Here is a 57,671-nt window from a genome sequence, read left to right as displayed (position 1 = left end):
CGTATTACTCCGAATGGCCAGTTGTCTCAAACTCCGCATCCGACAAGTTTAGGTTCAGCCCTAACCCACGATACAATCACCACCGACTTCTCTGAGGCGTTGCTTGAATTCATAACCCCGCCAGAGTCAGATCCGGCTGTTACACTGCAACAGCTTTATGACATTCATAAATTTACCCTGGCGCAAATGGGCGATGAAGCATTGTGGCCAATGAGCATGCCGTGTTATGTCAATGGTGAATCGCGCATTCCCATTGCTGACTACGGAACTTCAAACGTCGGTCGCATGAAGAAAACGTATCGAGTCGGATTAAAGAATCGCTATGGTGCGATGATGCAAGCCATCGCAGGGATCCACTTTAATTTCTCGTTACCGGAAGCGTTTTGGGAACACTTTGCGACAATTAGAGGTGAGCAAAATAACATTGAGTTCCAATCGCAAAGCTATTTCAATCTGATCCGCAATTATCGCCGTTGGTGCTGGCTAATTCCCTTTTTATATGGCTCGTCTCCAGCAATTTGTGGCTCGTTTTTACAAGGCAAAAATACCAAGTTTGATTTTCAAAAGCTGGGTAAAGGTACCCTGTATCTACCGTACGCAACTTCATTGCGAATGAGTGATTTGGGTTATACCAACAGTCAACAATCCGCATTGCGTATTTGTTACAACAACCTGCCTGATTATATTCAATCCGTGCGCAGTGCTATTCGAACTCACAGCACTGAGTATGAACGCTTTGCAGCAGGTGAACAGGGCATATACGAGCAGTTGAATCGCAATATCCTTCAGATTGAGAATGAACTGTACTCACCGATTAGGCCCAAGCAAGTTGCGCGCTCGATGGAGAAACCAACGGATGCTCTCGCTGACCGCGGGGTTAGCTATATTGAAGTGCGTGCGCTCGATGTGAATCCGTTTACGCCGGTTGGTATTGAAGAGCAGCAGTTTTATTTCTTAGATGTATTCTTGTTGACGTGCTTATTGGCCGATTCGCCTGAATTTGATGAAACTTCTTACGCAGAAACTGAGTCGAATCTTAAACGTGTTGTGACCGATGGTCGAAATCCTGCATTGACTTTGATTCTGCGCGATGGCGAAAACGTTGAAGAAGTGGCGTTGCAAGAGTGGGGAGAGTCGCTATTTGGCGCGTTTATGCAAACGGCACAATTACTCGATGAGGCTTCCGGAACTGACCGCTTTAGTGTTGCTGTTGAGGCTGAGCGGGACAAGCTACGCGAAAGCAATAAGACACCGTCTGCGCGTTGGTTGAATCGATTGTTGCAAGAAGAAAAAGACAACGGCCAATTGGGCTTGCAATTGTCGCAAGAATACAAAAGCGCTTTTGCAAATCATAAGTACACGCACTTCACACTTGCAGACTTTGAGCGTGCAACGGTTGAATCACAAAGTGCTCAAAAGGCTATAGAAGAAGCAGATAGCAAACCGTTTGATGTGTTTTTAAAAGACTACTTTTCCCGTTCAGAATAAAAAAAAGCCTGACAACGGTCAGGCCTTAGAAGGTTCCAGGGAAACACACATTTTTGACTAGAACATTAATGTTGAACAAAAAATGAGCGAAAAGTTCCAAAAATTTTTAAAGTTTTTTTCCATTATTCTCATTTGTACTGTGTTTTCAGTCGGTTGTACTACGACGCCACCAAAAGATATCAGCAATATTTGTGCGATTTTTGAGGAAAAACGGGATTGGTACGATGCTGCTGCTGACATGCGCGATGATTGGGGAGTGCCGATTCATGTGCCAATGGCGATGATGTATCAGGAAAGTTCGTTTCGCGCAGATGCCAAGCCACCCAAAGATACGATCTTTTTTGGCTTAATCCCATGGGGCAGGGTCAGTTCCGCCTACGGATATTCTCAAGCCAAAACGCCGACTTGGGAAGACTACATGCGTGAGACCGGCAACAGTGGAGCCGACCGCGATGATTTCGAAGATGCTATCGATTTTATGGGGTGGTTTATCAGTAAGACCCACAGTGTCAACGGTATATCCAAATGGGATGCCTATGGACAGTACCTCAATTACCATGAGGGCTGGACCGGTTATAAACGACGTACTTACGATAAGAAGAAATGGCTTGTCAACGTAGCGCAGCGAGTGAAAGGCCGTTCCTTACGCTACGCCACTCAGCTGAAAACCTGTGAAGAAGACCTTAAAGAGGGTTGGTTCTGGCGCATGATTTGGTAAGTACGGTGATGAATATGGATGAGGTAGACAAACACCTGCCGCAAGTTACCCGATGCTTACAGCAAGGCCGAGTGAACGAGGCGTTGCAACAGCTGATGTTATTGCATCAAGCGGCTCCGTTTCATCCTGTAGTACTGACACATTTAACCGGGATCGCGTTAGCTCGAAACGAACGAGTACGCGCTGAATCATTGATCGCGAAATTGTTGGATGTAAAGTGCGAGCTTACTGATAAGCATTTAGTTGTGCATCTGGTTGATTTATTGCTAAATGACAACCGTTTTAATAGCGCACTGCAAGTGTTAAATAAAGGATTTAAAACACTCGCTATCGACGAAAGCCTGTTGCTATTGATGGTGCGGGTGTCGCTAGAAGCGCGAGCGATCGAAGACGGCATAAAGTGTCTTGAGTTGCATTCAAATATTGTTAAGCAGTCGCCGACATTACTGCAACACCACGCCAATATGCTGGGCATGCGAGGGCAGTTTGATCGGGCATTGAATCTTTTAGAGCAGTGCCTGACTTTGCAACCCAACAACAGCTTTGCACTCGCTGCAACTGCCAAGTTTCATAAGTTTCGCTGCATTGACTGTAAACAAGTGGAACATTTCAAAGCTGCTGTTAGCGCAGTTCAGCAGCCTGCTGAGAAAGCGCGTATATTGTTTGGTTTAGCGAAAATATACAATGATTGCGGTGACTATACACTGGCATGGCAGTATGCAACTCAGGCTAATCAACAAAAGCAACGAGACGCATCTTTTTCCCTGCCTGAGTTGACGAATCAAGTTAAAACTGTTCTTACCACCTTGTCACGCGAAGCTATCGCTAATATCGCCAGCTCAGATCAAACCGAGCATATTTTTGTTGTCGGTATGCCGCGATCGGGCACGACTCTCGTTGAACAAATTTTGTCTAAATTACCGGGGTTTTACGCCGGTGGTGAAACGCCAGCCTTGGAATACGCGATGAACTTCAGCGGTGTTGGCGCAAATATTATCGATGCGATAAAACGCAGATTGCCGTTGCGCATTGAACACATGGCACAGGCATATAACCAATATTTTACCGAATTTGCTAATTTTTCGGGTACTAAAATCATCAACAAAGTACCGACTAACTTCTTCCATGTTGGCGTGATCAAAGCCATGTTTCCGAATGCGAAAATCATCAACTTGCAACGCAATCCACTCGATGTCGCCGTCTCAATATATTTTGAAAATTTCTCGCCTTATTTTGCCTATACCAATAGTTTGGACGACATATTCGGGGTTTATAACCTGTATACTGAGATGATGGCGCATTGGTCGGCGTGCTTTGGGGATGATGTGCTCAATCTCGATTATCAAACGCTGGTCTCTGACTATGCGTTAACAGTTAATAGACTAGGTGAATTTTTAGGTACAGAAATGCCCGATGTAGTATCAATTCGCACTGCGGAAAATCACGTTGAAACACCGAGTATTTGGCAAGTAAGACAACCTATCAATCAAAATGCGGTGGGCCGATGGCGCCATTATGAAGCGTTTTTGACAGACTACGCAGAGCGCTTTTAGGACTACATTTGATCTAGCTCAACATCTTGCCGCGCATGGCTTCTGAGCATTGATCTCGATCAGCTTTTTTCATCCACACTCAAGGGAAAATAAAGTCATAGAACAATCCGAGTGAGGAAAACATCATGCCTTTAGAACTATTTTTGGACCCAGTTGTATGGATGTCACTACTGTTGATCGGTATTATCTGTGTGATGGGCGGTTATTACACCTATCTGTTTTTACACAACAGTGCGGACGATAATAAATAGACTGATTTTTAGTCGAATGATTCACCCAGTTTTGGGTCGGCGTGGCGCAGCAATACGAGTAGGGCGCCATTCCCGCCCCATTCCAGTGGTGCTTGGTGAAACGCTAGGACATCAGGGTGTTGCACTAGCCAGTTGGGCACTTGCAATTTAAGTACACCGCTACCTATTCCATGAACAATGCACACACAGCGAAAGTGTTGACGTTTGGCTGCGTGCAGCAATGCCGCAATTTCAGCTTTGGCGTTGGCGCGATTCATACCGTGTAAATCGAGAATAAGCTCGGGATCGTAGTCACCTCTGCGCAACCTTTTTAGTTCATCACTATATGTTGATTGTGCGACGTATTTTAATGGACCATTAGTATCGAAATGCGCCTCATAAGCATCTGAGAATGCAAAGTATGCATTGGCTTGCTGCGCATTTCTATTGTCTGCTGCAATGTCTCTGCGACGCTGTTTACGCGCATCCGCATGTTGATCCTTGCGAGTTAAATTAACTTTGTCATTGGGTGCAAGCGGCTTAACGTCACCGAGTGCCTGACGAAATTCATTTGACTCATCTTTATTACTCATTACCGCATTTTTCTCCGCTAAGTTATTAAATTAGCAATCCCTAGATGCAAATATTTCGGTATGATAACGCGTATTCACATAGCGTTAAAACAAACTGCATGACTGACAAAATTTATCTGGATCAAGCGATAAGTGATCTAGAAACCATCTTAGACCTTGTACGTTGGAGCGTAAGCCGTTTCAACGATGCCGATTTATTCTTTGGCCATGGCACCGACAATGCGTGGGACGAAGCGGTGACGCTAGTCATGCACGCATTGCACTTACCGCAAGATTTGGCTCAATACACCGGTGACAGTCTGTTTTCTGCGCGCTTGACTCGCAGTGAACGCCAGAAGGTTGCAGAGCTGGTATTGAAGCGGGTGCAAACCCGATTGCCATTACCTTATTTGACTCATCAAGCGTGGTTTTGCGGATACCCATTTTATGTTGATGAGCGAGTACTGATCCCGCGTTCACCGTTTGCTGAGCTTATCCAACAGCAGTTTGCACCTTACGTGTCTGAACCTAAAGCTATCATGGATTTGTGTACCGGTGGGGGATGCATTGCAATCGCTCTGGCGCACGCATTTCCAGATGCCTATGTCGATGCATTAGATATCAGCACTGATGCCTTGGAAGTCGCGCAATTAAATATTCAAGAGCACGGTCTCGAAGAGCGCGTTATTGCCATCGAATCAGATGTGTTTTCTGGGATCACAAATCAGAAATACGATCTGATCGTTTCAAATCCACCTTACGTCGATGCTGAAGACATGGATGATTTACCTGCTGAGTTTCAACACGAGCCAGCCTTAGCGCTTGCCGCCGGTGAAGACGGTCTCGATCTGGTTGAGCAAATCCTTAAGCAAGCGGCTAAGTTCCTGAATGATGACGGTTGGTTGTTTGTCGAGGTCGGAAACAGCATGGTGCATTTTGACACCCGCTTCCCTGGGCTAGAGGTCGAGTGGATAAGCTTTGAAAATGGTGGCGATGGTGTGTTTGCAGTGGCGCAACAGCAGTTAAAAGAGTATTGGGAGCAGCAATAATCAATGTCGGGTAACAGTTTCGGAAAATTATTTACGGTTTCAACGTTTGGTGAGAGTCATGGCATTGCCATCGGTGGTGTAGTTGATGGCTGTCCACCGGGCATGGAGTTAAGTGAAGCAGACTTACAAGGCGATCTCGACCGCCGTAAGCCAGGAACGTCGCGATATACCACGGCACGACGTGAAGACGATGAAGTACAAATTTTGTCTGGCGTATTTGAAGGTAAAACAACGGGTACGTCGATTGGCTTGCTAATTAAGAACAAAGACCAACGCAGTCAAGATTACTCCAAAATCGCCGACCGATTCCGTCCAGGACACGCTGATTATACCTATCAACAAAAGTATGGTTTGCGCGATTATCGCGGTGGTGGTCGATCGTCTGCGCGGGAAACCGCGATACGTGTTGCTGCTGGTGGGATTGCGAAAAAATACCTCAAAACAGTCCACGGCATTGAAATTATTGGCTACCTTTCGCAGTTGGGTCCAATTGAAATGGCACTGGAAGATAAAGATGCGATTAATCAAAATCCATTTTTCTGTCCGCAGCCAGATAAGCTTGATGCGTTGGATCAATACATGCGCGACCTAAAAAAATCGGGCGATTCAATTGGCGCGAAGGTTTCGGTAGTGGCCACGAACATGCCGGTAGGACTCGGTGAACCTGTGTTTGACCGCTTAGATGCAGAAATTGCCCATGCGATGATGGGCATCAATGCCGTTAAGGGTGTAGAAATTGGCGATGGTTTTGATGTAGTAAATCAAAAGGGCAGTGAACACCGTGATACGCTTACACCGCAGGGTTTCACCAGTAATCACAGTGGTGGTGTTCTTGGCGGCATTTCAACCGGACAAGACGTTGTAGTACACATGGCGTTAAAACCAACATCAAGTATCTCCGTACCAGGTGAAACCATCACCGTTGATGGCGAATCAACGGAAGTTATCACCAAAGGTCGTCATGATCCCTGTGTTGGCATTCGCGCTGTACCTATCGCTGAGGCTATGTTGGCGCTTGTATTGATGGATCATCTGCTACGCCACACAGCGCAAAATGCTAAGGTGACTAGTCCAACGCCAGTGATCCCTGGCAGCGTCTCTGAGTAATGCATATCAGGAAGTGGTCGGTAAACATTAAATGAAACGTTTATCGACTACTTATTTTCTCTATTTTGCGCTATTGGGCGTAATCGTTCCTTACCTAGGTATTTTCCTTGATGGCAGAGGATTCACCTCAGCACAAATTGGCGAATTGTTCGCGCTAATAACCGTAGCGCGCATACTTGGGCCTTCACTTTGGGCCAGCATCGCAGATCGAAGCGGCAAAACCTTGCTAGTCCTGCAAGTGGGTTGTTTACTGACTGTCGTTAGTTTTATTGGCGTTTTTTGGGCACATGACTTTTGGTGGCTAACCTTGGTCTTTGCCTTGATGATGATGTTTTGGACGGCCGTGTTACCGCAGCTAGAGGTGATTACCCTACATCAAGCCGAACTGCGAAAACGCAATTATGGTGGAGTTCGATCGTGGGGCAGCGTTGGTTTTATTGTCCTGACAATATTGACCGGTCACTTGCTGGATATTTATGGCACCGAAGTGCCTATATACATCAGCATGGTATTACTGACCTTGTTGTTTGTGTCGACCCTATGGATCGCCAATAGCACACCTGAACGCGACACGGGAGCCAAACAGAGTACGCAATGGCAAGCGGCGCTGAAGCCCGTATTTGTGATATTTATTTTATCGACCGCATTGCTACAGGTCAGTTTTGGCGCCTACTACGGGTTTTTCGCGCTCTACATGCGCGACCTCGGCCACAGCGGCCAGCTTACAGGGGTCTTGATCGCTCTCGGTGTCTTAGCGGAAATAGGTATATTTTTGTTGGCTCAGCGCGTGATCAGTCATTACGGTATCAAGCTGCTTCTGATCGCCAGTATGCTGTTGACGGCGTTGCGCTGGTGGCTGTTAGGCGCACTTCCCGATTTGATTGTTATTCTTGTCTTTGCTCAACTGCTGCACGCTTTTAGCTTCGGCCTAACCCATGCGGTTAGCGTAGAATTTATCCATCGTTATTTTGATCGCAGTTTTCAAAGCCGTGGTCAAGCAATCTACATCAGTATTGGCTTTGGTGTAGGTGGCGCATTTGGCAACTGGCTTGCCGGTCAATTGTGGCAACAAGGCAGTGGTGCTCAATTGGCATTCAATATATCTGCCATCGTAGCGGTTCTGGCTGGCCTCATTTTAATGCCTTTGGCAAAGCAAAAGCTGGGCGGCTAAACATCAACGTGGGCAATGTTCACAAGGTTTGATAGGGTAGTGTAAACCACTTTAATGCCTAGGATAAAACGTGCTGAAAAAACTCTGCTGCTTATTAATAACTGCTTTAATGGCACAAACCGCTCCCGCCGAGGGTTCGGATATTTGGCTCATCGATTACGCCACATCGAGAGATAACCCTGCTAGCGTTTATCGACCGTTGACATGGCAGAAAATAACGGATGCACCGTACTATCACAATCAACCTTATTTTAGTGCTGATCAGCAATTCCTTTACTACACCGCCGCAGATGCTCAACAACAAACGGATTTGTGGCGTTACGAACTATCCAAACAAGAGCACATCAACCTGACCTCATCAACAACCAGTGAGTATTCACCGACGCCGTTGCCGAGCGCAGATGGTTTGTCGGGCATTTGGGTAGACGAGCAAGGTAAACAATGGTTGAGGGCCTGGAGCCTAAATGGCCAACCGCCAACCAAGCTGCTTAATGTTGAGCCGATTGGCTATCACGTTTGGCTCAATGACGGCGAGGTTTTGGTGTTTGTCTTAGGCAGTGGTGAAACACCGGTACATACGTTGCAGCGCCATACAGTCAAAGGTGCTACTAAGCGAACCGAAGCGACAGTTATCGATACAAACATCGGCGCAAGTTTGTGGGCTATTCCAGGTAAACCCGGTAAGTTTAGTTATTCGAAAACGCTAGAGGGCAGGCATTGGCTAATGGCTTATGATAGCAATACCGGTGCAATCGAAACACTGGCTGAATTGCCTGCTGAATCGTCCTATTATGCGTGGACACCAGATGGCCACGCGGTAACCGTTGCTGCGGATGAGAAGGCACTGATCCGTTATGACGGGCAGCAATGGCAAACCCTGTTTACTATTGATAGCCATTGTAACAATGGCGCAACAAGGCTTGTTTTTGCGCCGCAAGGCAATAAATTGGCCTTGGTTTGTGGCCGTCCCTAAACAAAAAAAGCCCGGTCAAACGACCGGGCTTTTGCTTTAACACTTAGGCAATTAAGCAGCGAAGTTTTCGCTCGCAAATTCCCAATTCGCTAGTGCCCAGAAACCTTCAAGGTATTTTGGACGAACGTTGCGATAATCGATGTAGTAAGCGTGCTCCCATAGGTCTACTGTGAGTAGAGGAGTAACACCGTCTTCAGTGATTGGAGTTGCGGCGTTGCTAGTGTTAACGATATCTAGACCACCATCAGCTGTTTTAACCAACCAAGTCCAGCTTGAACCAAAGTTGTTAACTGCTTTGTCGTTAAACGCCGCTTTAAAGTCAGCAAATGAGCCCCATTTGCTGTTGATTGCATCAGCAAGTGCACCCGTTGGTTCACCACCGCCATTTGGACTTAGGCTGTGCCAGTAAAACGTGTGGTTCCAAATCTGTGCAGCGTTGTTGAAAACACCACCGTCAGAAGACTTGATGATCTCTTCAAGTGATTTGCTTTCTAACTCAGTACCCTCAACTAAGCCGTTTAACTTAGTTACATAAGTCGCATGGTGTTTACCATGGTGGAAGTCCAATGTTTCAGCAGAAATATGTGGTTCCAAAGCGTTCTTTTCGTAAGGTAGTGCAGGTAATTCAAAAGCCATGCGGTGGTCTCCGTTTAAGTCCATAATGATTAAATACACGAATTCGATAATCAGTGATGTTCGGTTTTAACTGATTAAACTGAATTTTAACAGTATTGTTACTGATAAAAGTGCAAATGGGGTCATTTTTTTTAACGGCAAGGGCAAAAATAAAAATTGTCGCAATTTAAGCTTGAAACCCTAGATAATCGTACCTATATCCAAGCTTCAAAGAAACAGGGGAATCACATGGACTCATACGACAGCCAAGCTACCGTCGAAAAAATTAAGCAACAAATCGCTGAAAATCCAATTTTGCTTTACATGAAAGGCTCACCTAAATTACCGAGCTGCGGGTTTTCATCGCAAGCGTCGCAAGCAATTATGGCTTGTGGTCAACAATTCGCGTACGTGGATATTTTACAAAACCCAGATATTCGCGCTGAGTTACCGAATTATGCTGACTGGCCAACGTTCCCACAACTATGGGTCGACGGTGAGTTAGTGGGTGGCTGTGATATTATTTTGGAAATGTTCCAACAGGGCGAACTGCAACCGCTGTTAACCGAGACTGCAGAAAAATATGCCGACGATAGCACTGCAGAGTAGCCGTTGATAGTTACAAAAAAACCGCTGAAAACAGCGGTTTTTTTATGTATTCAATACTGGGGTGTTAACACACTTCTTTAAACAAAGATTCGTCGATAATGGTGCTATCAATAATTTGCTGAGCCATTTGTACACAACGACCGCACTCAGTGCCCAATTGCAACACGCGACTTAACTCACGCATGTTGCCCACACCGTGCTCTTCTACCGCATTTTTGATAGCTGTGTCGGTCACACCAAAACACATACAAACGTACATCAACAATCTCTCTACAACTAATTGCAAATGATAATAATTGTTATTTAGCTTGATTGCAAGATAGTAGTGATGAAATTTGTCTAAAAATTACACCTTACGAGAAATATTTGTGAAGTTTGCAATATTCCGGTTGTAAATTGGTAATCCATACCTATATTCGAAGTCTGAAACTGTTTAATGCTGTTGTTAGTCAGGTTTTAATAACAGTGTCATATCATTATATAACCTCAAAATGGAGACTCGTATGAGCGTACTAGTAGGCCGTCCAGCCCCTGATTTTACTGCTGCTGCAGTTCTTGGCACAGGTGAGATTGTTGATACATTTACTCTAAGTGAAGCGATAAAAGGCAAGAAAGCCGTCGTATTTTTCTATCCACTTGATTTTACTTTCGTGTGCCCATCAGAGCTGATTGCATTCGACAAGCGCTACGATGAGTTCAAGAAGCGCGGTGTTGAAGTTATCGGTGTTTCAATCGATTCACAATTTAGCCACAACGCATGGCGTAATACTGCAGTGAATGACGGCGGTATCGGCCCAGTTAAATATACGTTGGTCGCTGATGTTAAGCACGAAATTTGTCAAGCTTACGACGTTGAGCATCCTACTGATGGTGTTGCTTTCCGCGGTTCTTTCCTAATCGACTCAGATGGTCTTGTACGTCACCAAGTCGTTAACGATTTACCGCTTGGCCGTAACATCGATGAAATGTTGCGCATGGTTGATGCATTGAGCTTCCACGAAGAGCACGGCGAAGTATGTCCTGCGGGCTGGCAAGAAGGTAAAGCCGGTATGGACGCAAGCCCTGAAGGTGTTGCGAAGTACTTGTCTGAGAAAACTGACGAGCTGTAAATCGTCTTCGTATTTGGTAAAAGGCCGCGATTCGCGGCCTTTTTTTATTTTTTGCAAGGGATTGTGGTTGCCTAATCCTCAACCGCTAAAGGCCAGCCACCCAAAGCTTGCCAGCGATTAATCATATAGCAAAATAATTCAGTCGTCTTTTGCGCATCGTACAAAGCTGAATGCGCTTGCTTGGCATCAAAGTGAATACCGGCCGCATGACATGCTCTGATCAAGACCGTCTGGCCAAGCGTTAGCGCGGCTAAGCTTGTTGTATCGAATGAGACGAAGGGATGAAACGGTGTGCGTTTAATATCGCAGCGCTCAATAGCTGCATTGACAAAGCCCTGATCAAAGCTGGCATTGTGAGCAACAATTACCGAGCGCTGACAATCAGCCGCTTTTTGCGCTTTGCGTATGGTTTTACACAAATCTTTCATCGCCTCTGATTCTGTCACTGCACCGCGCAAGGCACAGTGAGGATCAATACCGTTAAAATCGAGAGCTGCTTGTTCTAAGTTGGCCCCTTCAAACGGTTCTACATGGCGGTGAAACATTAGATCCGGTTGTAACATGTTGAATTCATCGTATTTAACCGTAACAGCGGCTATTTCAAGTAACGCATCTGTTTTGGCGTTGAAACCGGCTGTTTCAACATCGATGACAACGGGGAAATAACCGCGAAAACGGTCTACCAGTGCCTGATGGGGATATGTCATTTATGCAACTTATTTGGAAAAATTGTCCGAGTGCCTAAGTATGCGTTTCATTAAACAGAACTTCGGCGTAAAGTATTGTCGAGAAGTATGACAATATCGCTCGGATCTATCCAGCGGTTCACTAAACTTTTAACGTAAAATGTCGATATACAGGCATAACCTTTAGGAGTATGTATGTCATTTAAAGTCAGATTGAGTGTATTGGTGGGTCTTGCAATGCTGTCAACGTCATCGTTGGCTAATTTGCGTCAATATGCTGCGCACGTTGAACAGTCTGATTGGCAGGTGACAGAGAATACCCGTATTGCTTGTCATCTCAATCACACTATTCCCGGTTACGGTGATGCTTTATTTACCAGTGAGGCATCAAAGCAACTCAACATGATGTTTGAGTTAGACATGCTGCTGTTACCTAAACACTTTGACGTTGCTGCGGTATATTCGGTACCGCCGCAATGGATGCCAGGGCAACAACAAAAGCCGCTTGCTGATATGACCATTCGCACACAATACAATGGCGACTTGCCCGAGCAAACAGCATGGACCATGTTAAGTGAATTGGAGAAGGGCTTCTGGCCAACCATTTACTATCAAGATTGGTACAACCAATACGACAAAATTTCGGTAGGTTTAAATGCGGCGAATTTCTTGCCGGCCTATCGCGAGTTTGCCCAGTGTGTCGCAAACTTGTTGCCGTATAGCTTCGACGATATTGCCTATTCTGTTTTGAGTTATAAGAAAAATAGTGTGGAGCTGACTAAATACTCACAGCGTCGATTACAAATGATTGGCGACTACCTCAAAGAAGACAGCGAAATGGAGTTAGTGTTGTTAGACGGCTATACCGATAGTTTTGGTGGGCGTTGGACTAATGAGCAATTGTCTATCCGTCGCGCTAATGAAATCCGCGACTTCTTCGCCAGTATGGGCGTTTCACCTGAGCGCATAGATGTAACGGGTCACGGCGAACGTCGTCATATTGCGCCCAACACCAATGAAACCAGCCGCGCACAAAACCGCCGTGTCGTGATCAGAATGGCAAAACCTTAGGGCGTTAAGAAGTTGACGACCACGTCTGTGTGATCGGTGAATAGGCCATCTACAGCAAGTTGTTCAAACAGTACGTGAAGCGTCTGCTGGGCACTCAATTCGTAGGGTAATTGGTCGGCTCGAAAGGTGTAAGGGTGAACCACTAAACCATGCTGATGAGCATTTTCAACAAGTCCAGTCGGTAACATTGTTGCCAGATCAATGAGTTGCGCATACCAAGGACCAATGCCTTGCGCTACCTTTGCCACCTCAGTTAATCCCTCGGCCGTTTTTAAATAATCATAATCAGTCGCGGATTCTTGCCAATCGTTTTCGCCAATCAATTGCACCAGTTTGACTTTAGCTCCCAATTGATTGCGCAAACGCTTGGTCTCATCAAAGTCGAAACATTGCAAGAACACCTTGGCTGAAGGGTTATCTAAGCCATACTCTCTGAGCATCGTTAGTGTAGCTGCAGCAATGTCTTTACCCTGTTGTCTGTGCCATGCCGGCGCTTTTATTTCAGGGTAGAGTCCAACGGTGCGTTGGTGAATGCGGTTTAGCGTTGTAATGACTTCAATGTGTTCGCGAAAGGTTGCTACCTTAAAGCTTGCGTTACCCGAATAACGCGTGGGGTAGACTACTTTACCCGCGATATCTCTGCGCTCATGTACGCTCAGCGCGCGGATCTCTTGCAAGGTGAAATCTATTGCGTAGTAGCGACCATCTTCGCGGGCGCGCTGAGGGAATATCTCTTTGACATTTGTAGTGGTATCGAGATGGACATCGTGCAGCACAATTAAATGGTCGTCTTTGGTCATAACCAAATCTTGTTCAATGTAATCGGCACCTTGATTGTAGGCTAATACTGCCGCCGCAAGGGTGTGCTCGGGCAAATAACCTGACGCACCTCGATGGGCGATAGTAATCGGGCTATCAGTCTTTGCATCAACTGTAAAATGCGGCGCAAGCCCGATTAACAGCAGGCACATCAGCGTAGCAATTTGTGCCTTGAAAAAATACTGCACGCTATTTTTTCTCGATTAACTCAATCGCATAACCGTCTGGGTCGCGCACGAAGGCGATTACCGTTGAACCGCCTTTTACTGGGCCGGGCGCGCGATAAACATCACCGCCTTTCGCACTAATTTGTTTACACAAGGCATAGATATCATCAACGGCAAAGGCTATATGGCCAAACGCATTACCATGCTCGTATTCTGATGTATCCCAATTGTAAGTTAACTCAATTACCGCTTGTTCGGATTCCTCAGCGTACCCGACAAAAGCCAGGGTATAGCGGTATTCGGTATTCTCGCTTTGGCGTAGTAACTTCATTCCCATCACTTGGGTGTAAAAGTCAATCGAACGCTGAAGGTCACCAACGCGTAGCATGGTGTGTAGCATGCGCATAAAAGATACCTCTTAAAAGCCTTAGCAAGACACTATAGTGCCTTAATCTTGTCACAAATTTAAGCCGTATCGCGACGAGTCGATAAGTCTCAGCGGCGCGTTGCAACTTTACTTTTTAGGGACTTTTTAGCTTCTGCTTTTAAAACTTCATTGATAAAGCTTTTACGTCCGAATTGGCGGGTAATTATGCATCTGTCTAGGGAAAAACCTCGGGCAGGGCAATATTCTCTACCGTAATAGATTATTTGCAGGTGTAAGTCATTCCAGCGTTCACGCGGAAATAGACGTTTGGCATCGCGCTCAGTTTGCTCAACGCTTTTGCCATTCGATAAGCCCCAGCGATACATCAAACGATGGATGTGGGTATCGACAGGAAAAGCTGGCACTCCAAATGCTTGCGACATCACCACTGAAGCGGTTTTATGTCCTACTGCAGGCATCGCTTCTAACGCTGCAAAATCTTGCGGGACTTCGCCATTGTGTTGCTTGATGATCATGTCTGATAGGTGCCAAATGCCCTTCGACTTCATTGGCGACAAACCACAAGGGCGGATGATTTCTTGAATCTCTTCAATACTCATTAACACCATATCAAAAGGGTTATCTGCACGAGCAAAGAGTTTAGGTGTAATTTGATTAACGCGTTCGTCGGTGCATTGTGCCGAAAGCAAGACCGCGACTAATAAGGTGTAAGGGTCTTTGTGATCCAAGGGAATTGGAATTTCCGGATATAACTCGTCTAGGATCCGGATTATCTCGTTGACTTTTTGTTGTTTTGTAAGAGTTGTCATTATTGTTTTCGTTTTAATTCAAACTGGCTAGATGGTGTGATGTGCTTATTCTGCCGTGACTCGAGCGCGTTCCACCACACGCTTTTCTTGTTTGGCATTGAGTTTTTCAAGGCGTTGATCCAAGGCGTTCTTTGCCGCAATAATTAAGCCCATCGCCAAAAACGCGCCAGGTGGCAAAATAGCCAGAAGGAAAGGGCTCTCTGAGGTGAATACGGTGATTTCTAGCACAGTTGCCCAGTCACCTAACAGTAGCTCAGCACCAGAAAATAGGGTGCCATAGCCTAACAGCTCGCGAAAACCGCCGAGAACAACCAGCACAAGGGTGAAGCCAATGCCCATACTCAAACCGTCATAGGCGGCATAACCAACGGGGTTTTTCGACGCATAAGCCTCAGCGCGACCAATAATCGCACAGTTTGTGACAATCAGTGGAATAAATATTCCGAGCGCCAAATACAACTCGTAAGTGTAGGCATTCATAACAAGTTCGATAACCGTTACAAAGGCGGCAATAACCATCACAAAGATCGGAATACGAATCTCATTGGGGACAAAGTTTCGCACAAGCGATACGGTAACGTTCGATCCGATCAATACCAATGTAGTTGCCAACCCCAAGCCTAAACCATTGGTAATGGTTGCTGTTACCGCCAGCAAAGGACATAAGCCCAAAAGCTGAACCAGGGCCGGATTATTTTGCCATAAACCCTGCCAGGTTAGGTTGGTGAGCTCAGTTTTGGTATCACTCATTACTCATCTCCTGCACAACTTGGCAATTAGCCGCCATATCCAGCCATTCAGTGGTATGTTCAGCCGCGGTCAGTGCAGTCAGCTCTACCTGCTTAACAACGGCTCTGGGCGTTATCGTAGCGCCGGTGAATTGGTCAAACTGCCCACCGTTTTTCTTTACATCCCACAACGCGGCATTATCGGGGCTAACGACCTTGCCATTGAAACTCAAAATCCAATCGCTGATGCGTAAATTGATTTTATCGCCGAGTCCCGGTGTTTCTTTGTGGTCAAGTACGCGAACACCAGTGATTGTGCCATCGAGCAACATGCCGACTAGCATATGGATATTACCACTGTAACCATTGGGCGCAGTGCTTTCGATCACAAAGCCGATGGGGTCACCTGCTTTAGTTGCTCGGTATATGCTTACCGTTTCTTCGGCTGATAACGCTTCATTGGTTAATGAAATACAGCTCTCTGCTAAGGCGTTATCATGCATATCATCGGGCATTACTTGCACTAAAGTGGCTTGTAATCGCTCGTTGCGCTGTTGCTCAATTTGACCTTTGGTACCCAAAAATGTCAGACCTATTAGCCCTGTAGTAGCTAATGCAAAAGCGGCGAGGATTGCGCCATTTTTATAAATGTTATTTATCATTGCACAACCTCATTATGCCCTATGACCATAGGTACGCGGCTGCGTGTAATAATCAATCAAAGGCACGGCCATATTCATAATAACGACAGCGAAGGCTACTGCGTCGGGGTAGTTGCCAAAAATGCGAATGATCACTATCCAAAAACCGATTAGTGCACCGAAAACCAATCGTCCTCGCGGTGTTGTGCTGGCTGATACTGGGTCGGTTGCGATAAAAAATGCTCCAACAATGACACTGCCATTGATCAAATGAAAGTAGGGGGAGGCATAATTGTCGGGCGATACTACATAAAACAACAAACTTACCAGTGCCACAGCAGCAATCATACTGCCGGGAATATGCCACGTAATAACCCTTTGTTGGATAAGAGCTAAGCCCCCAAATAAGTAAGCCAAGGTTACCCAGACCCAGCCAGCGCCAGTTGTGCCATACATAAAGCTGACATTGGTCGCTTCTGCTACTGTTTGCCCAGACATTAGCGCTGTTTTGACGTGATCTAACGGTGTAGCCATGGAGATACCGTCGATATCCACTTTCAGCTGCGCAACACTGTAACCCTCGACGGTATAGCCAGTGAAAACAACCCATACTGCATCTAGTAATGAAGCGTTATTCTCAACCAGAGACTGAGGCGGCAGCCAGTTTGTCATTTGCACAGGGAAACTAATCAACAGCATGACATAAGCAGCCATAGCGGGATTAAACATGTTAAAGCCCAAGCCGCCGTAGAGCTGTTTGACGATGATAATTGCAAAGCACGTGCCCAGTACGATAATCCACCACGGCGCTAGAGGCGGAATACTTATTGCCAGTAATAACCCCGTCAGCACTGCACTGTAGTCTTGTAACGTGCGCTTAATCGGCTTTTTACGCAGCATTAAAATAACCGCTTCTGCAGCCACAGCGGTAATGCCAGCAAGGATTAGTTGGACCAATACACCCCAACCAAAAAATACGACTTGGGCAAGAATGCCCGGTAGCGCGGCATAACACACCAATCGCATGACTGCACCTGTGTCGCGGCGCACATGTTGATGGGGTGAACTAGCAAGCGAGAGTTTCATTATTCAGCGTTTTCTCCAGACTTATTTTGCTTGGCTTTAGCTTTTGCCTTAGCGATTGCTTTGGCGACCTTTTCGCGCTTGATCTGCTCTGCAGTTTTCTCTTTAGGAGGCTCTTTGTCATTAACCTCTGCTACGCTAGCAGCATCATTTTCAGCTTCAGCGGGTTCAGATTGTGCAGCCTTTTGTGCCGCTTTTTTAGCTTTTGCACGTGCGACAGGGGCGGCAACCTTGGCTTTTTTACCAGGTGCGGCAGTTGTCTCGTCGGTAGCGGTTGGGTCAATAACGTCAGTTTCTTGCTTAACACCTTGCTCGGCTTCGGCCTGTTTTCGGGCTTTTTTAGCTTTGGCTCGCGCAACAGCCGCCGCAACTTTGGCTTGTTTATCTAACTTTTCAGATGCTGGTTGAGATTGAGCAGAGGTCGTTTGCTCGGCTTTTTTGGCCTTTGCCCGGGCAACGGCGGCTGCCACTTTAGCCTGCTTATCCTTTACGGTAGAAGACTCGGCTGATTTTTGTGGTGCATCAATTGGTTGCTCAACTGCTTCGGTTTGCGCGGCCGTTTTAGCTTTTTTCGCTTTTGCACGCGCCAGAGCCGCTGCAATTTTGTCCTGTGCACTGCCATCTTTTGCCATCGCTTGTTTGCGTTGTTCAGCGGCTAAGCGATGTTTTTCTTCGCGCAAACGCTTTTCTTCTAGCAGTCGCGCTTTGCGCGCTTCGAAACGTTGTTTCGCTTTTTCTGATTTGTCATTTTCATCGCGTTGATTGCGAATTTCGGCTTTGGCTTTGCGGTAATAATGCACCAATGGGATTTCACTCGGGCACACATAGGCACACGCTCCACATTCTATGCAATCGAATAGGTTGTACTCTTGAGTTTTGTCGTGATCTTTCGCTTTGCTATACCAATACAATTGTTGTGGTAGCAAGCTAGCAGGGCAAGCATCGGTGCAAAATCCGCAGCGTATACAGGCGCGCTCATCTGCTGCACTCGGCAATTCATTTTTTGCTGGCGCTAATAAGCAGTTAGTAATTTTAACAACCGGTGTATCCAAGCTTGTAATACTAAAGCCCATCATGGGGCCACCCATGATCACTTGCTGCTCATTCTGGTTATGTGGCATGTATCCAGCGTAGGATAGTAAATGGGATACTGGAGTACCTAATAGAGCCCACACGTTTTGCGGTTTCTGCAATGCCGTCCCGGTAAGCGTAACGACTCTCTCGAGCAGCGGTTTGCCCGAAAAAATAGCATCAGCAATGGCAAAGCAGGTACCGACATTAAACATCACACAACCAATATCATTGGGTAGACCTTTGCGCGGTACTTCTCTGCCTGTTAATACTTGAATAAGCTGTTTTTCACCTCCGGCAGGATAGACCGTAGGGACCGATACAACCTGTATCTCTTGGTTGTCCTCACACGCAATATTCAACGCTTTTAGCGCCTCAGGTTTATTATCCTCTACGGCAATAACGATGCACTTGGGCGATAACAAATGATTGAGTACATCAACACCTTGACGGATTTGCCAGGCGTGTTCGCGCATCAGTCTGTCATCCGACGAGATATAGGGTTCACACTCAATACCATTGATGATCAGGAACTCTACAGGCTTAGTGCTGCTGGTTTTAATATGCGTTGGGAATCCTGCACCACCGAGTCCAGCAATGCCTGCATCGCAAATGCGTTCGATCAAGGCGTTCTTGTCGAGGTGTTGGTAATGATGGATCGGGAAAAGTTCTGTCCACGTATCGTTGCCGTCAGGGCGCATTGTGATGGTTAATTCTGGAACACCCGAGGGGTGGGCACTGGTGTGCTCTCCAATTTCGGTAATAACGCCTGACGTTGGCGCGTGAATAGGCACAGCGTATGGCGCATTTGAATAAGTTAAAGGCTGACCTTTGAGCACTTGTGAGCCAATTTCAACGCAAACAGAACCTTCTAGCCCTGCGTGTTGGCGTACTGGAATATATAAAACTTCTGGTAACTGTACCCGCGCAATCGCAGTGGTATTGCTTAACGATTTTTGGCCTGGTGGGTGCACACCGCCGGGGAATTGCCATAAATCTTGGCGCTTAAGACGTTCCATGACGGTATCAAAAGAAGGAGTGATCGCCATTTTATGACACCATCTTAACTGGGATATCCCCAGTAGTTGTCTGTTTCAAGTCCCATTGCCAGGATTGTGTAGTCTGCTTTACCGGCACCATATCAATACAATCTACAGGGCAGGGGTCAACACACAAATCACAGCCGGTACATTCATCGACTATGACGGTATGCATTTGCTTGGCGGCGCCAAGAATTGCATCTACTGGGCAAGCCTGAATACACTTAGTACATCCAATACATTCATCCTCGCGAATAAAAGCCACTTTTTTTACGTCTTCAACGCCATGTGCAGCATCCAGAGGTTTGGCTTCAACACCCATAAGTTCGGCAAGCTTTTTAATCGTTGCTTCGCCGCCTGGGGGACATTTATTGATTTGATCGCCGTTGGCAATGGCTTCTGCATAGGGTTTGCAACCTGGGTAACCACATTGACCACATTGCGTTTGCGGTAAAATTTGATCAATTTGTTCAACCAGTGGATCGCTTTCGACTTTAAAGCGAATGGCAGCGTAGCCTAAGATTGCACCGAACAATAAAGCCAGCACACCAATTGCAAAGAGCGCCCAAAACAAACTCATTAGAACTTCACCAAGCCGATGAAGCCCATAAAGGCTAAAGACATCAGTCCCGCAGTTATCATTGCTATGGCAGCACCTCTAAACGGCGTAGGAACGTCTGCAGCTGCTAGTCGTTCACGCATTGCCGCAAACATAATGAGAACCAGTGAGAAGCCGACAGCAGCGCCAAAACCATAAAAAATAGATTCCATAAAACTGTGCTGCTCAGTCACATTTAATAGTGCAACTCCAAGTACTGCGCAGTTCGTGGTAATGAGTGGTAAGAAAATACCGAGTAAACGGTATAGGGTCGGGCTGGTTTTGTGCACTACCATCTCAGTAAATTGCACCACTACCGCAATCACCAGAATAAAGCTCAAAGTGCGCAAGTAACCAATGCCAAGTGGCAACAAGATATAGGTTTCGACTAAGTAAGACGACATAGAAGCAAGGGTAAGTACAAAGGTTGTTGCCATTGACATACCAATTGCAGTCTCAAGCTTTCCAGACACACCCATAAACGGGCACAAGCCTAGAAACTTCACCAATACGAAGTTGTTGACCAGTACTGTACTGACTAACAAAAGAAAGAAATCTGTCATTTAGCTTTAGTTGTCGCCGTAGATGAGTATTTTTGCGCAATCTCTATGGATACTATTATCCCTTGTAACGCAACAATTAACAACTTGATAAATCTATGGTTATTTCGAGGAACTTACGAGTTGTTGCACGGAGTGGCTCCCCCTCCCCGACTCGAACGGGGGACCTGCGGATTAACAGTCCGTCGCTCTAACCAACTGAGCTAAGGGGGAACAGTACAACATGCGTGAAAAGTTGGCTCCCCCTCCCCGACTCGAACGGGGGACCTGCGGATTAACAGTCCGTCGCTCTAACCAACTGAGCTAAGGGGGACCTGCTTTTCAACGGACGCGAATATTAATGAGCCTACGGGTTAGTGTCAACACTGCATTGCAGTATTTTTTAATAAAGTTGCTGATTGGTTAATTTTGATACGACTTGGCTTTTCTGCATGTTATTGGAAATACTATAAATTACTTAATGTGCATTTTCAGTCCGCCGTCATAACTAAAAGTTATTAAAAAATCTTTGACCACTGTTCACATAAACAGTGTTTAACAAAAGTGTCATGAACGAATAGGGGCAAAAAGGTTAGTGGTGACTTACCTATTATTTAATCAATTGCCAGTAACATGGCGTTTTTATTGGGCTTTGTTAGTTATCCACTAAATCTGTGGATAAAGTTGTGAATAAAAGTTTGTGGCCAAGCCTTAAACAATTCTGAACTGTCAATAATTTTTCGATGATTTTTTTCAAAAAAAATAAAATATTATTATTTATCATGGTGTTGTGTTGTTGCTGTGAAAAAGTGGTTGATCGGGGGGAGCGTTTCAATTAGGCAGGTTTGACCTGTGTGTTTCTTTTTAAAATCCCTTGATTTTGCCTTGGTTTTTCACTCATTTAGGCTTAAACGAGAGCGGGTTAGAGCCAAACCTTTGACGCCCTTGTGGGTAAATTTACTGTACCTGTGATGATTTTCATCCGCAACGCTGAGTCGCACGTTATGTCAGTTTAATGTCAGCTCAAAAAACTCTGATTAAGCGTAAAATGTACTAATGAACAAATGTGATAACTGATAGTATGTTTCGCATTCATCTTTTGTCCCTCTGCCATAGAGAATTTTAGTGTCCGCCGATAAACAAACCAATAAACGCCCAGATATGCTCAATGGGCCAATTCAGTTTACGTTGCGCAAAATGACCATCCCTATGATTTACGGCATGATAATGCTGATGACCTTTGGTCTGGTTGATACATTCTTTGTCAGTTTATTGGGTACTGAGCAACTCGCAGCCATTAGTTTTACGTTTCCGGTTACCTTTACCTTAATCAGTTTGAACATTGGATTAGGAATAGGGACTTCGGCAATTATCGGTCGCTATTTAGGTAGTGGCGATCACAGTCACGCCAAAGAGTTTGCAACGGGCTCACTGATGCTAGCCACCATAATGGTAGGTGCATTGGCAGTATTGGGGCTCATGACCATTGAGCCGGTATTTGCGTTGTTAGGTGCATCAGAAACACTGATGCCCTATATAAAAGACTATATGATTGTGTGGTATTTTGCCGGTGTCTTTTTGGCGCTACCGATGGTGGGGAACAGTGTACTAAGAGCATCCGGGGATACTAAAACTCCGAGTATCATTATGGCTGCAGGTGGTGGCGTCAATGCGTTGCTCGACCCGCTACTGATTTTTGGTTGGGGCCCCATTCCGGCCATGGGTATTCAAGGCGCTGCAGTGGCGACCGCGATTGCTTGGGGCATTGGGGTCATCTGGATTCTGACATTACTGGTTAAGCGCCATTTGATGTTACCGCGGTTATTGAGTTTCCAAGAGCTAAGGTTTACCAGCGGTGGCATTTTGAAAATCGGATTGCCTGCGGCAGGCGCTAATATGCTGACACCCATTGCCGGTGGCGTGCTAACCAAAATTGTTTCCGGTTATGGTGCCGCAGCGGTTGCGGCGTGGGGAGTCGGCAATCGACTCGAATCGATTGCTAGTATTGCTGTGCTTGCTTTGTCGATGTCATTACCACCTTTTATCAGTCAGAACTTTGGTGCTGAAAAGCTCAGCCGCGTAAGGGATGCTTACAGCATAGCAATACGCTTTGTGTTGATTTGGCAGTTTGGTGTATTTGTGGTTATGTGGCTGTTATCGCCCTTTATTGCTGCAGCGTTTACCCAAGATCCTGCGGTTGCTAAGTTGATCCAATTGTTTTTATTGATCGTTCCATTAGGTTATGGGCTACAAGGCATTGTAATCCTCACAAATTCTTCATTTAATGCGATGCACAAACCAATGTCTGCACTCATATTGAGTGTCATTCGCTTGTTTGTCTTCCTCGTCCCTATCTCACTGGTGGGCAGTTTATTGTACGACTTAGAGGGGATGTTTTGGGGCAGTGTCGTGGCGAATTTGTTGATGGGTGCCTTGTCGTTTTTCTGGTTTAAGCGCCAATTAAGCCGAGAGTTTTCTTGTTTGAGTGAACAGCTGCAATAGGATTTTCAATGAGTCGCGATTTTGAATTGGTATCTTCATACAAACCCGCTGGTGACCAGCCAAATGCGATCAAGGCATTAGTCGAAGGGCTCGAAGATGGGCTTGCGACGCAAACGCTTTTGGGGGTAACGGGGTCTGGTAAAACCTTCACCATGGCTAATATCATCAGTGAAGTTCAAAGGCCAACTTTAATACTGGCGCACAACAAGACGCTTGCAGCACAGCTTTACGGCGAGATGAAAGAGTTCTTTCCAAACAACGCGGTTGAGTACTTTGTTTCTTATTACGACTACTATCAACCAGAAGCCTATGTGCCAACCACAGATACATTTATCGAGAAAGATGCGTCAATCAATGATCACATTGAACAGATGCGCTTGTCCGCTACTAAGGCTCTGATGGAGCGACGCGACGTTGTTATCGTAGCCAGTGTATCAGCGATTTATGGTTTGGGTGATCCTGAGTCCTATATGAAAATGCTATTGCATTTGCGCCAGGGCGATACGATGGACCAGCGCGATATTTTACGGCGCCTTGCTGAGTTGCAATACAAGCGCAATGATATTGCATTTGAGCGTGGTAGTTTTCGTGTGCGTGGTGATGTCATTGATATTTATCCGGCAGATTCGGAAAAGCATGCCGTTAGAGTGGAATTATTTGATCAAGAAATCGACCGAATTAGCATATTTGACCCCCTGACAGGTGCGGTTGACAAGCAAGTGATACGTACAACGGTATTTCCAAAAACACACTACGTAACGCCGCGAGAAAAGATACTCAATGCCATTGATGAGATTAAATCCGAGCTTAAAGACCGCAAGGAACAATTGAAATCAAATCAAAAGTTGCTCGAAGAGCAAAGGATTTCCCAGCGCACTCAGTTTGATATCGAGATGATGCTAGAACTGGGCTATTGCTCAGGTATTGAAAACTACTCTCGCTATTTGTCTGGCAGAGCCCCCGGCGAGCCACCTCCCACATTACTCGATTATTTTCCGCCAGACGGGTTAATGTTTATTGATGAATCACACGTCACGGTATCGCAAATTGGCGCGATGTATAAAGGTGACCGCTCTCGTAAAGAAACCCTCGTGGAATACGGGTTTCGATTGCCCTCAGCCCTGGACAATCGACCGCTAAAGTTTGAAGAGTTCGAACATATTTCCCCGCAGACTATTTATGTGTCTGCAACACCGGGCAACTATGAGTTAGACCGTTGTGGTGATGAAGTTGTCGAGCAAGTGGTTCGGCCAACGGGCTTATTGGATCCACAAATTGAAATTCGTCCGGTTGCTACACAAGTCGATGACGTACTGTCGGAAATCAATGAACGTGTGAAGTTAGATGAACGGGTACTGATTACGACGTTAACCAAGCGTATGGCTGAAGACTTGAGTGAGTATCTCAATGAGCATGGTGTGAAAGTGCGTTATTTACACTCAGATATTGATACGGTGGAACGGATTGAGATTATCCGTGATCTGCGAATAGGTAAGTTTGACGTACTGGTTGGCATAAACCTGCTGCGTGAAGGCCTCGATATGCCTGAAGTGTCCTTAGTGGCCATTCTCGACGCCGACAAAGAAGGCTTTTTGCGCGCTGAGAAGTCGCTTATCCAGACGATTGGTCGCGCCGCTCGTCACGTTAACGGCAAGGCGATTATGTACGCTGATACGATCACTGGCAGCATGCAAAAAGCGATTGACGAGACAGACCGTCGGCGTTCCAAACAACAAGTATTCAATGAAGCAAATAACATTGTACCCATGCGTTTGAATAAGCCGATTACTGACATTATGGACTTAGGAGATAGTGCGCATCCGGCATCAGGTAAGATCAAATTGCGCAAAGTCGCGGAGAAAGAAAAGACTTACAAAGCCATGAATGCGACACAATTAATGGAGAAGGTTGCGGAGCTTGAAAAGCAAATGTTTGAATATGCGCGGGAGTTGGAATTTGAAAAAGCTGCGGGATTGCGCGATGAAGTCGAGCAGTTGCGCAAGCAAATCGTCTCACTGTCTTAATAAATACCAAAAATCGCGGAATAAACCGTTGTATTCCGCGCCTTCCTTGCCTAATATTAGTTAAAGCGTATCAATAACTATACCTAAAAACGGTGCCACATGTTAAATCGTCTTCAAGAGTCAGACATTAAGCTACTGCGGGTTTTTTATGCCGTGGCCAGCTGTAATGGATTCACCGCTGCAGAACCGGTCTTGCGTATGCAAAGACCGAATATTAGTGCGGCGATTAAAAAGCTCGAGGAGCGCCTGGATCTAGTGTTGTGTCATCGCGGTCGTGGCGGCTTTCAAATGACTAAAGAAGGTGAAATGGTTTTTCAAGAAACCAAGCGTATATTTAACGCCTTCGATAACTTCGTGTTCAACTTAAAAAGCTTGCATGACGATTACTCAGGTCATATCACTATTGTCATGATGGCGGGGCTCCCATTGTCAATGCAATTGGCAATCAGTAAAGCCGTTAAAAGTACAATGAAGAAGTTTGATGATATCCACGTTAATATTCAGACGCGGTTGTATAACGAAGTTGAACATGTGGCGGTTTCTGGTGAGTGTCACTTGGTCGTTTCAACCTACGACATGGTCAAACCCGAATCGGTAACCTTCCATCCAACGGGCACGCATTGCCCCGGTAGATTGTATTGTGCGCCGACCCATCCATTGGCAAAGTATCGCGATACTAGTTTGCCTGACGATATTCGGATTGAAGATTATCCTGCAATTGGTATCAGTGGGCTGTCGTCAGCTAATTACATCGAAGACGAGCGCCGCTTAGCAATCCAAACATTCTCGGATTCTTATGACGCGTGTTTGTCCGCAATCATGACGGGAGAATATGTGGGGCTACTACCTGATTATATGCGCAGAGAGCAGGGCGCTAGTTTAGGTTTGGTGCCTATAGCGAATGGTGAACTATTCAATTTTGACCACGAGTTGTTCATCATGAACGGCAAAAATACCCGGTTAAACCCAGTATTGCGTCACTGCATCAAAGAACTATCGTACTTCATCACGGAAAGCCAAAAGTAATTACGACCTTTGGGCTTACCAAAAGACCCACTAGCTCTCGTAATCAAGTGGGTCGGTAACTCCGTTTTCAGCAAACGCTTCGAGTCTTTCTTGGCATGCACCACATTTACCGCAGGCTTTTTCTCTGCCGTTATAGCAGGTCCAAGTTTGGGCATAATCAAGGCCCATTGTTAGCCCGTCAGTGAGTATTTCAATTTTGCTATTGTGCAAATAAGGCGTCACAATCTCTACCGGTTCATAGTTAGCAACCTGACATACGGTGTTCATTTTTTCGACAAACTCCGGCCGGCAGTCTGGATAGATAGCATGATCTCCGGAGTGTGCGCCGTAATATACTTTATTGGCATTAAGAGAGACGGCATAACCAACAGCAAGTGAAAGCAAAATCATATTGCGATTGGGCACAACTGTCTGTTGCATGGAAGGCTCTTCGTAATGACCCTCAGGCACATCAATTTCATCGGTCAACGCAGAGCCACCAATTAGTTGATTGATACTGCTAATATCCACAACTTTATGGACGATGCCCAAGTCCTTGCACACACTCGCTGCGACATCGACTTCTTTAGCGTGCCGTTGACCGTAATTGAAGGTAACCGCGAATATTTCTTTATTTTCGGCTAAGGCTTTGTGCAACACAGTGTAAGAATCCATGCCACCTGAATAAACCACTACAGCACGTTGGGTGGGTTGGGATTCCTGTTGCGTCATGTCATACCTTTAAAAATAACTGCAAAATCTAGGCGCGAAGTTTAGGTGATCCCTGTTAAAATCCCAAGTATCCACAGAATTTTTTTTAACTTGATGCTAAAAATTAACGAAATATTTGAAACCATTCAGGGTGAAGGTGTGTTTACTGGTGTGCCCTCAATCTTCGTGCGCCTACAAGGCTGCCCCGTGGGTTGCCCTTGGTGTGATACTCAACATACATGGGAAGTCGAAGACGAAAATAATATTCCTGTTCGCGATATGATGGCAAAATCCACTGACACTGCAATGTGGTCAGCAATGAGTGTGTCCGACATTTTCTCTACCCTTGAGGATTGTGGCTATACCGCCAAGCATGTGGTTATTACAGGTGGTGAACCCTGTATGTATGACTTAAATGAATTGACAACAGCACTCAATCAAGACGGATATTCAACCCAGATTGAAACTAGCGGGACATTCCCAATACAATGCAGTATGGCGACATGGGTCACCGTGTCACCGAAAATTAATATGCCGGGCGGTCTAGAGATTCTGGCCAGCGCCATGCAACGTGCAAACGAGATCAAACACCCAATTGCGATGCAAAAGCACATTGATGAACTCGAACAGTTACTCGCTGAAAAGCCAGCTCAACCTGATACACAGATAGCATTACAACCGATTTCTCAGAAACCGCGAGCAACAGAATTAGCAATCAAAACTTGTATCGACAGAAACTGGCGGCTATCGTTACAAACACATAAGTATTTAGGTATCGAATAGACTGTGATTGAAAAACAAGACGAACAAGCATTGGAGCGTTTCTTTTTCGCCTTGAGCCAAGCGATGAGCGATGTTTCCTTAGGTGAGCTGTTAGCTTTTTACCATGTGCCCTGTGTTTTTGTCTCAAATGACGAGAAAACGGTGTGCTCAAACCCAGAGCAGATCACCAGCCGTCTAACACGCTTATTTGAACCCTGTCAGAAGGCCAATGCGATCCAACACAATGCCACGGTCGTGCACGCCATGACGCTATCTGACAGCATTTTGTTCGCTAAAGTGGACTGGCAAATTTGCAATGATAAAAATGATGTAGAGTTTAGCTGTTCGACGTCATACACCTTAGAGCGCGGAGGTGAGTTTGGTTTTGATATCATCGTTTCAGTAATCGATGAAGAAGAGCGAGCACTTGATGATATGTGTTCGCAGATGGAAGCCCAATGAGGCGAGTCTGGGCTCTATGCGCAGTTCTGGCTAGTCTGTTATTAGCCGCTGATGTCACAGGTGCAGTATGGAATATCACCTATCCACGAGCTCTTAACGACAATGACGTTCGCAATGACTATCCGATAGCGCTACTGACTTTAGCGCTTGATAAAACGGGCGTTCGATATCAGTTAAAACCGTCTGACCGCATAATGTTGCAAGGAAAGTCGTTAAGACAATTACGCGAAAACCGCTCAGTAAATGTGGTATGGAGTATGACAGATGCTCAACGTGAGACAGACTTATTACCAATCCGCATTCCCATTCACAAAGGTTTGATTGGTTGGCGTGTTTTCATTATCCATCGCGATAAGCAGCGCGCTTTTTCTGCTATTCAGTCATTGGCTGCACTACAGCGTTATATACCCGTACAAGGCGAAGATTGGCCAGACACCAAAATATTACAATCAAACGGGTTTGATGTGGAAAGCGTGACGCAGTATCTCGATAATTTTAATTTGATTACACGTTTCCAAGCCGACTTTTTTCCTCGCTCAGTGGTTGAGATTAATATGGAACTGGCGATGGATAACATCGACCCAGAGTTGGTTCTTGAAGAGTCCCTCGCGATTCACTATCCAGCGGCAATGTACTTTTTTGTAAACCGCACTAATCCGACCTTGGCAAAGTTGATCGAAACCGGACTGCAACGAGCCATTGAGGATGGTTCATTTGATCAATTATTTTTGCTGAATTACCAGCCAGTACTTGAGCAGCTCAATATACCTAACCGCCGAGTATTCGAATTAGAGAATCCATTAATGACAGCTGAAACGCCAGTGGATGATGAAAAATTGTGGTTCACTATTGATATGAGTAGGAACCCAGCGCGTTCAGAGTGATACGACGAGATGACGCAGCGACCGCTGCGTCATCTGTCTACTATGCTTTGCCGTGAACGTCTTTCATTGAACGCCCCGAGGGGTCGGCATTACCTTTAAAGCTAGCATCCCATTCCAACGCTTCAACGGTCGAACAAGCGATGGATTTGCCCCCAGGAACACATTTGGCAGCGCTTTCTTGTGGGAAAAACTGCTCAAAAATAGTTCGGTAGTAATAACCTTCTTTGGTATCAGGAGTATTGATGGGGAAACGGAACTCAGCGGTAGCCAATTGCTGATCAGTAACTTGAGTTTCGACAAAGTCGCGTATTGAGTCTATCCAAGAATAACCAACACCGTCGCCAAATTGCTCTTTTTGACGCCATAAAACCTCTGCAGGCAGGGTAGAACCATCGTCAAAGGCTTTGCGCAAGATCCACTTTTCCATTTTCCCTTCAAGACACATTTTATCGTGCGGGTTTAACCGCATGGCAACGTCCATAAACTCTTTATCGAGGAAAGGTACGCGAGCCTCTACGCCCCATGCTGAAGTCGCCTTGTTCGCGCGCGCGCAATCGAACATGTGGAGGCGTTCGAGTTTACGCACAGTCTCTTCGTGAAACTCCTTGGCGTTGGGGGCTTTATGGAAGTACAGATAGCCGCCGAATATCTCGTCAGATCCTTCACCCGACAACACCATTTTGATCCCCATTGCTTTGATCTTACGGGTCATCAAGTACATTGGGGTTGCAGCGCGAATTGTCGTTGTGTCATAGGTTTCAAGCTGATAGATGACGTCGCGTATGGCGTCTAAACCTTCCTGAATCGTGAAGTGAATTTCGTGGTGAACAGTGCCAATCATATCAGCGACTTTTTGTGCTGCAACTAAATCGGGGGCGCCCTGTAGGCCGACGGCAAAAGAGTGGAGTCGCGGCCACCAAGCGTCGGATTGATCATTGTCTTCCACGCGCTTAGCAACGTATTGTGCGGCAACGGCTGATACCAATGACGAATCAAGGCCGCCAGATAAAAGAACCGCGTAGGGAACGTCAGACATCAGGTGTGACTTCACCGCTTTCTCAAATGCGGCCTTCAGTTCCCCCAGATCTGAAGTATTGTCTTTGACATTGTCATACGACATCCAGTCACGTTGGTAATATTTGCTGATTTCACCGGTTTTGCTCCACATATAGTGGCCTGGCGGGAATTCTTGTACGGTTTTACATACTGGAACGAGTGCTTTCATTTCAGAAGCAACATAAAAGTTACCGTGCTCATCGTAACCGGTATAGAGCGGAATAATACCCATGTGGTCGCGCGCAACTAGATAAGCGTCTTGCTCTTTGTCGTACAGAACAAAGGCAAACATACCGCTTAATTTATCAATAAACTCGACACCGTATTCGGCGTATAAAGGTAAGATAACTTCACAGTCTGAACGCGTTTTGAAGGCATAGGGCGTTGGCAACTCTTCAGCGAGTTGCTTGTGATTGTAGATTTCACCATTGACAGCAAGAATGTGATTTTCGGCATTGTTTACCAGTGGCTGAGCGCCTGTGTCGACATCGACAATTGCTAAGCGCTCATGGCATAGAATCGCTCTGTCATTATTCCATACACCGGACCAGTCTGGGCCTCGGTGGCGCAGCAATTTAGCCAGCTCTAGGGCTTTGCTACGCAGCTCGATAGGATCTGTTTTGATATCTAAGATACCGAAAATACCACACATATAATGCGTTCTCTCTGTTGGTTTAATTTGTCGGGATTTCTGTCGAGGCCCAAGATAGGGGACTTGCGGTACCTAACTGTGCATTGTTGTTTTTTTTGTGCACCCTTGGAATTTGCCATTGTGAGAAGAAATTGCAAGTGGTATTTCGAGGAATCTAAAAAAAAGCGCCAATTTGGTAACAAATTGGCGCTTTTTGTCATAATCCAACTAATTATGGGCGTTGGAATTCGCTAGTCGGGTTCCACGCTGGCCAGCTATCAGCATTGGCGATATTGAAACCAACATCGAATAACAACTGTGTGTCTTCTTCAATACCACCGAAATCCCAACTATCACGGAATTGGTCACAAACCTGATGGTAACAACCGGTAACTATCAGGCTTGTTCTTTTGCGATATTCAGCAGTTGCTTCATCAATCGGTTGGTCACCGCCTTTAGCGTAAAGTGCAGGAACACCTAGTTTCGCGAAGCTGAAGTGATCAGAGCGGTAATAGTAACCTGCCTCCGGGCGCCCCTCTTGAGTTAAAACACGACCTTGGCGCGTTGCAGCAGCTTCTAAATAATTTTCTAGTTCAGATTTACCCATACCGATAACGGACACATCTTTCGTTCGGCCCAACACATTCATTGCGTCCATATTGATATTCGCAACCGTTTTGTCCAGTGGAATGATTGGGTTTTCTGCGTAGTATTTGCTGCCCAGTAAGCCTTGCTCTTCCGCAGTTACAATTAGGAAGCTGACAGAGCGCTTGGGTCTCACATTTAAGCTGGCAAACGCTTCAGCCATAACGATACTGGCCGCAGTCCCGGTCGCGTTGTCATGCGCGCCATTGTAAATTTGATCGCCATCTTTGCTTTCATCTTTGCCTAAATGGTCCCAATGTGCAGTATAGATGATGTGCTCATCTGGCGCTTCGGTACCGGGCAAAGTTGCGAATACATTGTAACTCGCTGAGCGTTCGATACTGTTGTTAACCGTTACACTAGCTGCAATCGGCATCGCTTTATTGTATGGCCCCTGCATGGCATTGGCTTTCTCTGTAGCGAAGTCCAACCCTGCGTCCGCAAAAACTTTTTGCGCAGCTTCTAATGTTAACCAGCCTTCAACGGCAACTCGGCTAGCGCCATTATCGGCTGAAGGCAGACCGTACTGAGGGCCTGACCAGCTATTGGCAACGACTGACCAGCCGTATGACGCTGGGGCGGTTTCATGCACGATGAGCGCACCAGCAGCCCCTTGTCGACTGGCTTCTTCATATTTATAACTCCAACGACCGTAATAGGTCATGGTTGTGCCTTGAAACTTACCCGACTCTGGATTCTCAAAACCGGGATCATTGATCAAAATTACTACTGTCTTACCTTCAACATCCAAGCCTTCGTAGTCATTCCATTCGTACTCTGGTGCATTAACACCATAACCAACAAATACAAGTTCAGAGTTTTCCAGTGATATGCTGTCTTGCTCGCGTTTTGACGAAGCGACCATATCTTGCTGGTAGGCAAATTCATTGTCGCCAATTGTCATAACCATATTCGGATCAGCAGTAATTTGAATCAGGTCAACCGGTTGTAAAAAACTATCGCCATTGCCTGGTGAAAGTCCAGCGGCAGTAAATGCATTTACCAAATACTCGAGTGTTTTTTCTTCCCCGACGGTTGCCGGGAGGCGGCCTTCAAACTCATCAGAAGATAACACTTTGGTGTGCTGTTTTAAGTTCTCACTGCTAATCTCAGAATAGACGGAGTCGAAGTTAGACGCGATTGGTGACTCGGTTTGTTCGACTGGTTCTGGTTTTTGCTGACTACAACCACCGATGACAACCGAGGCAGTTAGCAACATAGGAATTATTTTTAGTTTCATCATTTATGTCTTTTTTCGTTAGAATACTGAGTAATGCTAGGGCCCATCATAGTAGGCCAGCGAAACCCGATATCAATATCTGTCGACCTTTCTGTCGACTTTGCAGTATAGAGATTTGCGCCGTGCAAACAAGCTCCAAACCCGTTTTTCATCACAATGTCGCGTGGGCTGACTTTACCACAATGGCACTTAGACACCCGTATTTGCACGCCTTAAACGCTCAATATAAGCTCCATAAATATCCAGCGTCATTGAGCACTGCTGCATTGCTAAATCAGCTTGTAAGCGATTGCGATTGCACTTTTGTACCGCGGTTTGTTGAACAGGGCTCATATGCCAACGACCCGCGTTACTACGAGCAAATTATTGCCGAGGATGATTGTGTGCCAACCCGAGCGAATAACTGGCATGATTTCTTTAACGGCCTGATTTGGCTGCAGTTCCCACAATCAAAGCGAGTATTAAATCGCTTACATATGGAGGATATCAATCAGTTTGGTGTCAATCCACGCACTGCCAGGCGCAATCGCATTACTCACTTTGATGAATGTGGCTTGGTGTTAGTGTGTCATTCAGATAGCGAATTACAACTTCTTGATGATTTGGCCTGTCATCGCTGGACAGAAGCTCTGTATGAACAGCGTAAGCGTTGGTCGATAGGCATAAAGCCATGGGTATTTGGTCACGCCAATTTAGAAATGCTGTTGAATCCATTTTTACAGTTAACCGCTAAGTGGACCGCGCTGAGAGCTCCCAGCGATAGCACTGAACGTGAGCTGGACACTTTGTTGCAGCAGCAGTTGAGTAAAGCGGCTATATTTGACGTGCGAGAGAACCTTAAACCTCTACCACTTTTGGGGATACCTGGCTGGGCAGAAAATCAAACGCCAGAGTTTTATGCTAACGTTTCAGTCTTTAGGCCGCCTAGGCGGCCTAAACATTAGCACTCTCGTTTAGCTCATGGCGGTAATTAAACCCCAAATTCCCCAAAGAAGGAAATAGGGTATTGCTGCGATAATATAGGTCTTATTGCCACGGATCCCGGTCCATTGACTAATTCCTACTGCGGCTAAATAAATGGTCCAAAAAGTTTCTATACGGACACCTTGTGCCCATCCAAACCATTCACTTTCCATACTCACGTTGAACAAGAATGCTGCCGATGTCGGACTTAATGACACGGGATCTAATTGATGGTTTGTGGCAAGTGCAACAACTATCAATGCTATCATCGCACTTATGATTCCAGGCATGGCGATCCACCATGTGAAGCCAAACCAATCGGTAAATCCGTTGGTATTCTGCTCGTCTGACTTGGTTACCAAGTTAAAATAAACAGCTAAGATGGCATTGATAAACAGCGAACCAACGATAGTGCCTACAATGGTGAACATCAAAATCGTATCAATGGTCATTGAATTGCGATAGTTCTCTTGCTCGTTAGGACTAATATCACCGTAATTAGCATTAATAAATATTTCGCGATACCACTCAAAGTCGACAAAGTTAAAATAGACATACGCCGGTAAAATCGTCGCAGTAATAACTAAAATAAAAGGGATCCATGACCAATTATGCTTAACGTTTAACGCTGCAAACACGCCGTTAGGTTTAAAAAATATTTCACTGCAGGCTTGGATTGGGTTTGTGACTTGACTCATGTAGACGTGTCCTTTTTTGCCGTCGGTTTTTATCATTGTGGGCTAAAGGTAATCAGCAAAACTATAGGATGCAAACAACTTTGCAAAAAAAGTTGTAATAAATTCAGAAGATCGAATACTACCTTAGCAAAGGCAATTACAGTTATTCCATCTAAATACAAGGACAACGGAATGATAGAAGTTAATCAATTGGCGAAGAAGTTCGTTATTGAGAACCCCAAAAAGCTGAGCGAACAAGAGCGGCAGGACCCACGACTGAAAGGACGTTTTTTTCACAGTGTTAAAAGCGTAAGTTTTCAATGTAACAACGGACAAGTGCTGGGCTTATTGGGCCCTAATGGAGCGGGTAAGACGACAACCTTACGCATGTTGTCGACGGCGCTGCAACCTGATGCAGGAAGCGTAGTGATAAACGGTGTTGATGTTATTGATAAACCGTTAGCTGCTCGCCAAAAACTCGGTTTTTTAAGTGGCTCAACTGGCTTATATGGGCGCTTAACAGGGCGCGAGAATATCGCCTATTTTGGACGCTTACACGGCATGGCAGAGGAAGCGATAGAAGCTCGAATTAAAGAGCTAGCCGATTTACTCGACCTGCATGAGTATCTCGATAGACGCAGTGAGAATTTCTCCACCGGTATGAAGCAAAAAACCAATATCGCCCGGGCGGTGGTGCACAATCCGGAAGTGGTAATTTTGGACGAGCCAACTACTGGCCTGGACATCATGGCAGCACAAACGGTATTGAATTTCATTCGTGGTTTGAAGAAGCAAGGTGTACCGGTAATTTTCTCAACCCATCATTTGGAAGAAGTTTCTGAGTTGTGCGACCGGGTCACTGTCATCGACCAAGGTGAAACGCGCTTCAGCGATACTATTGAGGCCTTCAAGGGCCTCTCTGACACTTCCTTGAGTGATTCATTTCTAACAACTATTGCACGGGAGGCTTAATTATGTGGTTAGTTATGCAGAAAGAGTTAAAGGAGCTTTTGCGAGACCGCAAAACGTTGTTTTTTATGATTGCGTTACCGCTACTATTATTTCCCGCAATATTTGGTGTTGCGATGTATTTTGGTGGTCAAGCCGTTGAAAAAGCGCGCAGTGAGGTACTAACCTTCGCTATCCTAAACGCAGAGCGGGCGCCGCAACTAAGCCAATCGCTAGCTGAGCAAGAGCTACTAAACCGCGTAGAAATCGAAGCGGGTACAGATATTTCAGAGTGGGTCAAGCAAGGTGGTGCAGACTTCGTCATCGAAGTTCCCGTAAACTATGGTAATAACCCACTGGAAAGCGGGCAAATCGAATTAAAAGTATACTTTAATGATGCAGGCTTAAATATGGTTGAACGTCGCATCAGAGAGGTTACAGACAGCATTGCCGAAAACAATCAAGCCCAGGTGTTCGAACTATTAGGGGTAGACGCAGACAAGCGCAGCGGCGTACTAAATCCCATCGTGATAGAAAAAATTAATGTCGCTGATCAGCGTGAAGATCTGGGTGAAAAAGCCGGTGGTTTTGTGCCCTACATCGTTTTTATCTTGTGCCTGCAAGGGGCAATGTTGCCAGCGACTGACTTGGGGGCGGGTGAAAAAGAGCGCGGTACGCTAGAAACACTATTAATTTCACCCATCGAACGACACAATATTGTAATGGGCAAGTTCTTTGCTATCGCAATCTCTGGGGTAGTCTCGGCGCTAATAACTGTCGTGAGTATGGCCGTTTGGGGGACAATACTGAGTCATGGGATGGCTGCTAAAGTTGTCGTCGATTTTATGGCGGCAATCAGTTTATTTGACTTCTTACTGATGTTTTTGATGCTGGTGCCTGTTGTCGCTATTTTCGCATCAGCGCTTTTGAGCTTGTCGATTTATGCCCGCAGTTTTAAGGAAGCTCAAGGTTATATGACGCCATTAGTCTTTGTGGTCATCATTCCCGTAGTTTTAGCCATGTTACCTGGCGTTGACCTCGAAGGCGGTTGGGCTTGGGTACCGCTGACCAATGTTGCACTTGCTATTAAAGAGCTGATCAAAGGGACTATGGACTATTTCGCGTTGCTACCAATCTTTGGTTCTACCGCAATCATAGCTGGAGGTTTAATATACTTTAGTATCTTTTGGTTTAATCGCGAGAAAGTGTTATTTCGTTAGACCAGACGTGAGAATTCTTCGGATCTAAAAAAGCCGGCGAAAGCCGGCTTTTTTGTCGCTGTCTTTTGGGTTTTAAAAATACACCCAACTCAATAGGCTAATCACAATACTTGAATATACTATCGAGATTGGGATACCGATGCTTATGAAATGCTTAAATCGATATTGCGTGGCATTGTAGACCAAAAGGTTGGTTTGATAGCCATAGGGCGAAATAAAGCTAGCTGATGCTGCAAAAGCAACAGCTAGAGCAAAAGGCATTAGTGGCGCTTGCATGGCGTCGACGAGACCATAGGCAAACGGGAACATCAATGCTGCCGCAGCATTATTTGTGACAAATTCCGTCAGCAATACTGTAACCACATATACTGCTATAAGTGCTAAAACCCAATTGGAATCGGCCAACACAGGTCCTAATAAATTGGTGAAATGCTTGATGATACCGACGTTTTCTAATGCTGTTGCCATACTCAGCGCTCCGACTATTACAATAATCAGGTTCAGCGGTAGGTTGCGTTTAATTTCATTGTTACTAGTGACCTTGAATAACACCAGAGTAGCGATAAAAAACAACAACCCAATCGGTAATGGCACGACACCAAATGCAGCGAGGCCAATAGTTACTAAGAAGCCCAATATAGTAATCAGTTCATTGCGGCTTGATAATGGTCGATTGATTTTTTGTTCATTAAGAATAAAAAAGTTTTTTGCCAAATTGTGGCGCTTGTAGAAGTCAGGCCCTGTTGCCAGCAATAAAAAGTCACCGGCCTGCAGCGGTATCTCACCAAGTTTGCCGGATAATCGCTCTCCGTCGCGTCGGATCGCTACGACGGCTGCATCAAAGAGGGCGCGAAAACCGATTCTTTTCAGCGTTTGCCCAATGATTTGGGCGCGATTGGAAACGATAACTTCCGTTAAATTTTCACGCAGCAGACCATCCGCTTCTGCAAATAATCTGAGGCCTTTGATGTGTGACAAACTATCCACTTTAGTCACATTTCCAGAGAAGATCAGTTTATCGCCGGCATTGATGACAAGTTCAGGTTTGATTGGTGTTATAAGTTTGCCATCGCGAATAATTTCGACCAAAAATAATTCGTGTAAATTGCGCAGGTGGTTATCTTCTACACTTTTACCGACGAGCTCGGAATCGCTTTCTACTTCAGCCTCAATAAAGTACTCATTAAATTGACCTTTGGGACTTGCCAGGGCTGGCAACAAAGGGGAGAGGGCAAACATTAGTAAGCCACAACTCAAGCCTGCAACCAATCCAAATAAGGTAAAATCCCAAAACTTAAATCCCTCATGACCATGCTCAATCAAAAAGCTATCGACGATAAGATTAGTAGAGGTTCCAATGAGTGTTACTGTCCCACCTAGAATAGCTGCATAGGAGAGCGGGATTAGCAATCGGCTCGGTGGGTGATATTGATTTTGTTTAACTGGACCAATCAGACTCGCAACAATAGCAGTATTGTTTAGCAGCGCTGAAGAGAAAAAGGTTAAACCAAATAAGCGCCAAAAACTGCTGCTGAACTTTGCCGTGATCACCGTTCGACCTACGCGCTTTAGTAAGGCTGTTTTGTCTACTGCGCTGCTAACCATTAGAAGCAACACAAGGGTTACTAAGCCCTGGTTAGTAAGGTTAAGGAGGATTTCCGAGAAGTTGATAGCCTGACTCACAAGTAGTACAAGCATCGCACCAGCGAAAATTGTCGACGGGCGTTGATTGGAAAAGATTAACGCAGCAATCGTACTAGCGAAGATCGCTAGTACGATTATTTGGCTTATATCCATTTATGTTCTTATTCAGCCTTGACTGATATCAATTGCATTCCAGTGTGGGAAATGTTTGCGCACTAACGCATTGAATTCAAGTTCAAATTCTGAATAGTTGTTCTCGCTCGCATTATCGGCTTGACCCTCTTCGATGATCATACCTGCACCTACGGTACCATTCGTTAAGCGATCGATAACGATGAATGCGCCTGTTTTGCGATTTTTAGTATACGGGTCGCACGCTACTGGCTGGGTTAATTTCACATCTACAACGGCAATTTCATTGAGATTTAAGTGCACAGCTTCGCTATGCTCCATTGTATTAACATCAATTTGATAGTTAATATTCGACACACTGCCGGTTACCGTTTTAGTAGCAAACTTGAAGCTGTATTGCTTATTCGGCATTAACGGTTCATCAGCCATCCATACTAAGTGGGTTTTCAAGCGGCTGCTGTGTAGCGGCAGGTTGTCAGATTTAACAATCATGTCGCCGCGTGAGATATCAATTTCATCTGCAAGGGTCAGAGTAACTGCTTGAGGTGTAAAGGCTCGATCTTGCTGGCCTTCAAATGTCTCAATTGAAGCAACAGTCGAGGTTTTGCCTGATGGCAACGTCGTTACCTTATCTCCTGGGGCTATTTCACCAGACACGACAGTACCGGCAAAACCACGGAAATTGAGGTTTGGACGATTTACATATTGCACTGGGAAGCGGAAATCATCGTGGTTGGCATCTTCACCAATTTGGATGGTTTCAAGAATATGCATTAGCGTGTCACCTTGATACCAAGGTGTATTCTCACTTTTATTTACAACGTTATCGCCCTCTAACGCCGACATTGGCACAAATTGAATATCCGGAATGTTGAGCTCTTTAGCGAATTCCAAATAGTCCGCCTTGATGTCATTGAATACAGTTTCGCTGTAGTCCATCAAGTCCATCTTGTTGATCGCAACAACGACGTGTTTGATGCCTAACAGTGACACTAAGAATGAGTGACGACGAGTTTGGGTTTTCACACCACCGCGAGCGTCTACTAAGATAATAGCTAAATCACACGTTGATGCACCGGTAACCATGTTACGGGTGTATTGTTCGTGTCCTGGTGTATCGGCAATGATAAATTTGCGCTTGTCAGTAGAGAAGTAACGATAGGCTACGTCAATAGTAATACCCTGTTCACGCTCAGATTGAAGGCCGTCAACCAATAATGCCAAGTCGACCTTTTCGCCGGTGGTACCCACTTTCTTGCTATCTTGGGTAATAGCCGCTAACTGATCTTCATAAATCATTTTCGAGTCATGCAGCAAACGACCAATCAGAGTACTCTTACCATCGTCTACGCTACCGCAAGTCAACAAACGAAGTAGATTCTTACGCTCGTGTTGCTCAAGGTATTCAAGGATATTCGTTTTCAATAATTCACTTTCGCTATTCATGTCTTTAACAGCTCACTAAAAAATACGGGTTTAATAAGGATTCTTTTTGATTGTATTGGAGTTCTGGCGTGTTCCCAGCGATTACGTCCGCAGCCGGATCGTCCGCGCTCAATACTGTTACTTTGGCGCCGGCGGCAAGGACAAAACCATGCGCAGCAGCAGTATCCCACTCAGAAGTAGGACCAATGCGTGGATATAAGTGGGCTTCGTTGCACGCCACAAGGCAAAGCTTCAGTGAACTCCCCATGGCGACTAATTCAGTTTCGCCTGGCAATGCTTCAAGTAAAGTTTTAATTTCAGGGCTTTGATGCGAGCGGCTACCCACCACTTTCCAAGTTTCACCAGCTTGATGTGGCTTGGCGACCACACTAGTGCGTTGACCGTCTTTTTCGCGCCACGCGCCTTCACCTTCCGCACCGATGAAAGACTCGTCTAGTGCCGGTGCATATACCACACCCAAAACCGGACGGCCATTATCTATCAGTGCGATGTTGACCGTGAACTCACCATTTTTCTTGATAAATTCTTTGGTGCCGTCAAGTGGGTCAACTAGCCAATAACGCGACCATTGTTGACGCTCCTGCCAATCGATAGATGCAGACTCTTCTGACAAAATCGGTAAGTCAGACATTGATTCTAAGCCTTTACATATTGTCTTATGTGCAGCTAAATCAGCTTCTGTTAACGGACTTGAATCAGACTTGTCCATTACGTCGAAGTCGCGCGCATAAATCTGCATGATTTCCGCGCCAGCTTGTTTAGCAATCGCCAGCACTTGTTCTAAAGTGTTCATCTGACTCATTACACCAGACCCTTATCTGCCAGCATTGCATACAGTCGTTCAACGGTTTGCTCAGCAGACTCATCAGCGTATTCTAAACGGATTTCGGGGTTGTTAGGGACTTCATAATCGGAATCAATTCCAGTGAAGTCTTTAATGTCACCACTTCGCGCTTTTTTATACAGACCTTTGGGGTCGCGTTGTTCACAGACTTCAATCGGCGTATCGACAAAGACTTCAACGAACTCACCTTCAGCTAACAAATTCCGGCAGAATTCTCGATCAGCTCTAAAAGGCGAAATAAACGCGGTAATTACGATCATGCCAGCATCAACAAATAGTTTGCTGACTTCGCTGATACGGCGGATATTTTCAACGCGATCTTGGGCTGTAAAACCCAAATCACCACACAAACCGTGACGGATGTTATCGCCGTCAAGCAAATATGTGTGTTTATCTTGTGCCGTTAATTTTTGTTCGAGCAAATTTGCAATGGTTGATTTACCAGAGCCACTTAATCCAGTAAACCATAATACAAGTGGCTTCTGGCCTAAGCTTTCAGCGCGTCTCGCTTTGTCGACAGCGTGTTCATGCCAAACGATATTGGTAGACATTAGAAGTAACCCTCCATCTTTTTCTTCTCCATCGAGCCTGAAGAGTCGTGGTCAATAACGCGACCCTGACGCTCAGACGTCTTGGTAAGTAACATTTCCTGGATCACCTCTGGCAACGTACTGGCCTCAGATTCGACCGCGCCCGTTAATGGATAGCAGCCAAGTGTTCTAAAGCGAACTGAGCGCATCTCTGGCTTCTCACCCTCGCGAAGCGGCATCCGGTCATCATCAACCATGATAAGCACACCATCGCGCTCAACAACAGGGCGCGGCTTAGCTAGGTAAAGTGATGGGATTTCAATATTTTCTAGGTAGATATACTGCCAAATATCTAACTCAGTCCAGTTCGACATGGGAAAAACACGGATGCTCTCGCCTTTGTTGATTTGGCTGTTGTAGATATTCCATAACTCTGGACGCTGATTCTTGGGATCCCAACGGTGATTTTCATCACGGAAAGAGTACACACGTTCTTTGGCGCGTGACTTTTCTTCATCGCGACGAGCGCCACCAAACGCAGCGTCAAACTTGTATTGATTAAGCGCTTGCTTAAGCGCAACCGTTTTCATCACATCCGTATGTTTAGCGCTGCCGTGATCAAACGGATTGATATTTTGAGCAATACCTTCAGGATTGGTATGAGTCAGCAAGTTAAGGTCGTATTTCTTCGCCATATGGTCGCGAAACTCAATCATTTCGCGGAATTTCCAGGTTGTATCAACGTGCAAAAGTGGAAAAGGAATTTTACCTGGCGCGAACGCCTTGCGCGCGAGGTGAAGTAATACCGAAGAGTCTTTACCTACTGAATACAGCATAACTGGATTATCAAACTCGGCGGCGACTTCACGAAAGATGTGAATACTTTCCGCTTCCAGTTCTTTCAAATGCGTTAAGCTCGGGATTGACGCTGTCATAATTTCTCTTACTCTCCGTTTAGAATGTCGTATATATCAAATGGTTCTAATATTAGAACTTTACCATATTTGTAAGTGTGATTACTACGCTCCTGCCGACTAATTTATCAACAATTTAGCCTTGTGCTGACTTCATCTGCTCAGTAAACGCGTTAAATACTGCTGTAACTTTGGGGTCTGTTGTTGGGCGAAATGCTGAAACGCCGAGAATAACGATAAAACTGACCACAAATCCGGGCACAATTTCGTAAATAATAGTACTTAATGATTGCCCATTAATATTGATAGGGGCATAGATCCAAAACAATACAGTTGCAGCCCCTGAAATCATTCCAGCTATAGCTGCTACACGGGACATGTTCGCCTTAAATAATGCAAGAATCACTAACGGCCCAAATGCAGCGCCAAAACCTGCCCACGCATTACTTACCAGGGTCAGAATAGTGGAACTTCTGTCAAACGCCAAACTTATTGCGACCAAGGCGACAGCAACTACTGCAAGACGGCCGGCAAAAACCAGATGTTCTTGCGACGCTTGACGTTTGAATAATGTCGCATACAAGTCGTTAGCAAGTGAACTTGAGGTCACGAGTAGCTGTGATGATATGGTACTCATTATTGCCGCTAAAATGGCTGCGAGTAAAAAACCGCCAATAAGCGGGTGAAACAGCAACTGGCTCAGCACGATAAATACGGTTTCGGGGTCGGCAAGTCGGGTACTATTATTTGCCACCCAAGCCGCACCGAACAACCCGGTGGAAAGTGCACCTATAAGGGCTACGATCATCCAGGTCATGCCGATATTACGTGCTGTTGGTACATCTTTCACCGAGCGAATGGCCATAAATCTGACGATGATATGTGGTTGGCCAAAGTACCCCAAGCCCCATGCCATTAGTGAAATAATGCCAATGATACTCAATGTTTGTCCTGAGCTTGCGTTGGTCATCAAGTTAAATGCTTGTGGTGAGATGCCTGTCAGTGCATCCAGCGTTGCGGTTAGTCCACCGAGATCTACAACAACTACCAAAGGAACCATAATTAACGCAACAAACATGATACAGCCTTGTACAAAATCCGTCATGCTGACCGCCATAAAACCGCCAAACAAAGTATAGGCAACGACAACACCTGCGGTTACATACAAACCCAATTCATATGAGTAGCCAAATGAAGATTCGAATAATTTACCTCCGGCGACTAGCCCGGAAGATGTGTACAGCGTAAAGAAAATGACGATGACAAAAGCGGCTGTGATACGCAGAATTCGTGAGCTATCATTAAATCGATTTTCAAAAAAGTCAGGAATAGTAATTGAGTTATTGGCGACTTCGGTGAACACTCGTAGCCGCGGGGCAACAATTAAATAGTTGAGTAACGCGCCAATAATCAAACCTATGGCTATCCAACTTGCCGATAAACCGGCAACGTACATAGCCCCGGGAAGTCCCATGAGCATCCAACCGCTCATATCCGATGCTCCAGCCGATAGCGCTGTTACAGACGGGCTTAATTGGCGGCCACCTAGCATGTAGCCTTCGACGTTCTGATCACTGTTGCGAAACGCCCAGAGACCGATTGCTAACATTGCTAAAAAATAGATTGCGAGTGAAACTAGAGTCCCTGTTGCCATGTTACTGCGTCATAGTGTGCACATGGTGCGCTAGCATAACAGGAATATCCTTCAAGCTGTATAGACAAAAGTAGCCATTGTCATAACTACAACTCGATTTACACACTTTTCCGGTTAACTAAGCGGAAAAAACTAGATTGTTATTAATTTTCTCGCTCAGCTCATGCAAGTCTTGGCCTTGTTCGCCGATCATTAAAACCTGGGCTTTTTCTGTTGTCAGCTTTTCACCAACAAACTGTTGATTAGAAAAACGTTGGCCAAATTCACTGCCATCTACATCTGGTACAAAGAAGACCGAAACTAAGCCACTAGTAGTTTCAACGATGAGATGCAATGAGCGCACCTTATCCAACCAACAAAAGTTGGCTGATTTTATCACACCTATGTCACTGATGAGCGCCGCACCAAACGCAGCCAGCTTACCATTTGTTTCTGCCAGCGAAACAGTTGAGCCACGGTAGCCTTCTACGTGATTCATATGCGCCAACGCCTCTGCAGTCAAATCGATAGTTGAGGTTTGCTGTTGCCAAACCACTACGCTTAATCCTGTGACGAAAGCTAAGGAAGCGGCGAGGGCAATATAAGTACGAGTGCGTTTTTTGTGTAGTGCAAACTCACTGATTGAACCTTGCCAAATTATTCGACTAGCAAGTCCTTCAGGGACGGGCACTTTACTCGCTGCGCTTATTGCTGCATCTAAACGCAATAATTCTTCAGCGAATGCTCGATTTCGTTCTGAACTGGTTGCAGCCGCTTTGATTTGCGGATCTGTGCTGTGCGGTTCAGCGTACAGCGAACGCCTGAAAGCCAATTCATCCATTGGTCTGCTGTCTACGCTCATAGCTCGCTTCTAATGCCTCTTTCAACTGGTTGCGTGCGCGAAACAAACGTGTCATTACTGTGTTCTTATTTAAATCGAGTTGCTGTGCAATCTCTTCACCACTGTAACCAAAGATGATTTGCAGCATCAAAGGTTCACGGTACTCGTCATTTAACCCAGCCATTAACTTGCGCAATTCGGCATGTTCGAGTTCGGTTTCATTGCCGTGCTGGGTATCTTCAATGGATACCTCGTCGATATCGACCAAATCAAACTGTTTACGCTCAAAGCGCCGCGCGTTTTCACGGCGTAAAATCGTGATCAACCAACTCTTCGCGGCCTTCTGATCTTGCAGTGAGTCGAGAGATTTCCATGCGCGCAGGTAGGTTTCTTGTACTACACCTTCGGCAATTGACTTATCTCGAATCAACCAGTAAGCATACCGATATAAATCGGCATGTGTTGCGTTTACGAGCGCTTCATAGCGTTTTTGTTTGCTCATCATGTCAGAGGAGACCGAGACTGCCTTTCTTTTATTTCGCGCAAACATGAAAAATATCCGAACGTGGGGTTATGCTGCTTGCACATCATAAGCTTTAGATATAAAAAAGCCCAATAAATTGGGCTTTTGTGATGGATTTGTTATTACTTTGAGTTACTTTTGACTCGCGATCCAGCGATTGAGTTTTTCTTCTAAAATCGACAACGGAACTGGACCGTCTTTCAGAATTTCATCGTGGAAACCACGCCAATCAAACTTGTCGCCTAGCTCGGCCATCGCCTTTTCACGTAGCGCTATTATTTTCAATTTGCCAATCATGTATGCCGTTGCTTGTCCTGGCATCGCAATATAGCGTTCAATCGCTTTAACGGCATCATTTTGTGGATTCGGTGTATTCTCTATTAAATACTCAATGGCCTGCTCACGTGACCACTGCTTGGCGTGGATGCCTGTGTCGACAACTAAACGGCATGCTCGCCAGAGTTCCATGGCCAGACGACCAAAATCTGAATAAGGGTCAGCATAGAAGCCCATGTCTTTGCCTAGCTCTTCTGTATACAGCCCCCAGCCTTCAGTGTATGCGGTAAACGATACGTACTTCTGGAAGTCAGGAATTCCCTCTAACTCTTGGGTTATAGCACGCTGCATGTGATGGCCTGGAATGCCCTCATGGTAGGCCAGCGCTTCCATTTGGTAGGTTGGCATATCACGCATGTTGAATAAATTCGCATAGTAGATACCGGGACGACTGCCGTCATGCGCAGGGCTCTGATAAAAAGCCTTACCAGCGGAACGCTCGCGGAAGGGCTCAACCCGCTTAATAATCATGTCGGCCTGAGGAATTAGCCCAAAGTAATCCGGGATCTTATCGCGCATGGTATCAATGTAGGCTTTTGCATCACGCATATACTGCTCTCGGCCTTCATCTGTATCGGGATAATAAAACTGATCATCATTGCGCATAAATTCAAAGAACTCTTGTAGCGTACCTTCGAAATTGACTTGCGCCATGATATTACGCATTGCATTGTGGATGCGCTCGACATTCTCTAGCCCCAACTGATGGATTTGCTCGGCGTTTAAGTCAGTGGTGGTAAACCACTCGAGGCGATTCTGATACCATTTATCGCCCTCGGGTAAACGCCACACACCATCGCCTTGCGGGGTCAATGTTTGTTGTTTACGCAACTCTTCAATGAGCGCCGCATAAGCAGGCTGCACACTACTGATTAAAGCCTCTTGGCCGCGAGCGAGTAATCCCGCTTTCTCGGCATTAGAAATCTCTAATGCAGTGACTTTTTGTTGGAAGTCAGCCCAGATTGTTGAGTCATCAGCACTTTCAATAAACGGGTTACCCTGAACCACGTTGAACGCTGATTGAATCATCTGGTCGTAGGACCAGTACGGCGGAAATATGCCCGCTTCTTCACGTAATCGTAGCTGCTGTATAACTTGATCAAACATCGGTTTTACTCCCTCGAGACGGGAGATATAGGCTTCGGCATCACTGATATCGTTAACGCGATGAATGTTGATTAAGAAGCTCGGAACCATGGTGTGATAGCCACGCATCTGTTGCATGATATATGTATGCAAGCGGAATGCGTCATTTGCTAACTGACGCTCTATTGACATGATGAAAATACGCAGACTTAATTGTTCGTTAGCGTTTAATCGTGACGCGTCAAAGCCTTGAGCCATTGCTAAGCGCTCACGTAATGTTTGCATTCGTGCATCAGTCTTGGCGTTCGAAATGTCATCCCACTTATCATAATCCCATTTTATGCCCAGATAGCTTTGACTCATGGGCGATTCGCGTAAATCTTGCTCGAAGGTACTCGCAAAAAAATCAGCCAAGCGTTCTGACTCACTGACTGTTGTACTGGCTTCGATAGGGGTATCCACCTGGTTTTCAACTGACTGCTCGGCGTTTTCCGGCTGTGGGCTACACGCACTTAGCAGTGCTGTGACGCTAGCAATCACCGATAGTTTAACCATTGATTTCATGAGTGCCTCTTAGAATTATTAATTTACTGCGGGGTAGAGGCCTTTGAGAGCATTGTTTTTTTGCTGTCCAAGAACCTCACGTCTTACTCGTTGTAGGGCGGCGATTAGCGCTGCCGGTTTCCATTGTTGCGCTGTTCGACTGTAGCGACTCGCGATCATTTGCTCAACAAACTGCTTAAGCTGATGATCGTCAACGCGTTCAATTAACCATGCTAGATCCTGAGATGAATTGTTAGTTAGTGCACCTAACCATTGGATCAAGTGCGCTGTCACAGCATCAATATTGGCTTGTTTTAAAGCGCGCTGTAATTCAGTCCATAATTGGGCTTCATTGGCATCCACTGTGGATGATTGACGCATCGGAACTGATGGAGATACCGCGCTGCGTCGAATAAGAACGACTACACACGCAATCAACGCTAATAAAGTTGTCCACATCCAGCCATTAGACATACGCCATTCAAAAACCGGCTGATTCGCTGGCAGTGGCACGGTTGTTAGTGCTGGTGGTGTGACCAAATTATCCGGTGTCTGTTGTTGCTGGGGAGGGGCGAAAGCAGCGGGGGGGGCTGTCATATCTGGCGTTGAATTCTGAGCGGGTAATACGCGGATCGTACGCGCCGGTAGCTTGGCAAATTCACGTTGCTCAGTCAGCACGTTAAACCATTCAACTTCGACAGGTAATAATACGAAGTTCCCAGGCTTCGACGGGATTAGTGCAACACTTTCAATACGCTGTGCTACAAGGCTTTGTTGATTCTCTGCACTTGCGGTATTGGCTTGGTCAGGATAGGTTTTAATATCCGGTGGATAGCGGTCATTGATATCTGGTAGCAGTGACTCTGTTAGTCCGACTGCAGTGACAGTTATTGTTCGGGTAATGGGCTCGCCCACCCGCCACTCGGATAAATCACTACTCCACTCTTCGCTAATGTCAACAAACTCGCTAGGTAAAAAAGTGCCATTAACCTCAGCCGGGATAGGTAAAACTGTCAGCTGCTGCGCTTGACCCACGCGATTTACCGTTTGAGTGCGGTTAAAGAAGCCGAAACTCTGTCGGTTGTCGGTGTAAACCTCGCCCTGAAACATTGGCCCATTGATCGTGTAATCCCCCGATTTCTGCGGAATAATAATAAACGTTCGCTCAATAACGCGGTAACGCTTGCCATTAACGACTTCGCTGTATTCCGAATCATTGCCAATTTGCTGAATTTCGGCCTGCTCTAGTGTTGGTGCTTGCAAGCTTCCACGCTCAATATCTTTGGCGAGGTACAGTTTTACCGTATAGCGAACTTGTTGATGCACGTAAACTTCGTCGTGTTCAAGCGCCGTATCGACAAAAATATCTCGCATTTCACCGGTTGCACTAGTGCTAACTGGAATTACTTGGAGACTGATAGGCTGGCTAGATTGACCATCAATTGTAATCGGCGGGATTGTAAATGTACCGACCTGGCGAGGAAACAAAATGACTGACCACGTCGTTGAACGGGATGTTTCAAAATTGATCATCCGTGTTTGGCTACTTACCGAAGTTTGACCAACGACAAAATCGCTTAATAGCGCGGAAGGCTCAAAGGCTTCGCGATCCACATCGCCATTTGCGACTACGGTAAGCGTAAAAGACTCGTCAAGCATTACCGGGTTACGATCAACGGCGGTGGTTACTGATTCTACCGTTGCGTGCGCACTATACGAATAGCAAAACGCAAGTAACATGACAAACGCCGCTGTATGAGCCGTTTCTGCAAAGGCGTTTTTCATCCGTTGAAGTCTTTTCAATCGAGTCATTGTGTTAGTTTGCATCACTTACCTTTCTGTTTACCAATCTTGTTGCGCTCGTGGTGGCGCACGCTCTCGTGAACGCTGTTGGCTTTCGAGTAGCATTTTGCGTTGTAATAAATACGCAGGATCATCTGGGACCTTGCGTAAAAGGTTTTGCAAGCGCTGCTGACGCTCGCGCTCTTCGTCGGTTAACGGAGCATCATCGGTATTGCCGAGAGCTTCTTCTGATTGAGTGTCCGCTAACTCTGATTCATCAGTCGATTCGCTCATCCCTTGCTCTGGCGATTCTGGGGGCGATTGATTTTCCCGCATGTTAGCATCGTCCTCAGCACTGCTCTGATCGTCAGATTCGGTACCCTGCTCATCTGACTCGTCAGATTGTGAATCGCGATCCTGCTCGTCTGTCTTATCACTTTGCTCTTGTTGGCCTTCGCTCGACTGGCTCTCATCACTCCCTTGGCTTTCGTCACTGTTTTCGCTGCCATTTTGTTGTTGTGACTCAGTTTCATCGTTCGGTGAATCTTGTTGTTGATCTTGCTGTTCCGATTGTTGATCTCCCTGTTGTTCTAATAGTGACTCTACCAGTGCTTTGTTTTCAAGAGCCCGCTGATGCGTAGGGTCAATACTCAACACTTCATCATAGGCGCTTATTGCTTGTTTTAATTGACCTAAGCGAGCCAGCGCATTGCCGCGATTATACGCACCATCGATACCCGGTGACTGACTAAACGACTCCAATGCTGCTTCATAATTGCCGTCGCGATAGTGCGCGGAACCTCGCCACAGAGGATCTTCTAATAGACTTGCTGCGAGATCATATTGTTCTGCTTGAAAGGCTTGCTCTCCGCGTTGTTGGGGAGTTTTAAATATCTTGTCGAGGACTGAAATAGATTCATTGTCTATGTCGGCGGCAAACACTGGTTGCGTTTGTAGTAACAGTGATAACGCAAACACAGGCACACACAATACTAAGCCTCGACGAAATGCGTAGGCCGCCATTGGTAAGAGTAACACGACAAAATACGCGCCCATATCGCGCCATACATCACCTTCCAACAACTCCTCAGTTTGCTCAGCTTGATCGATTCGTTGCTGCATTGAACTAGCGAATGTTACCAATTCAGTTAAATCGGTATCATCTGCACTCAGGCGTGAAAATCCGCCACCAGTGCGTTGCGAAACGGCTCGAACATGGCTAGGGTCTAACTTGGGTATTACGATCGCGCCGCGAGAATCTTTCAGCAATTCGCCATTCACTTGTTGGATTGGAGCACCATCTTGAGTGCCAAATGCGAGCGTGTGTACTGTAAACGGAATAGATTCAACGAAATCTGTGATCTGGGCAAATTGCTCGCGGTCAAATCCATCAGTGAACCAAAATATATTGCCTTGTTGATATCCGGCGTTGCTTAATAATTCAGCTGCTACTTCAAAGCCACGGATTGGCTCGCTACCCGGAATCGGCATAATTTCCGGGCTGACACTTGGCAACAATGCCAAAAGGTTACTGGCATCCTCTGTAAGCGGACTGATTACGAACGCATCGCCCGCATAAGCTACCAGGCCTACTTCTCCGTCTGTTAGCTTTTGGACCAAATCCATGGCCTTAAAACGCGCTCGAGTGACGCGGTCTGGCGTTACATCAGTGGCTCGCATGGACAAAGACATGTCCATAACAATGACATTGCCTTGTTTTAAATTGAATACGGGTTGTGGCAACTTCTCCCAACTGGGGCCTGCCAAGAACAACATCGCTAGGATCCCGGTTAAGGTGACTAACCAAAGCGGTGCAGTGCGTTGTTTCGTGCTCCCTTTTGGGGTGCTCAACAGGGTCGACTGTAAATGCTGAGGTAAGATCTGCTGCCAGCCGCTGTGCTTCGCTTGCAGTTGTTTGAGTGCGAAAACTAAAATTAATACAACTGGCACTCCCCATAACCAGTAGGGGCGAATAAAGTGTAAATTCTGCCAATCAAAACCACTAAAAATCTCGTTCACACTTGCCGCTCCATCACTGGCCGAGATTGACGCACTTTAGTCAGTAATAACGGTATGATTTTACTCAATACGATAAACATTGATAACAATACGCTGAATGACAAAGGGTACATAAACAGACTGGTTTGCGGTCGCATCTTGCGGGCTTCTCCGGCTACAGGCTGAAGCTGATCTAGCATCTGATAAATTTGCAGTAAGCTGTCGCGATCTCTCGCTCGAAAGTATTGGCCACCGGTCTCTGTCGCCAATCGACTTAGCATGGCTTCGTCGAGCTCTCGTGCCGGATTTATTCGGCGACTACCAAATATACTTTGCACAACCATGCTATCGGCTGCAACACCGATCGTGTAGATGGTTACCCCCTCAAGTTTTGCTAGCTCGAGCGCTTGGTCTGGCGAAATATTTCCCGCCGTATTTTGTCCATCGGTAAGCAACACAACGACACGATTAGACTCTTCTTTGGTCTGAAAACGTTTGACCGCTAAGCCTATCGCGTCGCCAATCGCTGTTTGCTCACCCACTAACCCAATCACGGATTCATTCAGTAAGGTCCTCACTGTTTCGCGATCAAACGTAAGGGGAGCCTGTAAGTAGGCGGTATCGGCAAACAGAATTAGACCTAAACGGTCGCCAACGCGGCGCTCAATAAAGTCGGCTAATACGCTTTTAATCATCACCAAACGATCGACCTGTCGACCGTTTACAAGCATGTCTTTGGTTTCCATTGAGCCGGAAAGATCAACCGCTAACATCATTTCACGAGCTTCATTGGGAATGCTTACCGGTTCCCCAAGCCATTGTGGTCGAGCGGCAGCAATGACCAACAAACACCACGCTAGAATGGCGCATATTTTTACGTACCATGGCGCGCGTTTAACAACTTGGCTTGTAACTGCTGTGTTGGGTACGTTAGGCATTTTTAATGCTTGTAGTTGTGGCGACTCTTGTGCGGGTATCAAACGAACCAGCAGGGGGAGTGGTAAAGCGAAGAGGATAGGCCACCACGTAAATTCAAACATGCTTAGCACCTCCGAGATTTACGTGGTTCAGCCATAGATCTGCGGCTGTTGCGACTGCACGCGCTTGAGAAGCACTGAATTGTTGAGTCTGAAAAAGTTGTACTAATGGTTCTTGTGCAACTTCGAGAAATATTGAGCGTTGGCGTTGGGGCAGTTGTGCGCTTAGAAAGTCAACCCAAGGTTGGCCGTAGAGCTTGCCCGGATTAGACGCCGCAAAATAGTGAATACTGCAGGCTTTCAGCAACTGATTAATTTGTTCAATTTGCTGCCGTGCGGGCTGTGCTTGCTCGATAATAAGTGTGAGGTTGCGTTGCGCTTGCCGCAAAGGTTTGCGCATTCGAAAGCGGCGCATTAGGATGCTGGCGGTCAAAATCAACAATGCGATGCTAGCCGCTATCAGAACCCACCAACCCCACGCAAGCGGCCACCAACCGGTGGGTTCAGCCAAAGCGATATCATGTAGCTGTGCAAGTGGATCCATACTACGCGATCCTCTGCTGCACTATTGTGCGCAATGGTTGTAAACTGTGGTCGAGCAGTGGTGTTCCTGCACTAACAGCAAATCCATGCACCTTAGCACTTTCTAAGCTGTCTATGATATGCGCTTGTCGGCTACTCGCCCAATGATGATATTCCTGACTGCTTTGCTTATCACCTAGGACGAGTGATTGATTGTTTACACCATCAGTAACAGTCAAGGATTGACGTTCAACACTATCGGGAAGGTGCAACTCGAGCGGATCATTGATGACTGCAGCGCGCACTTCACAGTGCCGCGACAGATTGGTCAACAATCGAGTTGTCGCAGTATCCAGCTGCTGAAAGTCGCTAACTAACCATACTAAACTGCCGGGTTTTGCCAATCGAACCAGGCGAGCACATGCGTCATAAAAACTGTTTGCTGAAGTTGAGGATGATGATCCCGTTAATGGTCTTTTCAACGCGTGGTTTGAGGGTCGGTTTTGCAACTCCAGTAAATGGTGGAGTACAGCTAATACAGCCGCTTGACGATTGCGCGGCTTAGTCTCTAAGTGATACTCATCATTGAAACCAATACTACCCAGTTTATCCCCACGCTCAATTGCAGACCACGCGATGAGCGCGGCTAAATGCGCCGCTTGCACTGATTTAAGGACAAACTCACTGCCAAATTGCATGGTCTTAGACATATCGGTAAGTACATAAACCGGACGTTCGCGTTCTTCGCGAAACACTTTGGTATGGGTTTTACCCGTACGAGCAGTAACTCGCCAATCGATAGCGCGAATATCATCCCCGGGCTGATAATGACGTGACTCGTCAAACTCCATGCCTCGGCCTTTAATCCGTGATATGTAGCTGCCGGATAATTGCGCCTGTGGATTAGCGCTAGGCGACAAATCCAAAGCCTTGGTGTGATGCCGATATCGCACGAGCTCAGCAACACACAGCTCAACGCCATTGGTCTGGTAGGCGGCTAGGTTTGCTGCCAGCATAGTCTGACTTACCATACGTGTGCCTAGGGTACCGGCACGGCGGTGAGGATTTGAGTTAAAACTTGATTGGCACTTTTGCCCTCTGCCAGTGCTTCATAACTCAGGATAATTCGGTGACGCATGACATTGTGATAGACCGCTTGAATATCATCTGGCCCAACGAAGTCGCGGCCAGCTAGCCATGCATGAGCACGTGCGCAGCGCTCTAGCGATATGGTCGCTCGCGGACTTGCGCCAAATTCGATAGCAGTGCCTAGTTCTGCGGCATAGGTTGCCGGTGAGCGCGTTGCCATGATCAATTGCACAATATATTCTTCTAGCGAGGGCGCTAAGTGCAGCGATAACACTTCCTGACGAGCGGCAAAAATCGTGCTTTGTGTAATAGTGGGCGGCGTAACGTTGGCCGTCTGTTTTGCTTCATTTCGAGTCAAGCGCAATATTTCAAGTTCGCTTTCAGCATTGGGATAAGTGATTTCTACGTGCATCAAAAATCGATCGAGCTGAGCTTCTGGAAGGGGGTATGTACCTTCCTGCTCGAGCGGGTTCTGGGTCGCCATGACTAAAAACAAATCCGATAATTTGTAGGTTTTATTGCCGACCGTAATTTGTCGCTCTGCCATAGCCTCAAGTAGGGCTGACTGCACCTTGGCAGGCGCGCGGTTGATTTCATCAGCTAATACTAAATTGTGGAAAAGAGGACCAGGCTGGAATATAAACTCCCCTGTTTCTGGACGATAGATATCGGTTCCGGTTAAGTCTGCTGGCAACAGGTCCGGTGTAAACTGAACGCGATGAAAGTCGGCGTCAATACCGTCGGCTAATGCGTTAATCGCTCGGGTTTTTGCTAACCCTGGAGGACCTTCGACTAACAAGTGTCCATCTGCCAATAAAGCGATTAAGATGTTTTGTGTCAATGCCGATTGCCCAATGATCTGGCTGTTTAAATATTCTTGTAGTTGTTGAAACTGCGCGACTGCCATTCAGTTTTCCTTATAGCTAATGCTGACCCTTTAACCTGACGCTGTATTTGTGTGTAAAACACAGGGTTTGGTTCCAGCGAATTTTACCTTTACTACACAAAGGTAAGCTTATCTCACTTAATCGCTGTCAAATATAGGGATATTGTTACAAATCTCAACGGCAAAAAGCTCAATTACCCACTATGCTCTGTACGTGACGTTTTTACTGTCTTGATTGCACAAAAAAGCAACAAAACGGGATAAAACATTGAAATTCTCTCTACACTTTGTAAGAATCAGCCCACTTTACAGGTCAGACCACTTGGTTTGAATTATCAAAGGACCTCTTTATGGCTACGAAACAAAATCTAACGACCCGCAATGGCGAGCGTATAGCAATAGTTGCCGGACTCCGTACACCATTTGCAAAGATGGCGACTTATTTTCACGGTGTTCCTGCGGTTGATTTGGGCAAAATGGTGGTCAATGAAATGTTGATCCGCAACAATGTCGATCCGCAGTGGGTTGAGCAAGTGGTTTATGGACAAGTTGTGCAGATGCCAGAGGCGCCGAATATTGCACGAGAAATTGTACTTGGGACAAACATGCCGGTTTCTACCGATGCTTACAGTGTATCGCGCGCCTGTGCTACTAGCTTCCAATCGACAGTCAATATTGCTGAGTCGATGTTGGCGGGTAACATCACCGTCGGTGTTGCTGGGGGGGCAGATTCAACATCAGTATCGCCTATCGGGGTTTCAAAGAAATTAGCCCGAGCTCTGGTCGATTTGCAAAAAGCTAAAACCATGGGGCAGAAGTTCGCTATTTTTAAGCGCCTTTCGATCCGTGACTTAGCGCCAGTACCGCCCGCCGTTGCAGAGTATTCGACTGGCTTGTCAATGGGGCAAACAGCCGAACAAATGGCTAAAACTCACGGAATAACACGCGCTGAACAAGATGCGTTGGCGCATCGAAGCCATACGCTTGCAGCGCAAAGCTGGGAAGAAGGTAAGTTGGCCAATGAAGTAATGACAGCCTATGCCGAACCCTTCAAAGGTGCACTTGAGCGCGATAACAACATACGCTTTGACTCTAGCATTGAAGGTTACGCCAAGCCTAAGCCAGTGTTTGATCGCAAGCACGGTACTGTAACAGCTGCTAACGCAACGCCGCTGACTGACGGTGCGTCAGCAATCTTGATGATGACTGAAAGCCGCGCCAAAGAATTGGGTTATACCCCGCTAGGTTACTTAAAGAGTTATGCCTTTGCCGCAATTGACGTATGGGAAGATATGTTAATGGGGCCCTCATACGCAACACCTATGGCACTCGAGCGCGCGGGGATGACATTGGGCGATCTGACGCTCATTGAAATGCACGAGGCATTTGCAGCACAAGCGTTGGCCAATGTGAAAATGTTCGCTAGCGACAAGTTTGCCCAAGAGAAGTTAGGGCGCAGCAAAGCAACGGGTGAAATTGATATGGATAAATTTAACGTCATGGGTAGCTCGATTGCCTATGGTCATCCATTTGCGGCTACCGGTACACGAATGATTACGCAAATGTTGAATGAATTACATCGCCGAGGCGGTGGTACTGGTCTTTTGACTGCATGTGCCGCTGGTGGTTTGGCAGCAGCCATGATTGTGGAGACTGAATAATGACAAATAGCGCATTTACGTTAGAAAAACGCGATGACGGTGTTGCCGTATTAACCATGGATGTGCCCGGGGAAACGATGAACACCCTGAAGCAGGCATTTGGTGACGAGATAACAGCAATGCTCGATGAAATTGAGCAAGACAACAGTATCAAAGGCGTAGTGTTGCAAAGTGGCAAAAAAGGTTCTTTTGTCGCAGGTGCCGACATTTCAATGCTCGCAGCGTGCACAACGGCTGAAGACGCAGAAGCCTTATCTAAAGGTGGTCAAGACGTATTCAATCGTATCGAGAATATGGCAAAGACCTTTGTCGCAGCGATTCATGGCCCCGCATTAGGCGGTGGTTTAGAGTTGGCTTTGGCCTGTCATTATCGCGTTTGTACAGACGCCGACATTACCCAGTTAGGGCTACCTGAGGTTCAACTCGGTCTGTTACCAGGCAGTGGTGGTACTCAGCGTTTACCGCGTTTGATCGGTATTCAGCAAGCCATGAAAATGATGTTGACAGGCTCTCCTGCGCGCGCAAAGCAGGCGAAGAAGTATGGCATCGTCGATGACATGGTACCAGAGTCCATACTTTTTGACGTGGCGGTAGAGTTTGCGAAGAAAAGCAAGCCGAATCGAAGCAAACCAAAGTTGAGCCTAGTGAACCGTTTGCTCGAAGAAACTGCATTTGGACGTAACACCTTATTCAAGCAAGCGCGTAAACAGACGATTGCGAAAACAAAGGGTAATTACCCAGCTCCTGAGCGCATTATCGATTGTATCGAGACTGGTATGAGTGATGGAATGCGTGATGGTTTGCGCGTTGAAGCTCGTCATTTTGGTGAATTGGTCATGACACCAGAGTCCAAGCAGTTACGCGGGATCTTCTTTGCTACTACAGATATGAAAAAAGAGCAGGGCGTTGAAGGTGTAGCGCCGGCAAAAGTTAAAAAAGTGGGTGTTTTAGGTGGCGGTCTTATGGGCGGTGGTATCGCCTATGTAACGGCAACAAAAGCAAAAGTACCAGCGCGTATTAAAGATATACGTTCCGAAGGTATCGCTAATGCTATTCGCTATAGCTATGACATCCTCAATAAGCGCGTTAAGCGCAAAATCATGCTCAAGTCAAAGATGCAGCAACAATTGGCATTGTTGACTGGGGCAACTGATTACAGTGGTTTCGGCAGTGCTGATATGGTTATCGAAGCAGTATTCGAAGACCTAGCACTTAAGCAACAAATGGTTGCGGATGTTGAAGCGAATTGTAAAGAAACAACTATTTTTGCGTCGAATACGTCATCTATTCCAATTACGCAGATTGCAGAAAAAGCAGCACGGCCAGAAAATGTGATAGGTCTGCACTACTTTTCTCCGGTAGATAAAATGCCATTAGCAGAGGTTATCGCTCACGAGAAAACGTCTGATGAGACTATCTCTACCACCGTTGAATTTGCAAAACGTCAGGGTAAAACCCCCGTTGTCGTAAAAGATGGTGCAGGCTTTTATGTAAACCGTATCTTGGCTCCTTACATGAACGAAGCGGCTTGCGTACTGTTAGCTGGGGAGCCGATTGATCATATCGACAAGTCCTTAGTGAAATTTGGCTTCCCGGTAGGGCCTGTGAAATTACTGGATGAAGTCGGTATCGATGTAGGTACCAAAATCATTCCTTTCTTGGTTGAGCAATTTGGCGATCGTTTTGTGGCACCAAGTGCGTTTGACAAGGTTTTGGACGA

Annotated in this window: 54 protein-coding genes and 2 tRNA genes (2 of these 56 running past the window's edge); 22 read left to right on the top strand and 34 right to left on the bottom strand. The window is 46.1% G+C overall.

Annotation, left to right across the window (positions count from 1 at the left end; all coding sequences use genetic code 11):
* The 4 genes from gshA to QTP81_RS05445 form a co-directional block, all read left to right on the top strand.
* Positions 1 to 1,488: the 3' portion of a glutamate--cysteine ligase gene (gshA, locus tag QTP81_RS05460; RefSeq protein WP_289364255.1), read on the top strand. It extends 108 nt beyond the left edge of the window; only the last 1,488 of its 1,596 coding nucleotides appear in the window; the start codon falls outside the window, past its left edge; the stop codon is at positions 1,486 to 1,488.
* A gap of 82 nt (positions 1,489 to 1,570) precedes the next feature.
* Positions 1,571 to 2,206 (top strand): transglycosylase SLT domain-containing protein, encoded by a 636-nt coding sequence (locus QTP81_RS05455; protein ID WP_289364254.1) that lies wholly within the window; start codon positions 1,571 to 1,573, stop codon positions 2,204 to 2,206.
* Between the two features lie 14 nt (positions 2,207 to 2,220).
* Complete coding sequence (locus QTP81_RS05450) at positions 2,221 to 3,759, top strand: tetratricopeptide repeat-containing sulfotransferase family protein (protein ID WP_289364253.1); 1,539 nt, start codon at positions 2,221 to 2,223, stop codon at positions 3,757 to 3,759.
* 125 nt (positions 3,760 to 3,884) lie between these two features.
* Positions 3,885 to 4,010 (top strand): DUF3149 domain-containing protein, encoded by a 126-nt coding sequence (locus tag QTP81_RS05445; RefSeq protein WP_289364252.1) that lies wholly within the window; start codon positions 3,885 to 3,887, stop codon positions 4,008 to 4,010.
* Positions 4,011 to 4,018: 8 nt separating this feature from the next.
* Here QTP81_RS05445 and smrB read toward each other — a convergent pair whose 3' ends face one another.
* Positions 4,019 to 4,582 (bottom strand): endonuclease SmrB, encoded by a 564-nt coding sequence (gene smrB / locus QTP81_RS05440; RefSeq protein ID WP_289364251.1) that lies wholly within the window; start codon positions 4,580 to 4,582, stop codon positions 4,019 to 4,021.
* Positions 4,583 to 4,680: 98 nt separating this feature from the next.
* Here smrB and prmB point away from each other — a divergent pair, with 98 nt between their 5' ends.
* The 4 genes from prmB (at position 4,681) to QTP81_RS05420 (ending at position 8,861) form a co-directional block, all read left to right on the top strand.
* A complete protein-coding gene (prmB, locus tag QTP81_RS05435; protein ID WP_289364250.1) occupies positions 4,681 to 5,610 on the top strand; it encodes a 50S ribosomal protein L3 N(5)-glutamine methyltransferase in 930 nt (309 codons plus the stop codon).
* 3 nt (positions 5,611 to 5,613) lie between these two features.
* Entirely contained in the window at positions 5,614 to 6,717 is a 1,104-nt protein-coding gene (gene aroC, locus QTP81_RS05430; protein WP_289364248.1) for a chorismate synthase, read from the top strand.
* 31 nt (positions 6,718 to 6,748) lie between these two features.
* On the top strand, positions 6,749 to 7,888 hold the full coding sequence (locus QTP81_RS05425) for an MFS transporter (protein WP_289364246.1): 1,140 nt from the start codon (positions 6,749 to 6,751) through the stop codon (positions 7,886 to 7,888).
* Positions 7,889 to 7,997: 109 nt separating this feature from the next.
* Complete coding sequence (locus QTP81_RS05420; RefSeq protein WP_289364245.1) at positions 7,998 to 8,861, top strand: TolB family protein; 864 nt, start codon at positions 7,998 to 8,000, stop codon at positions 8,859 to 8,861.
* A 51-nt stretch (positions 8,862 to 8,912) separates the two neighbouring features.
* Here the strand turns inward: QTP81_RS05420 and QTP81_RS05415 are convergent, their stop codons facing one another.
* The gene (locus QTP81_RS05415; protein WP_289364244.1) at positions 8,913 to 9,497 is read right to left on the bottom strand and encodes a Fe-Mn family superoxide dismutase; all 585 of its coding nucleotides are present in this window, start codon (positions 9,495 to 9,497) and stop codon (positions 8,913 to 8,915) included.
* A gap of 228 nt (positions 9,498 to 9,725) precedes the next feature.
* Here QTP81_RS05415 and QTP81_RS05410 point away from each other — a divergent pair, with 228 nt between their 5' ends.
* On the top strand, positions 9,726 to 10,085 hold the full coding sequence (locus QTP81_RS05410; protein ID WP_289364512.1) for a Grx4 family monothiol glutaredoxin: 360 nt from the start codon (positions 9,726 to 9,728) through the stop codon (positions 10,083 to 10,085).
* Positions 10,086 to 10,149: 64 nt separating this feature from the next.
* On the opposite strand, the gene QTP81_RS05405 is transcribed toward QTP81_RS05410, so the two are convergent.
* Positions 10,150 to 10,344 (bottom strand): (2Fe-2S)-binding protein, encoded by a 195-nt coding sequence (locus QTP81_RS05405; protein ID WP_289364243.1) that lies wholly within the window; start codon positions 10,342 to 10,344, stop codon positions 10,150 to 10,152.
* Between the two features lie 244 nt (positions 10,345 to 10,588).
* Here QTP81_RS05405 and QTP81_RS05400 point away from each other — a divergent pair, with 244 nt between their 5' ends.
* A complete protein-coding gene (locus QTP81_RS05400) occupies positions 10,589 to 11,194 on the top strand; it encodes a peroxiredoxin (RefSeq protein ID WP_289364242.1) in 606 nt (201 codons plus the stop codon).
* 71 nt (positions 11,195 to 11,265) lie between these two features.
* On the opposite strand, the gene rnt is transcribed toward QTP81_RS05400, so the two are convergent.
* A complete protein-coding gene (rnt, locus tag QTP81_RS05395; RefSeq protein WP_289364241.1) occupies positions 11,266 to 11,901 on the bottom strand; it encodes a ribonuclease T in 636 nt (211 codons plus the stop codon).
* Positions 11,902 to 12,075: 174 nt separating this feature from the next.
* Here rnt and QTP81_RS05390 point away from each other — a divergent pair, with 174 nt between their 5' ends.
* Positions 12,076 to 12,951: a flagellar protein MotY gene (locus QTP81_RS05390; RefSeq protein ID WP_289364240.1), complete on the top strand. Its 876-nt coding sequence runs from the start codon at positions 12,076 to 12,078 to the stop codon at positions 12,949 to 12,951.
* Here QTP81_RS05390 and glpQ read toward each other — a convergent pair.
* The 11 genes from glpQ to QTP81_RS05335 all read right to left on the bottom strand — a co-directional run bounded on the left by glpQ (position 12,948) and on the right by QTP81_RS05335 (position 21,168).
* Complete coding sequence (gene glpQ, locus QTP81_RS05385) at positions 12,948 to 13,958, bottom strand: glycerophosphodiester phosphodiesterase (RefSeq protein ID WP_289364239.1); 1,011 nt, start codon at positions 13,956 to 13,958, stop codon at positions 12,948 to 12,950. The genes QTP81_RS05390 and glpQ overlap by 4 nt on opposite strands.
* A gap of 1 nt (position 13,959) precedes the next feature.
* Complete coding sequence (gloA, locus tag QTP81_RS05380; RefSeq protein ID WP_289364237.1) at positions 13,960 to 14,343, bottom strand: lactoylglutathione lyase; 384 nt, start codon at positions 14,341 to 14,343, stop codon at positions 13,960 to 13,962.
* A gap of 89 nt (positions 14,344 to 14,432) precedes the next feature.
* The gene (nth, locus tag QTP81_RS05375) at positions 14,433 to 15,134 is read right to left on the bottom strand and encodes an endonuclease III (protein WP_289364236.1); all 702 of its coding nucleotides are present in this window, start codon (positions 15,132 to 15,134) and stop codon (positions 14,433 to 14,435) included.
* Between the two features lie 45 nt (positions 15,135 to 15,179).
* Positions 15,180 to 15,884, bottom strand: a complete 705-nt coding sequence (locus QTP81_RS05370) for an electron transport complex subunit E (RefSeq protein WP_289364235.1) — start codon at positions 15,882 to 15,884, stop codon at positions 15,180 to 15,182.
* A complete protein-coding gene (gene rsxG, locus QTP81_RS05365) occupies positions 15,877 to 16,524 on the bottom strand; it encodes an electron transport complex subunit RsxG (RefSeq protein ID WP_289364234.1) in 648 nt (215 codons plus the stop codon). The genes QTP81_RS05370 and rsxG overlap by 8 nt, the downstream gene beginning before the upstream one ends.
* 12 nt (positions 16,525 to 16,536) lie before the next feature.
* Positions 16,537 to 17,589 carry an electron transport complex subunit RsxD gene (gene rsxD / locus QTP81_RS05360; RefSeq protein WP_289364233.1) on the bottom strand — a complete coding sequence of 351 codons (1,053 nt, stop codon included), beginning with the start codon at positions 17,587 to 17,589 and terminating at the stop codon, positions 16,537 to 16,539.
* The gene (gene rsxC / locus QTP81_RS05355; RefSeq protein WP_289364231.1) at positions 17,589 to 19,706 is read right to left on the bottom strand and encodes an electron transport complex subunit RsxC; all 2,118 of its coding nucleotides are present in this window, start codon (positions 19,704 to 19,706) and stop codon (positions 17,589 to 17,591) included. The genes rsxD and rsxC overlap by 1 nt, the downstream gene beginning before the upstream one ends.
* A gap of 1 nt (position 19,707) precedes the next feature.
* A complete protein-coding gene (gene rsxB, locus QTP81_RS05350) occupies positions 19,708 to 20,277 on the bottom strand; it encodes an electron transport complex subunit RsxB (RefSeq protein WP_289364229.1) in 570 nt (189 codons plus the stop codon).
* Positions 20,277 to 20,858, bottom strand: coding sequence for an electron transport complex subunit RsxA (gene rsxA / locus QTP81_RS05345; RefSeq protein WP_289364228.1), 582 nt, complete (start codon positions 20,856 to 20,858; stop codon positions 20,277 to 20,279). Before rsxA ends, rsxB begins: the two co-directional genes overlap by 1 nt.
* Positions 20,859 to 20,991: 133 nt before the next feature.
* Positions 20,992 to 21,068: transfer RNA gene (locus QTP81_RS05340), tRNA-Asn, on the bottom strand.
* Positions 21,069 to 21,091: 23 nt separating this feature from the next.
* Positions 21,092 to 21,168 (bottom strand) — tRNA-Asn (locus QTP81_RS05335).
* 791 nt (positions 21,169 to 21,959) lie between these two features.
* Between QTP81_RS05335 and QTP81_RS05330 the strand changes: the two genes are divergently transcribed.
* The 3 genes from QTP81_RS05330 (at position 21,960) to QTP81_RS05320 (ending at position 26,386) form a co-directional block, all read left to right on the top strand.
* Entirely contained in the window at positions 21,960 to 23,336 is a 1,377-nt protein-coding gene (locus QTP81_RS05330; protein ID WP_289364227.1) for an MATE family efflux transporter, read from the top strand.
* Positions 23,337 to 23,344: 8 nt separating this feature from the next.
* Positions 23,345 to 25,360, top strand: a complete 2,016-nt coding sequence (gene uvrB, locus QTP81_RS05325) for an excinuclease ABC subunit UvrB (RefSeq protein WP_289364226.1) — start codon at positions 23,345 to 23,347, stop codon at positions 25,358 to 25,360.
* A 99-nt stretch (positions 25,361 to 25,459) separates the two neighbouring features.
* Positions 25,460 to 26,386 (top strand): LysR family transcriptional regulator, encoded by a 927-nt coding sequence (locus QTP81_RS05320; RefSeq protein WP_289364224.1) that lies wholly within the window; start codon positions 25,460 to 25,462, stop codon positions 26,384 to 26,386.
* Between the two features lie 30 nt (positions 26,387 to 26,416).
* Here the strand turns inward: QTP81_RS05320 and queC are convergent, their stop codons facing one another.
* Positions 26,417 to 27,097, bottom strand: a complete 681-nt coding sequence (gene queC / locus QTP81_RS05315; RefSeq protein ID WP_289364223.1) for a 7-cyano-7-deazaguanine synthase QueC — start codon at positions 27,095 to 27,097, stop codon at positions 26,417 to 26,419.
* Positions 27,098 to 27,190: 93 nt separating this feature from the next.
* On the opposite strand from queC, the gene queE reads away from it, so the two are divergent.
* From queE to QTP81_RS05300, 3 genes are read left to right on the top strand one after another with little or no spacing between them, the layout of a single operon-like run.
* Positions 27,191 to 27,859: a 7-carboxy-7-deazaguanine synthase QueE gene (gene queE, locus QTP81_RS05310; protein WP_289364221.1), complete on the top strand. Its 669-nt coding sequence runs from the start codon at positions 27,191 to 27,193 to the stop codon at positions 27,857 to 27,859.
* A gap of 3 nt (positions 27,860 to 27,862) precedes the next feature.
* Positions 27,863 to 28,300: a DUF6841 family protein gene (locus QTP81_RS05305; protein WP_289364220.1), complete on the top strand. Its 438-nt coding sequence runs from the start codon at positions 27,863 to 27,865 to the stop codon at positions 28,298 to 28,300.
* Positions 28,297 to 29,184 (top strand): amino acid ABC transporter substrate-binding protein, encoded by an 888-nt coding sequence (locus QTP81_RS05300; protein WP_289364219.1) that lies wholly within the window; start codon positions 28,297 to 28,299, stop codon positions 29,182 to 29,184. Before QTP81_RS05305 ends, QTP81_RS05300 begins: the two co-directional genes overlap by 4 nt.
* 40 nt (positions 29,185 to 29,224) lie before the next feature.
* On the opposite strand, the gene asnB is transcribed toward QTP81_RS05300, so the two are convergent.
* Both asnB and QTP81_RS05290 read right to left on the bottom strand, forming a co-directional pair.
* A complete protein-coding gene (asnB, locus tag QTP81_RS05295) occupies positions 29,225 to 30,892 on the bottom strand; it encodes an asparagine synthase B (protein WP_289364218.1) in 1,668 nt (555 codons plus the stop codon).
* 211 nt (positions 30,893 to 31,103) lie between these two features.
* Entirely contained in the window at positions 31,104 to 32,756 is a 1,653-nt protein-coding gene (locus QTP81_RS05290) for a M28 family metallopeptidase (RefSeq protein ID WP_289364510.1), read from the bottom strand.
* Between the two features lie 122 nt (positions 32,757 to 32,878).
* Between QTP81_RS05290 and QTP81_RS05285 the strand changes: the two genes are divergently transcribed.
* Complete coding sequence (locus QTP81_RS05285; RefSeq protein WP_289364217.1) at positions 32,879 to 33,700, top strand: DUF3025 domain-containing protein; 822 nt, start codon at positions 32,879 to 32,881, stop codon at positions 33,698 to 33,700.
* 9 nt (positions 33,701 to 33,709) lie between these two features.
* Here QTP81_RS05285 and QTP81_RS05280 read toward each other — a convergent pair whose 3' ends face one another.
* Positions 33,710 to 34,417: a YIP1 family protein gene (locus tag QTP81_RS05280; RefSeq protein ID WP_289364216.1), complete on the bottom strand. Its 708-nt coding sequence runs from the start codon at positions 34,415 to 34,417 to the stop codon at positions 33,710 to 33,712.
* Between the two features lie 171 nt (positions 34,418 to 34,588).
* On the opposite strand from QTP81_RS05280, the gene QTP81_RS05275 reads away from it, so the two are divergent.
* Both QTP81_RS05275 and QTP81_RS05270 read left to right on the top strand, forming a co-directional pair.
* Entirely contained in the window at positions 34,589 to 35,368 is a 780-nt protein-coding gene (locus tag QTP81_RS05275) for an ATP-binding cassette domain-containing protein (RefSeq protein WP_289364214.1), read from the top strand.
* 2 nt (positions 35,369 to 35,370) lie between these two features.
* Complete coding sequence (locus QTP81_RS05270; RefSeq protein ID WP_289364213.1) at positions 35,371 to 36,564, top strand: ABC transporter permease subunit; 1,194 nt, start codon at positions 35,371 to 35,373, stop codon at positions 36,562 to 36,564.
* 72 nt (positions 36,565 to 36,636) lie between these two features.
* Here QTP81_RS05270 and QTP81_RS05265 read toward each other — a convergent pair whose 3' ends face one another.
* The 15 genes from QTP81_RS05265 to QTP81_RS05195 form a co-directional block, all read right to left on the bottom strand.
* The gene (locus QTP81_RS05265; protein WP_289364212.1) at positions 36,637 to 38,361 is read right to left on the bottom strand and encodes an SLC13 family permease; all 1,725 of its coding nucleotides are present in this window, start codon (positions 38,359 to 38,361) and stop codon (positions 36,637 to 36,639) included.
* 12 nt (positions 38,362 to 38,373) lie between these two features.
* Entirely contained in the window at positions 38,374 to 39,786 is a 1,413-nt protein-coding gene (gene cysN, locus QTP81_RS05260) for a sulfate adenylyltransferase subunit CysN (protein ID WP_289364211.1), read from the bottom strand.
* A gap of 4 nt (positions 39,787 to 39,790) precedes the next feature.
* A complete protein-coding gene (gene cysQ / locus QTP81_RS05255) occupies positions 39,791 to 40,588 on the bottom strand; it encodes a 3'(2'),5'-bisphosphate nucleotidase CysQ (protein ID WP_289364210.1) in 798 nt (265 codons plus the stop codon).
* Positions 40,588 to 41,181 carry an adenylyl-sulfate kinase gene (gene cysC, locus QTP81_RS05250; RefSeq protein ID WP_289364209.1) on the bottom strand — a complete coding sequence of 198 codons (594 nt, stop codon included), beginning with the start codon at positions 41,179 to 41,181 and terminating at the stop codon, positions 40,588 to 40,590. The genes cysQ and cysC overlap by 1 nt, the downstream gene beginning before the upstream one ends.
* Positions 41,181 to 42,095 (bottom strand): sulfate adenylyltransferase subunit CysD, encoded by a 915-nt coding sequence (gene cysD, locus QTP81_RS05245; RefSeq protein ID WP_289364208.1) that lies wholly within the window; start codon positions 42,093 to 42,095, stop codon positions 41,181 to 41,183. Before cysD ends, cysC begins: the two co-directional genes overlap by 1 nt.
* 115 nt (positions 42,096 to 42,210) lie before the next feature.
* Positions 42,211 to 43,728 carry a sodium/proline symporter PutP gene (putP, locus tag QTP81_RS05240; protein ID WP_289364207.1) on the bottom strand — a complete coding sequence of 506 codons (1,518 nt, stop codon included), beginning with the start codon at positions 43,726 to 43,728 and terminating at the stop codon, positions 42,211 to 42,213.
* Between the two features lie 118 nt (positions 43,729 to 43,846).
* Positions 43,847 to 44,569, bottom strand: a complete 723-nt coding sequence (locus QTP81_RS05235; protein ID WP_289364206.1) for a DUF3379 family protein — start codon at positions 44,567 to 44,569, stop codon at positions 43,847 to 43,849.
* The gene (locus tag QTP81_RS05230; protein ID WP_289364205.1) at positions 44,541 to 45,098 is read right to left on the bottom strand and encodes a sigma-70 family RNA polymerase sigma factor; all 558 of its coding nucleotides are present in this window, start codon (positions 45,096 to 45,098) and stop codon (positions 44,541 to 44,543) included. Before QTP81_RS05230 ends, QTP81_RS05235 begins: the two co-directional genes overlap by 29 nt.
* Before the next feature lie 105 nt (positions 45,099 to 45,203).
* The gene (locus QTP81_RS05225; RefSeq protein WP_289364204.1) at positions 45,204 to 47,057 is read right to left on the bottom strand and encodes a DUF885 domain-containing protein; all 1,854 of its coding nucleotides are present in this window, start codon (positions 47,055 to 47,057) and stop codon (positions 45,204 to 45,206) included.
* A gap of 18 nt (positions 47,058 to 47,075) precedes the next feature.
* Positions 47,076 to 48,863 (bottom strand): BatD family protein, encoded by a 1,788-nt coding sequence (locus QTP81_RS05220; protein WP_289364203.1) that lies wholly within the window; start codon positions 48,861 to 48,863, stop codon positions 47,076 to 47,078.
* A 15-nt stretch (positions 48,864 to 48,878) separates the two neighbouring features.
* Positions 48,879 to 50,837, bottom strand: coding sequence for a VWA domain-containing protein (locus QTP81_RS05215; protein WP_289364201.1), 1,959 nt, complete (start codon positions 50,835 to 50,837; stop codon positions 48,879 to 48,881).
* Positions 50,834 to 51,856 (bottom strand): vWA domain-containing protein, encoded by a 1,023-nt coding sequence (locus QTP81_RS05210; protein ID WP_289364199.1) that lies wholly within the window; start codon positions 51,854 to 51,856, stop codon positions 50,834 to 50,836. Before QTP81_RS05210 ends, QTP81_RS05215 begins: the two co-directional genes overlap by 4 nt.
* The gene (locus QTP81_RS05205; protein WP_289364196.1) at positions 51,849 to 52,337 is read right to left on the bottom strand and encodes a DUF4381 domain-containing protein; all 489 of its coding nucleotides are present in this window, start codon (positions 52,335 to 52,337) and stop codon (positions 51,849 to 51,851) included. Before QTP81_RS05205 ends, QTP81_RS05210 begins: the two co-directional genes overlap by 8 nt.
* Before the next feature lies 1 nt (position 52,338).
* The gene (locus QTP81_RS05200; protein ID WP_289364194.1) at positions 52,339 to 53,346 is read right to left on the bottom strand and encodes a DUF58 domain-containing protein; all 1,008 of its coding nucleotides are present in this window, start codon (positions 53,344 to 53,346) and stop codon (positions 52,339 to 52,341) included.
* Positions 53,347 to 53,354: 8 nt separating this feature from the next.
* Positions 53,355 to 54,311 (bottom strand): AAA family ATPase, encoded by a 957-nt coding sequence (locus QTP81_RS05195; protein ID WP_289364193.1) that lies wholly within the window; start codon positions 54,309 to 54,311, stop codon positions 53,355 to 53,357.
* 329 nt (positions 54,312 to 54,640) lie between these two features.
* Here QTP81_RS05195 and fadI point away from each other — a divergent pair, with 329 nt between their 5' ends.
* Both fadI and fadJ read left to right on the top strand, forming a co-directional pair.
* The gene (fadI, locus tag QTP81_RS05190) at positions 54,641 to 55,951 is read left to right on the top strand and encodes an acetyl-CoA C-acyltransferase FadI (protein WP_289364192.1); all 1,311 of its coding nucleotides are present in this window, start codon (positions 54,641 to 54,643) and stop codon (positions 55,949 to 55,951) included.
* A protein-coding gene (fadJ, locus tag QTP81_RS05185) for a fatty acid oxidation complex subunit alpha FadJ (protein ID WP_289364190.1) crosses the window boundary here: on the top strand, positions 55,951 to 57,671 show its 5' portion. 400 nt of this gene lie beyond the right edge of the window; the window shows 1,721 of its 2,121 coding nt (coding positions 1–1,721); the start codon lies at positions 55,951 to 55,953; its stop codon lies off the right edge, out of view. Before fadI ends, fadJ begins: the two co-directional genes overlap by 1 nt.

It is taken from the genome of Neoalteromonas arenosi, assembly GCF_030362855.1.
Taxonomy (GTDB): domain Bacteria; phylum Pseudomonadota; class Gammaproteobacteria; order Enterobacterales; family Alteromonadaceae; genus Alteromonas_E; species Alteromonas_E arenosi.
This window is presented reverse-complemented; position numbering and strand designations above follow the sequence as displayed.

Coding starts and splice junctions, on each gene's coding strand:
- QTP81_RS05455 (WP_289364254.1), top strand. CDS start 1,571: ATGAGCGAAAAGTTCCAAAAATTTTTAAAGTTTTTTTCCATTATTCTC.
- QTP81_RS05450 (WP_289364253.1), top strand. CDS start 2,221: ATGGATGAGGTAGACAAACACCTGCCGCAAGTTACCCGATGCTTACAG.
- QTP81_RS05445 (WP_289364252.1), top strand. CDS start 3,885: ATGCCTTTAGAACTATTTTTGGACCCAGTTGTATGGATGTCACTACTG.
- smrB (WP_289364251.1), bottom strand. CDS start 4,582: ATGAGTAATAAAGATGAGTCAAATGAATTTCGTCAGGCACTCGGTGAC.
- prmB (WP_289364250.1), top strand. CDS start 4,681: ATGACTGACAAAATTTATCTGGATCAAGCGATAAGTGATCTAGAAACC.
- aroC (WP_289364248.1), top strand. CDS start 5,614: ATGTCGGGTAACAGTTTCGGAAAATTATTTACGGTTTCAACGTTTGGT.
- QTP81_RS05425 (WP_289364246.1), top strand. CDS start 6,749: ATGAAACGTTTATCGACTACTTATTTTCTCTATTTTGCGCTATTGGGC.
- QTP81_RS05420 (WP_289364245.1), top strand. CDS start 7,998: ATGGCACAAACCGCTCCCGCCGAGGGTTCGGATATTTGGCTCATCGAT.
- QTP81_RS05415 (WP_289364244.1), bottom strand. CDS start 9,497: ATGGCTTTTGAATTACCTGCACTACCTTACGAAAAGAACGCTTTGGAA.
- QTP81_RS05410 (WP_289364512.1), top strand. CDS start 9,726: ATGGACTCATACGACAGCCAAGCTACCGTCGAAAAAATTAAGCAACAA.
- QTP81_RS05405 (WP_289364243.1), bottom strand. CDS start 10,344: ATGTACGTTTGTATGTGTTTTGGTGTGACCGACACAGCTATCAAAAAT.
- QTP81_RS05400 (WP_289364242.1), top strand. CDS start 10,589: ATGAGCGTACTAGTAGGCCGTCCAGCCCCTGATTTTACTGCTGCTGCA.
- rnt (WP_289364241.1), bottom strand. CDS start 11,901: ATGACATATCCCCATCAGGCACTGGTAGACCGTTTTCGCGGTTATTTC.
- QTP81_RS05390 (WP_289364240.1), top strand. CDS start 12,076: ATGTCATTTAAAGTCAGATTGAGTGTATTGGTGGGTCTTGCAATGCTG.
- gloA (WP_289364237.1), bottom strand. CDS start 14,343: ATGCGCATGCTACACACCATGCTACGCGTTGGTGACCTTCAGCGTTCG.
- nth (WP_289364236.1), bottom strand. CDS start 15,134: ATGACAACTCTTACAAAACAACAAAAAGTCAACGAGATAATCCGGATC.
- QTP81_RS05370 (WP_289364235.1), bottom strand. CDS start 15,884: ATGAGTGATACCAAAACTGAGCTCACCAACCTAACCTGGCAGGGTTTA.
- rsxG (WP_289364234.1), bottom strand. CDS start 16,524: ATGATAAATAACATTTATAAAAATGGCGCAATCCTCGCCGCTTTTGCA.
- rsxD (WP_289364233.1), bottom strand. CDS start 17,589: ATGAAACTCTCGCTTGCTAGTTCACCCCATCAACATGTGCGCCGCGAC.
- rsxC (WP_289364231.1), bottom strand. CDS start 19,706: ATGGCGATCACTCCTTCTTTTGATACCGTCATGGAACGTCTTAAGCGC.
- rsxB (WP_289364229.1), bottom strand. CDS start 20,277: ATGAGTTTGTTTTGGGCGCTCTTTGCAATTGGTGTGCTGGCTTTATTG.
- rsxA (WP_289364228.1), bottom strand. CDS start 20,858: ATGACAGATTTCTTTCTTTTGTTAGTCAGTACAGTACTGGTCAACAAC.
- uvrB (WP_289364226.1), top strand. CDS start 23,345: ATGAGTCGCGATTTTGAATTGGTATCTTCATACAAACCCGCTGGTGAC.
- QTP81_RS05320 (WP_289364224.1), top strand. CDS start 25,460: ATGTTAAATCGTCTTCAAGAGTCAGACATTAAGCTACTGCGGGTTTTT.
- queC (WP_289364223.1), bottom strand. CDS start 27,097: ATGACGCAACAGGAATCCCAACCCACCCAACGTGCTGTAGTGGTTTAT.
- queE (WP_289364221.1), top strand. CDS start 27,191: ATGCTAAAAATTAACGAAATATTTGAAACCATTCAGGGTGAAGGTGTG.
- QTP81_RS05300 (WP_289364219.1), top strand. CDS start 28,297: ATGAGGCGAGTCTGGGCTCTATGCGCAGTTCTGGCTAGTCTGTTATTA.
- asnB (WP_289364218.1), bottom strand. CDS start 30,892: ATGTGTGGTATTTTCGGTATCTTAGATATCAAAACAGATCCTATCGAG.
- QTP81_RS05290 (WP_289364510.1), bottom strand. CDS start 32,756: ATGAAACTAAAAATAATTCCTATGTTGCTAACTGCCTCGGTTGTCATC.
- QTP81_RS05280 (WP_289364216.1), bottom strand. CDS start 34,417: ATGAGTCAAGTCACAAACCCAATCCAAGCCTGCAGTGAAATATTTTTT.
- QTP81_RS05275 (WP_289364214.1), top strand. CDS start 34,589: ATGATAGAAGTTAATCAATTGGCGAAGAAGTTCGTTATTGAGAACCCC.
- QTP81_RS05270 (WP_289364213.1), top strand. CDS start 35,371: ATGTGGTTAGTTATGCAGAAAGAGTTAAAGGAGCTTTTGCGAGACCGC.
- QTP81_RS05265 (WP_289364212.1), bottom strand. CDS start 38,361: ATGGATATAAGCCAAATAATCGTACTAGCGATCTTCGCTAGTACGATT.
- cysN (WP_289364211.1), bottom strand. CDS start 39,786: ATGAATAGCGAAAGTGAATTATTGAAAACGAATATCCTTGAATACCTT.
- cysQ (WP_289364210.1), bottom strand. CDS start 40,588: ATGAGTCAGATGAACACTTTAGAACAAGTGCTGGCGATTGCTAAACAA.
- cysC (WP_289364209.1), bottom strand. CDS start 41,181: ATGTCTACCAATATCGTTTGGCATGAACACGCTGTCGACAAAGCGAGA.
- cysD (WP_289364208.1), bottom strand. CDS start 42,095: ATGACAGCGTCAATCCCGAGCTTAACGCATTTGAAAGAACTGGAAGCG.
- putP (WP_289364207.1), bottom strand. CDS start 43,728: ATGGCAACAGGGACTCTAGTTTCACTCGCAATCTATTTTTTAGCAATG.
- QTP81_RS05235 (WP_289364206.1), bottom strand. CDS start 44,569: ATGAGCGTAGACAGCAGACCAATGGATGAATTGGCTTTCAGGCGTTCG.
- QTP81_RS05230 (WP_289364205.1), bottom strand. CDS start 45,098: ATGTTTGCGCGAAATAAAAGAAAGGCAGTCTCGGTCTCCTCTGACATG.
- QTP81_RS05225 (WP_289364204.1), bottom strand. CDS start 47,057: ATGAAATCAATGGTTAAACTATCGGTGATTGCTAGCGTCACAGCACTG.
- QTP81_RS05220 (WP_289364203.1), bottom strand. CDS start 48,863: ATGCAAACTAACACAATGACTCGATTGAAAAGACTTCAACGGATGAAA.
- QTP81_RS05210 (WP_289364199.1), bottom strand. CDS start 51,856: ATGTTTGAATTTACGTGGTGGCCTATCCTCTTCGCTTTACCACTCCCC.
- QTP81_RS05205 (WP_289364196.1), bottom strand. CDS start 52,337: ATGGATCCACTTGCACAGCTACATGATATCGCTTTGGCTGAACCCACC.
- QTP81_RS05200 (WP_289364194.1), bottom strand. CDS start 53,346: ATGGTAAGTCAGACTATGCTGGCAGCAAACCTAGCCGCCTACCAGACC.
- QTP81_RS05195 (WP_289364193.1), bottom strand. CDS start 54,311: ATGGCAGTCGCGCAGTTTCAACAACTACAAGAATATTTAAACAGCCAG.
- fadI (WP_289364192.1), top strand. CDS start 54,641: ATGGCTACGAAACAAAATCTAACGACCCGCAATGGCGAGCGTATAGCA.